Below are 57671 nucleotides of genomic sequence, written 5' to 3'. Positions count from 1 at the left end.
TGACCATTTCCATCGATAAAATGGTTATTACCATTAATGATTAGATCTTTCTTGTTAATTGGAATTCCATTAATGAAATTACCATCAGTGAGATTATTGAAGATATAATCGTCAGTCAAATCAAGAACATCTGTTACAGAATTGATCTTAGCACTTAAATCCTTGAAGGATGTTCCATCACCATCTGATAAGACATCTTCATAAACTGAGGATATCCCCTCCCCATCATTAGCATCCCCTAGAAATGGAGATTCCTCTTGTACTACAGTATCCTCATCAACAACTGATGATTCATCCAAATGATTTAAAACATCCCCATCGTCAATTGAATTTAAAATCTCTGTGGAATCATCCATTGAAGATGCAGTATTCATTTCCATATTTGCATCATCAGCGAAAACGGCACCTAAAGATAAGCATAGCGTAAAAATCAGCAAAAATGTAAAAATAATTTTCTTATTCATAGTTTCCCCAAAAAATAATATTACAATAACTTTAAATCACCGGTTATCTCATCCAGCACATCATCTTCATCAGGACCTAATCCTAAAACAGTTACTGTGGATTTTGGCAATTGGGTTCTTCCTGCATCAGTGACCAAATAGTATGCAACTCCTTTTGCTCTTGCAAGCTCCCTTAGATTATAAAGATCTTGCAATGTAGGTGCTTTCAAGACTACTTTTGCATAGGCTTCATTTTCCCATTTTCTGATTTTTTCCTTGTCAGCCTGTTTATATGCACCTATAGCAGCATGACAGCATTGGGCAGCTATTTTCCCTTTTCCCATCTTGATGTCAGTTCTTACAACCATTACCTGTTTCATTTAAATCCCAATAAAATTAATTAAAAATAGAATTATATTAAGAAAATTAAATTTTTTCTATAATTACTCTTATATTAAACTCAAAATTATTTAAATTTAACCAAAGAACAACTAATAAATATTTAACAAATGTGATTTTACAGCATTACACAAAATTATTATAAACTATTAAAAACAAATTATATTTATTATAAATTATTTATAATTAATTCAAAGAATTTAATAAAAAAATTAAAATAAATTAAACTTATTATATTATTATTTTAGAGGAAACGGAGATAAAATGAGTAGAATTTCTATTTTAGACAAGGACAAGTGCCAACCTAAAAAATGTAACTATGTATGTATGCACTATTGTCCTGGTGTACGTATGGAAGAAGATACAATTGTAATTGATGAGAAGAGCAAAAAGCCACTCATTTCAGAGGAATTATGTTCCGGATGCGGTATCTGTACCAACAGATGTCCATTTGGTGCAGTCAGTGTTATCAATTTACCTGAAGCTCTTGATGAGCCTATTCACCGTTACGGCCAAAATGCATTTGAACTCTTTGGTTTACCAACCCTTAAGGATGGAACCGTTCTTGGTTTGCTTGGTCAAAACGGTATTGGTAAGTCAACAATCATGAGAATATTATCTGGAGAGCTTATTCCTAACCTTGGAAACTATGAAGAGGAAGCAAGTTGGGATAAAGTTATTGAATACTACAAGGGATCAGCATTGCAAAACTACTTCAAATTGCTTCAAGCTGGTGAAATCAAGACCATTCACAAGCCACAAATGGTGGACCAACTTTCCAAGGTTGTCAAGGGAAATGTAAAGACATTGCTTACCAATGTGGATGAAAGAAACAAGCTTGACGAGATTATTGATGATTTAGACCTTAAGAATGTTCTTGAAAGAGATATGCAAAACTTAAGTGGTGGGGAACTTCAAAGAGTGGCAATAGCTGCTACAGTTCTTCGTGAAGGTGATTTCTACTACTTCGACGAACCGACCTCCTGGTTGGATGTACGTCAAAGATTGAATGCCGTTAAGGTAATCCGTTCCCTTGCTGAAGCAGGAAAATCAGTTCTTGTAATTGAGCACGACTTAGCTACATTGGATGCTATGAGTGACAATGTGCATCTTCTTTACGGTGAACCTGGAGGATATGGGGTAGTAAGTGGAAATAAAGGTGTGAGAGTAGGAATCAACGCATACATCAATGGGTTCTTGCAAGAGGAAAATGTAAGGATAAGAAAACAGCCAATTGAATTCAGCATCCGCCCGCCAACACCAGAGGATGATGGTGAAGTCTTAAGTGAATACAGCGACCTTAAAAAGGAATATGATGGATTCACACTTGAGGCGGAAGCAGGTAAGATCTACCATGACGAGATTGTCACTGCATTCGGTTCAAACGGTATTGGTAAGACCACCTTCGCTAAGATATTGGCAGGTGTTGAAAAGCCAAGCGAAGGAGAAATATTGGAAAAAGTGGATATTGCATACAAACCACAATACATTGAATCTGACTTCGATGGAACCGCTCAGGAATTCCTTTATGCAAATGCTCCAACATACGGATCAAACATCTTCAATAGTGAAATCGGAAGACCTCTTGCTCTCGATAACTTGCTTGATAAAAAGGTAAAGAAACTAAGTGGTGGGGAACTTCAAAGACTTGCACTTGCTGTAACATTATCACAAGATGCAGATATTTATCTTTTCGATGAACCTACTGCATTCCTGGATGTGGAGCAAAGGTTGATAGCAGCTAGAGTAATCAGAAAGATCATTGAAAGCAGAAATGCAGCATCATTGATTGTAGACCACGATATCGTATTTATTGACTACATTTCCGATAGGGCTATGGTATTCAGTGGAGAACCTGGACTCAATGGTATCGCTTCCAAGCCAGCAGACCTTAGAACAAGCATGAATCAGTTCTTAGGAGACTTGGACATTACCTTTAGAAGAGATAAGGAAACCAAACGTCCTAGAGTGAATAAATATGACTCTTACCTTGACAGAGAACAGAAAGAGCAAGGGGAGTATTACTACTTGAAAGACTAGTTAAATTTAACTAGTGAAATAAAAATATATTAAAGTTTTTAGATTTTTCTAAAAACTATTTTACTTTTTTTTAAAAATTTATTCAAAAACTATTCTTAAACTATGACTATTTTTATCAATTTTAAAGTTTCATAACATACGAATTATATTACATGAAATTACATGAAAAAATATAAAAAATAGTTTAAAATTGATTAAATTAAAAAATAAGCGAAAATGAACAATTAAAAATATTATAAAAAATTAATAAAAAAAGAAAAAATAAACTAAATAATAAAATTATTTAGTTCTTAAGGCTTCAACAGCAAGTACAAATTCACGAGCAAATACCTTGACTTTTTCTGGGTCGATTGAATAGCTTACTCTCAAGTAATTATGACCAAAGGTATTACTGGTATATGAACCTTGCCTGGTGAACACTTTTTTCTCAATCAAATAGGAAGACATGTCTTCAGGATCGATTCCTGCACCGGATAAGTCAATTCCCATCATGTTTGCACTTGATGGATAAACAGGCAAAAAGACTCCTTCACATTGGTCAACAGCTTCCTTGATAATCTTTTGATTTTCAAAAGTGGTATCTCTGACCCTATCAATCCATTCTGGTTTGGATTTCAAGGCAGCTAGTGCACCAGCCTGTGCAATCATATTTGTACCTACATCGTTAATGATAATACTTTTTACGACATCAATAACCTCTTGGGTTGAAATGATAGCCCCTAACCTTAAACCTGCCATACCAAATATCTTGGAGAAACTGTAGCAAGTAATAGTGTTATCTGGAGCATATTTAGCACAGAGAGTGTGATTGTAAGCAAAGTCCCTATAAGTTATATCATGCAATAGGAATATGTCATTTTCAATAGCTATTTCTGCAAATTCCTTGATTTCCTCTTCAGTGTAAGAGCTTCCAAGTGGATTTAACGGATCGATTAAGAGAATGACTCTGGTGTTCTCATCCATATTTTCCCTTACTAATTTTGGAGTTAACTTATAGTTGTTTTCTTCACTGTAAATCTTGACTTGTCTTACTTCATTTGCAAATCTGCTTGCAAAGTTATCAATAATGAGATATCCTGGATCTGGTGTGATAACATTGTCCTCAGGAGATAAAACCGCATTCATGGCTAAGTATAATGATTCGGTTGCACCGGCGTTAACATATATACTTAAGTCTTCCAAGTCCAAATCTTTTAAAATCAAAGATTGCAGTTCTGTAAAACCTTCTGGAGGTGGGTACTTGCAGTATTCGTCACTTCCAATGCAGTCAATCATTGCCTTGTGTACATCATCGTTGTGACCAATATGCAATTCATTTGTATTCTGACCCATCCAAATCATTTCTTTATCCTTAAAAACAGCTTCAAAAAAGTGGTTTGCAGATTCATAACCATCTGGAATAATCTTAGCTGCTTTTGCATATTTCTTCTTTTGGATCATCTTATCACAAATCCTATATCTTAATTAAAAATTTAAAAATAATTTTATAAATAATAATTTTATCAGTATCAGTTTTTAAAAAAATTAAACTGATTATGTTTTCAAATAAACATACAACATTATATTATCTATTAAAAGTAACATATAAAATTATTTATAAAAACAAGAAAAAATAGTTTAGTTTTTAAAAAAATGATTAATAATTAATAAATAAAATAAAAAAAGTAATAAAGAAAGACTAGTGGAAGGATGAAAAAATCAAAATAGTAAAAAAATAAAAAAAATAAAAAAAGGAACTGAATTATTCAATTCCATTATTAGTGATCAAGAAGTGAACAGCCAATCCTTCTCTTTTTGATTTATGCCTTTTTAAAAGAGCTATTCTTTGATTGGTTCCTTCTTCACGTTTGAGTTCAATGATGATTTTGCTTCTGTATTGGATAATTGTTCCACCAACAGGAGAGAAATCCTCTTCGCTTTCCTCATCAAATGAAGCATAGATTTGGTTTGTAACAAGAACAGCGAGATCATGATTGATTGCAAGTGCAGAAAGCATTTGCATCTGTTTTCCTAAAAGATGTGATTTTGTACTATCATCTTCCACTCTGAATAGCGCTACAGCTGAATCCAATATTATGAGTTCAACATCTGCACTGTTGGAAGATATCCATGATTCAATAAGCCCAAGATCCTCTTCCTGTTCCTTGAATGAAGTAGGTTCAAATACAATGATATTCTTTGCAACAGTATCAAAATCCTCTCTTGAGATTTGTCTAATCCTATCAACGGATATCCCACCTTCAGTATCAATGTAAACTACTTTTTTTCCTCTTTTAGCTACACCAATAGCTATATTTAGACAAATATTGGTTTTACCTACACCTGGAGGACCATATATCTGTGTAATTGTCCTTTTTTCAATTCCTCCATCCAATAATTCATCTAAAGGAGAGTTAGTGGAAATCTTTTCCTGATTGCTCATATTTGATAATATTTTCATGTCTTTCCCTTCATAATAATAAAATAATTTTATAATTAAATTTAATAATTTTATTAACTAATAATTTTTAATAATAACTGATAATTAATTTCATTCAGTAAACATAATATTTAATTAGATATATTTAAAGTTAATTTTTTTAGCGATTTCATTTTACAAGTTAATTCAAATTGCATAATCCAATTGTAAAAATGACATTTATCTAAATCAGTTTCTCCAAATCATCTTTTATTGAATCCATATCATTGGAATCAAATCCGTTTCTAAGCAAAGTTGGTTTGGATGAGCTTAAGTCAATTACAGTAGATGGCTTTGCCTTTCCCAAATCACCAACATCAATAACCAAATCAATATCATTTCCAATCTGCTTTAGAATATCCTGAGGATTGGATAATGTGCATTCATTTGTAATGTTTGCACTTGTGGTTGTTATTGGAAAGAGACTTGCAAGCAATCTGGCAATCTTATAATCCGGAATTCTTACTCCAACTTTAGAACTTGCACTGACATATGGAGACACAATCTTTTTCTTGTTTAGAATAAAGGTAAATGGTCCTGGGAGCCACTTATCGACAATAGCTCTTGAATCTTTATTTAAGTCTGCAATCAATTCCAAGCTATTTGTATCTTGAACCAATACAGACAATGGCTTTGATTGTTCTCTTTTTTTAATTTCATAGATTTTCTTAACTGCATCATTATTGAAAATATTTGCTCCCAATCCATAAACGGTATCTGTAGGATAGAGAATGATTCCCCCATCCGCCATAATGTCAATGGCTTCACCGATTAGATCCATATCTGGATTTTCGCTACTCATTTTAAATATTTTCATAATAATACACCACAATCAATACACAAAATAGATTTATACAATTTTAAAACTATTATTTTTTAACTTCAATTTTAAACTTTACTGAGATAATCTAATTAAATATATATTAGTTAATCAATATAATAAAATTATGCTTAATAGTTTACGACCATATCTTACAAAATTTTTAGAACCCTTAGCTAGTCGATTGAATATTAATCCAAATATTGTAACTGTGATTTCTCCATTTTTGGCAATCATCTCAGCTATTTTCTTTGCTAGTGGAAATCTGATAGGAGGAGCAATATTTATCCTTCTCAGTGGATTTTTAGATGTTGTTGATGGAGCAGTTGCAAGATATCATGACAGGGCAAGCCCATTTGGAGCATTCCTGGATTCAACAATGGATCGTTTTGCAGATGCAATAATATTCATTGGAATAATATTTGGAGGATATTGTCACTGGTTTGTAGGTGTTTTAGCTATTCATTCAGCAATTACAGTCAGTTATGTAAGAGCAAGAGCGGAATCCCAAGGGGTTGAGTGCAATATAGGAATAGCTGAACGTGCAGTCAGAATGATAATCTTAATGTTAGGTGCAGTGATTGCAGCAATATTCCATTCAAACGTAATATTTACATATTTCATTTACATACTTGTAATCCTTTCATACTTCACAGTTGGCCAAAGAATATTCCATGTATGGAAAGAATTGAATGGACCTAAAAAATATAGGCAAAAAAGATTAAGATAAAATTTTTCTATATTAATATTTTAAAAAATAAATTTAAAAATAAATTTTAAAAAAATAAAAATTAGAATTGTTCGGAGCATATGAAATGAAAGATCTTGAAAGTGAAGAGAAAATTGCAATTGATATTGCAAAACTTGAGAGAAACTTGAAACAAGTTGAAGACATCAAGTTCAAAGGAAAAGAGAAAGAAGTTTTTGATAGGGCCATCGATTATTGGAATGACTCAAAATATTACCTTGAGAAAAAAGACACAAGAACTGCTTTTGGTTGTATTGAATATAGCCACGGTTTACTCGATGCACTAAGAATGATTCATGGATTAATTTAATTAAATATTCGATTGATTAAATGATAAGTTTATATCGTAAACTATAAAATAATTAAAGTTTGTATCTAAAATATTTATCAAATTGAAATTTCAAAAATTTGAATGATTTTTTGATTGAAATTTTAGAAAATTTACAAGAAAATGAAAAAAATTATTCATAAATATACAAACTATTTGATATAATAAAAACTAAAAATTTAAATACTTTCAACAATAAATATTTATTCAACATAATAAGAACAATTTTTAATTTTAAAAATTGTAAATGAGGATAAAAATTTTAAAAATTAAATTTAAAAAATATTTGGATTAAAAATGGGAGATGTCTATTATGACAGATATTGATGTTACTGAAATTAGAATTATCTTAGAGGATCTCACTGAAGAACAATTAATTAATATCTTGGAAAAAAACGGTTACACTAATAAAGGTAAAAAAAATGTATTGATTAGAGAAATCATGACTAAAATTTCTCATGATATTGTTATCCAAGAATTAGATGAACTTGGTGCAATATAATCAAAACTTTTTTTATTTTTTTACTTCTTTCTTTTACAAATTCACTACTTTTTTATATTTTATTACTTACAATTATCTAATCACTTTTTTACTGATTTTTAGCATAAAAATAAATAATTTATTGAATAAAATTTTTAATATGATTCTAAAAACAGAACGGCTTATCCTAAGACCATGGAAGGAAAGTGATGCAGAATGCCTATACCATTTTGCAAAGAATCCTAAAATTGGACCTATTGCAGGTTGGCCCACACATAAAAGCGTTGATGAAAGCTTGGAAATTATAAAAACTGTTTTTTCTAAAAGGGAAACTTATGCAATAACAATTGATGACAATGCAATAGGATGTGTAGGACTTCTATTCTATCCAAACACCAATCACTACTGGGGAGATGAAGGAGTTGAATTGGGCTATTGGATTGGAGAGGAATATTGGGGCCAAGGATTAGTGGCTGAAGCATGTAAAGAACTTATCAGACATGCTTTTGAAGATTTGAAGATTAGTAAAATCCATGCAAGCTGCAGATATGAAAACCACCAATCAAAAAGAGTCTTGGAAAAATTGGGATTCAAGTATTATTGTGATATGAAAAACACAGATCTTTTAGGAAATGAAACACGAGAAATGGCTATGTTTTTAGAAAAACAAGAAAAATAATTTAAAAGATACTAAAAATAGTGAAAAATTAAAAAAGAAAAATGTTAAATAAAGAGTTTACATGCCCATAGCAATAAAAGAAAGGAACCATATTACTATAGAAAGCCCAATAATTAACTTTCCATGTTTTTTAGCATCCTCTTCATCACGAGTAATTAAGTAGATACCAAAAATAACTCCGAATAAGGGTATTAAGATTGCACATATATAACCTAAAATCTTAGAAATAGTATGAGAGTTCTCAGATTGAACATTAGGAATGGGATTTTGAGTTGCTTGTGTGTTGGAATTGGAATTTGAATTCAGTTCAGCACTTACATTTCCAAAATCATATCCGCAGTTATGACAGTATTTACTTCCTTCTTTTCTTTCTGCTCCACAACTTGGACAAAAAGTCATAATTTTCCCCCTACATTAAATTGTTTTAATATAATAAAACTAATAAAAATTAAATAAAAAAAGAAAAAGAGATAGATGATTTAGTCATCATCCATGTCTTCGAATCTAGGTTCTAATTTTTCCATTACGCCAGGTAAAGAAGTGTATTCCATTTCTTCAGCTGGTAATCGGTGTGGTTCGAATGGACCATGTCTTCTGATGTAAGAAGCAATGTTTGCGGATTGTCTTCTGGTTTCATCAAATGCAGGGTCATCGAATAAGTCTACAGGTCCGATTAATTTAGCATCAGTTACTTGGAAACCTAAACCTACAACTCTAGGAGGTCCGTCGAATCTGATTGGGTTAGCTTCTTCTTGGCTGGTAGGCATCATAGGACCATTGTGGGATCCTCTCATCCATCCACTTACCATGTGTGGGAATGCAAATGGTTCTACACATTCACCGTTTGCAGGGAATCCTGATTGAGCCCTTACAATAGCTACAGGGTCATCTTTACCTACATATTCACCAGCTAACATGTTCAATTTGTCAGTACTTACTGCAGCTGCGATTTCACCGTTTTTCTTGAATACTCTTTTAATTACGTATCTGCCGGTAGAACCGATTAAAGCAAGTAAGTCGTACATTTCTTCAGGACAGTCTAAAATTACTTTTTTGTGTTCCATTACATCGAACACTTCAAAACTGAATCCATCGTGTAAGCTTGGGTCAATTACAAGACCAGCAGTGTTGAATGGATCTGCAAAGATTCTAAAGATAGGTAAGTTGAAAGCACCTGGTTCGGTTTTGTCCATACAGTAAACAATTACAGGGTCACTTCCTCTTTCTTTGAATTCCATTTCTGCACAACCTGGACCCATACCTTTTACGTTTCCAGAGAAAGTGTCAGTTAATAAGTCTTGACCTGCACCATATAATTTTAAGTCTCTTGCGATTTCAGTTGCTTGAAGGAAAGCATCATATGCAGTTTTGTGAACTTCTTCGTTTAATTCACCGTTTCTGTGAGTCATGATTAAATCAATGTCGTCACCACAACGGGTTATATAATAATCTTCAAGAATACCAGTTTCTAAAGCACCAGATAATACTTCATCACATTTTTCCATTAATGCAGGATGTGATACACAGTGTCCAGAAACACTTCCAATATCCGCTTTGATTACACTAACAGTAGTTTTCATCTTAAAACACCTCAGTAATAAAAATTTACTATTTTTAACCATTTTAGTTAAATAGCAGTACATATTTAGCTTTAATTCATAATATAAGAACAATAATTAACTATTATAGCAATTAACTATTAAAAAATAATTATTCATTAATAACTAATCGTTATAATAATTAATTACTTGAATTAATAGCTAATATAAAATAATTAAATTATTAATCAAACTAAATACTTTCAAATAACTGGAAATTAAAAATAATTTCTTAAGTTATTTAATATACATTATTATTTTTGATTTATATTATATATAATAATTATGATTTAAAAAAAAGAGTTTTATAAATAAATTTAAAAAATTAATAAAAAAATAAAAAATTATTTTGGAATCAAAAATTGTTTCTATAATATGATATTATCCATATTGCAATTATTGAAACCAAACAGGCAATTACTATAGCCAATGGATAAACAAAATAACCGATTACCATACCCATAATAACAAGAACAATTGTTGTTATGAATGGCTTATTGTCTGCCAATGCCAATTGCAATGCAATGTTTGCCTTATCTGAATTTTTCAAAGCATTTGCTGTGATGATTGATGAAAAAGCAACTAGAATGAAATCCAAACCATATAAAAAGCAAGGCACAAATGAATTAGGATTCAATGCAACGAATGTAGTCAAATATGGAATTAGTGACAAGAAGAATAATGCTAGCCCAATTGACCAAATTACCTTCGGATTAATCTTATTGACAATATTGAATAGGTTATTGTTATAATTCCAGAAATTAAAACAGACAATGAAACTTACTGCATAGACTATAAACTCAAATTTAATGTCAAAAAATGCATCCCAAGACCCATTTGCCACCATAGGGATCTCAAGCACAATAATTGTAATTATAATGGCAATGATTGCATCAATAAACGCTTCAAATCTATCAGTGCTACCATCATCTGGCCTTCTAAGCCTTGAAAATATTAACCAGCAGATAAGAGAAATCAAAACGCAAATATAGATTCCAGGAGTGTAGATTGTATAAGTGAGAATAAAACCCAAAACCATAATCGCTATTGGAATGTAACTGTAAACGCTTCTAAAATTATTTTGGCATAAGCCACAGCTATAAGGATTAGCTCTATATATTGCATAAATAGATAGGATATACAACAGATCTATTGCAAGAAAATCAATTCCAAACATTGTTTCTGCAGCAACTGAATTAACGTTAAATGCCATCCATGATGCAAAATAAGGGAGAAGAGAAATTGCAAATATCTGAAGCGCATATATAATTACAACTTTGTTGTCAATCTCTTCAACGACCTGAAACAGATTATGGTTATCATACCAAATGATAAATATTACTAAAAAACAGATTGCATAAGTGATAAATCTAGCATTCAATGCTAAAACAGCACCAAATGTAGGAGATACAGGTTGTGTTAATTTCAACACTAAAACTGTTATGATAATCGCTAGAATCGCATCAAAAAATGTTTCAAATCTGTTTGTATTCATGATTATACCTTTGTATTTTTTAATAAATAAATTCCACTAATAAAGCTCCAAATAATTAGGGTATAAACAGATAATCTTTCAAATACTGGCATGTAAATGCTTTGCATATTAAAGAACATTATCCAAAATGCAATTAATCCAATGACCCCTAAGACTAAAGTTATCTTTTGATAGGTTTCAAACTTATCCATAGATCTTGATATGCTGATGAGTAATATGTTACCTCCAAGAATAGCCATTATGGCACCTAAGCTATGATAACCATCAGTTACAGGGTTTCCTGCATGAATAAATGCTACAATTATTACTCCAATAGCTGCAATTAGTGTTAAAATATAAAAAACAGCCTTGTTTTTTATTATAAAATCTTTGAATTTATAGAAATTGCCAAATATGAAAGTCAAACCAATTATAACAAATGCAGAATTCATTAAAAAGGATAATGGAGAATTAGCATTAGGAATCCCTAACTCTGAAATTGTATAGAACAGATAAGTGTTTATCAAAGTGTCATTAAAAGAAAATGCACTGATTGCCTCAGCTATCAAGTAGTATAAACTGCCTAAAATAAAAACTATTCCTGCAATTTTAGATTTCATTTTTTTATCTCCAAACATAACATAAAATAAAACATTGAATAATTAATTAATGTTCAATAGTTTCAAAAGCCTTTTTAAGTTCCTCTTCTTGATTTATGGCTTCTTTAATTTCTTTCACCAATTCCAAATCCGCCTTAGTTTCAGGATATTTCGGAACTGCCTTACAGCCCCCATCATCTCTTTTAGAGATTTCAAAGGTTCCAATCTTTTCAGCAATTCTTGTAATCTCCACCTTATCAAGACCAATAAGTGGACTTAAAACAGGAACATCAAGATCCTCTCTTGTAGCAAGGATGTTTGGGAGGGTTTGAGAAGCCACTTGACCTAAACTGCTTCCATCAATTACCGCTTCAGCATGCATTTTCTTGGCAAGTTTTCCTGCAAGCTTATACATTCCTGATTTGCATAATACACAAGTCATCTTATCTGGGGCATCTGATTTGCAGGTAGAGAGATAATCTCCATATTTGACTACCCTTCTCTTAATAGGTGCACCACTTGCATAAAGATTTAACTGATCTATCAAATCATTGAAGTTCTTAAGTGCCTCCGGGGTTGTATAAGGGTCATTATCACAGAATAATGCAATTACTTGACAGCCTCTTTTCATCATTAAATAGGTAGCTACAGGAGAATCTATACCGCTTGAAACAAGTGCAACAACCTTTCCTTGAGTTCCAAGAGGCAATCCTCCAGGACCTGGAATTTTCTCATGAAAAATATAAGTGTCATTATCCCTTACTTCAAGATAGATAGTTAGTTCAGGATTTGTCAAATCAACAGGAGATGAATATTTTTTCACTACTACTGCACCTGCAAATGCTGCCATTTCCTGTGATGAGAATTCATGATTTCCCACTCTTCTGCAACTGATTGCAAATTTAGTATTTTCATCTAAAAGCCCTTCATCATGGAGCTTTTCTGCATATGAAGAAACGGATTCTTCTATATCCTCAAAAGTGGATTTTGTTGTAACAACTGGAGAGTAAGATACAATACCAAATATTCTCTCAAGCTTTTCAATTGCATCATTAAAATCCTTTGGAGAAATATATATTCTTGCTTGTCTTACTTTAACTTCTGCATCAATTGATGCTCTTATATTATTTGCTAAACGATTTTCAAATCTTTTTCTAACCCCGTCACTTTTTAAAGCCAATTCACCATAACGGGCAATGATTAAATCATGTTTCATAAAATACCTCAATAATTAAAAATTTCATAAAATACACTGAAATAAAGAATAATTCGTAAAATATGATAGGTTAGTCAATAAAATATTTTCTCTTATTATATCTTTATCTTTCTATATATTTAATTTATAGTTTATAAATATAACGATTGTTATAAAAATAATCAAAAAAATAAAATAAAAAATAATTAAAGAATTAATTAATTTTTATTTAAAAGTTCAATTGCCAAATCTAAAGCTTCTGGCATTTTATCTGCATTTGGACCAGCCCCTTGAGCTAAGTTAGGACGGCCACCACCGCCACCTCCAAGCAAGGAAGCTGCTTCCTTAATGATAGCATTAACTTGAATTCCACAGTCCTTAGTAGCTGCTCCAACAATCTTACCTTCATTATTACCGATGAAGACAACATCTGCCTTATCATTGTCAGTGAAATCAGTAGCGATCTTTTGAAGCTCTTTGATATCCCCATCAATGATTTCCTTTAGAACTTTCAATCCATTGATTTCAATTGCATTATCCGCTAAGGTGCTGACTTTCAAGTTAGCAATTTCCTTTTGCAATTTAGCGATTTCATTCTTTTGAGCTTTCCATTCGCTAAAGAACCTATCACAGGTTTTAGGCAATTGCTCATTGGTTACACTAAATATGCCTGCACTTTCCCTTAGGATTTCCTTATCCTCTTGGATTGAATCAATAGCTGCAAGCCCTGCTGAGAAATCAATTCTTTCCACACCATCTTGAACCCTTTCAGTCTTATTGATCTTAATTGGACCGACTTCACCGGTTCTGTCAAGGTGAGTACCTGCACAAGCCTGTACATCAATTCCAGGAATCTTTACAACTCTAATTTGAGATCCTGGAACCACACCACCTTGGTATAAGGTGAATCCATATTCCTTCTCTGCATCATCACGGCTTAACCAATTGATATCCAAATCAATATTCATCATCACATATTCATTTGCCAATTTTTCAATTTCATTAAGCTCTTCCTGTGTGATACGTTTGTAATGGGATAAGTCTATACGTGAACGTGCAAGACCTTTTTGTGCACCTGCTTGCCAAATGTGTTGGCCTAAAACTTTTCTTGCAGCTGCAATTACCAAGTGAGTACCTGTGTGATGTCTTGCTAAAGTTATTCTTCTGTTCCAGTTGATAGCCATATGGACCTCGGTTCCAATATATCCTTTAAGATCAGCAAGTAGGCTTTCCTTATCACCATCTTTAGGAACAGCAATGTGATGCAAGACTATGTTATTCAATTTTTCAGCATAAGTGACTTCATAGATTTTACCATCAATGGACATTATACCAATATCTGATGGTTGACCTCCTCCTTCAGGGTAGAAGATTGTCCTATCAAGGATAACATTAACTGTATCTCCTTTTTCAATGACTTCAATGATCTTGCCGTCAGATTCCTTTTGATAAATGTCCTTGTAGAAGTCAAGTTCAGTTTCAGGAACATCAATATCCAAAGTCTCTTTTTTAGCAACCTTATCCTCTTCATGCATATCTGCAACAATTGTGAAGAAGTTATCTGGTACAAAGACTTCAAAGTCCTTATCTCCGCTTGCCATTTCTTCAACGGTTTCAGGAGGCATACCTTGAGCATCGTATAAGTCTATTAATGTTTCTAAAGGCATGGAAGTTTTTCCTTCTTTCTTAAGACGTTTGATTGTTCTTTTAACAGTCTTCTTACCTTTTTCAATGGTTTTAGCATATCTTTCCTCTTCAAGATTGATAATATTCATGATGTGCTCTTGAGATTCATCGATTTCAGGATAGAATTTTCTTAAGAAATCCAATTGAATTTCCATTATATCAGATAATGATTCCTCCATCTTCAACTCTTTCATGAAACGGATGGTTCTTCTTAAGACAAGCCTTGCAAGATAACCTTCCTTTACATTTGATGGAATGATTCCATCAGCTAACATGAATGCCAAACATCTTGTATGGTCTGCAATGATATAAATAGCTTCCATAGGTTCTGCATTTTTCAAGTATTCCTCAAGAGTAATGTCTAAACTGTCTGCTACTTGTTGACGGAGCTCTCTGATATCACCAATATCCTCAATATCCATCATACCAGCAATTTCTGCATTCCTAGCCAATATATCCTCATTGACTTCAACATTGGTTATTTCCTTAAGCTTGTCCACTACAGGAGCAAAACATGCATCATAAGCAGTAGGAGTCCCTTGTGAAATCCATGCGATTCTTTCCAAACCATAACCTGTATCCACCACTTTAATTGGAATCTCTTCCCTTTCCCCATTTTCAAGGGTTTTGTATTGCATGAAAACGAGTGTAGCAAGCTCTACACCACGACAGCACACTTCATAGCATGGACCTTCGTTACCTCCACCTTTCCACCAGGATTTGATGAAAGTTATCTCTTCGGTATTGATTCCAATTGACTTGAAGAACTCATGACAAAGGCGAATTGTTTCATCTTCCCAGTAGATGAAGTTATCCGGCTTATTTATTACAGTATGTGAACCCATGGTAAAGCAAGTCATGTGCCTTCCGGTTCTTCCTACATTGTCTACATCATTAAGACGGATAGAAGGCTGTTCAACTTCAAGAGGATTGGCTGGAGGTTCAACTAAACCAGAGGTAATCCATGGTTGGAAACAAAATATTGAAGCTCCTACTAAAAATACATCATCTCTCCATCTTTTAGCTAAAGTAGGATAACGAGGTATAGGAGTGTGGCCTTCATCTTTTAAGAAATTTCTAAAAGTTTCCTGAATTTCATATAAATCATATGGCTTGTCAGTTGCAGGATTTCCGATAAATCCATATTCATCACATGGAGCATCCCCACAAGTGTCTCTATCAACTTGAGAGTAAAACTCATTGCCACATGTTTTACAGATTTGTTTTTTATATCCTAAATCTTCAAATATTTTAAGCATAATAATCAGTTTTAATCCTTGTTTTTTAAAAATATTTTTTGTTTTAATAAGTTAATTGCATTATTAATGTATTAGTTTAATAAATAGTTGAATATTTATTTCATAATAAAATTATATATGTTTTTAATCTATTAAATAGTTTGTATAAAAATAGAAATCAATGAAAAAAATTTTAATAAAAATTAAAAAAATAAAAAATATAATAAAAAAATTTAAATAAAAAATAAAAAGAAAAAGAGTTCAAACAAATTAAAAATTAATAAATGAATTCCAAAATCTCCATTTCAGTTTGGATTCTTTGATTTTCTGGAGAGATAGTCGCCACCCCATCACCGGATTGCTTGCCATATGATCCAAATTGGGCATGATTTCCACCATCAATAACATACTCTGTTAAATTATAATCCATCAATTCCTTGGATTTGTCATATGTTTCCTTATTTAATGTCTTATCATTTGAACCGTAAATTGACAGAACAGACATATTTCCCAAATCATCTACTGGATAAGATGCAAGAAGTATCAATCCACTGATCTTATCCTTATGATTAATCGCATAGGAAGAAGCTGCAACCCCTCCTAAGGAATGTCCTGAAATGTACCATTCATCATAAGAATACTTGCCATCACCTATAATAGCATCTGCACTATCAGCACCTAAAAATGCTAAATTACATGGCATTTCAACAATAAAGCAATCAACTCCATCATTGGCCAACTCCATAAACAAAGGAAGATAAGAGACATATTCAATCTTAGCACCTGGATAAAAGATCAATGCACTATCATTTCCCGGACCATCCAAGAATAATCCATTTTCCACTTTTTCAACTGATACATTCTCTGTTCCATTTAAGTAGGCATTCACGCTGGCGTCTGCATGAGAATAATCATTTACATACCATACGCTTAAGCATGCCATGATTATTATCAAAGCCAAAACAATGTATAAAGCCATTTTAATTTTTTTATTCATATCAATCAGTTCTTAAAATAATCTAAATAAAAACATAACAGTGAAAATAATTCCAATCAACATGATTGCCAATTGGATGTATGCATGCTTCCTGATACTCGGATCTTTGCTGTTTAACATGAATCCTGGGAAAAATAATCCTATGAATCCTATAAATCCATATGAGCCCAAGAAGAAGCTAAGGATGAAACTGCCCCAACCGAATAGAATAGCTATAATATAACCTATAATTATTAGTTTTTTGCTATCAAAAGATGGAAAATCATCTAAATTATTCAATTCACTAGTTAAGTCATCAATTGATTCTGTAAAGTTCAAAGGACTTCCACAATCATGACAAAACTTATAGTCATCGGGATTTTCACACCCGCAAATTGGACATTTCATATTTTCCCCTAAATCCTTCAGAATGTTTGCTTTCCACTGCTCTCATATAGGTATACAGTTTTTGTGTCAAGAATGTCTCCATTGCTATCATATAATGAGATGTGTGCTTCATCAGGATAGTAATCAAATGCGCTTGCACTTGCAACCTTGACATAACCGTCACCGCTTACTGTCTTGGTTACAACTTTTCCTTGATTTAGTGCATCTCCATTATTGAGATATAATACACTGATTTTTATTTTCTCACCAGCATGTTCAGAACCTACATAAACAGTACAATGTGTCTTATCTGACGCCGAACTTCCTGTTGAGAAACTACCTCTATAAATTTGTGGAGAGTTCTCTTGAGTAGCTTGAGCGCTTGTTTCAGAACTGGAAACATTTTCAACAGAACCTGAATTTAATGATGCAGAATCTGAAAGAGCATCAGAATCACTATCATTTGCATTGTTATTTGAAAGCATTACCATAGCCCCTGCAATCAGAAGTGCACAAATAACAATGGTTAAACAGATTATAATTAGGTTCTTATTATCTGATTTTGAATTTGAATTAATATTAGAATTACTTGAATTTGAATTATCATTTACTCTAGCAGATGGATCAATCCCAGTATTTACATAATTGTCTTTAATTGGCCTATTTGCATTTAATGAATGACCACAATTCTTGCAGAACTTTGCGGAATCTGCATTTTCCGCTCCACAATCAGGACAAAATACCACAATTACACCTCCCTATTTACTAAGTAATACTTTATTCATATAAGCATATATAGATTTTGAAAAAAAGTTTATAGGGATGTGGCAATTAAAAACAATGAAAAAATGTTTTAAAAAAATGTTTAAAAAAAGTATAGAAAAAAAATAATGGTTAAATGATAAATTGTTTAAAAAAAGTATAGTAAAAAAAATAGTTAAATAATATACGAACATTAAAAATTGTTTAAAAAAAAGAAAAAATAAAGGATAGAAAAGAATCTATCCGAATAAAGCACCTAAACCAGCGGTTGCTGCTGCAGCTGCTTGTTCTTCGTCTTCTTCTTCTTCCTCTTCTTCTTCCTCTTCTTCTGCTGCTGCTTCAGCTGCAGGAGCTGCTGCTGCAGGAGCTGCTGCCATAGCGGTAGTTTCCATAGCTTCTTCAATATCAACATCTTCTAATGCTGCGATTAAAGCTTTTACTCTGGATTCATCTACATCAGCGCCAGCTGCTTCTAAGATTTTAGTTACATTTTCTTCATTAATATCTTGTTCTGTGGTGTGCAAAATCATTGCCGCATAAATATATTCCATGTTATCACCGTTTTTTGTTATAATAATTTATTTTTTAGAAATCCAATACATATTAGTTTTTTATATTGAATCTTGTGTTTTTTTTAAATTAAAAAGTATAAATTTTAAATTTTATCTAACCGAACAAAGCACCTAATCCAAGTGCTGCAGTTTCTTCACTTTTATCTTCTTCTTCCTCTTCTTCAACTTCCTCTTCTTCTGCTGCTTCTTCAACGACAGGAGCTGCTACTGCAACATTTGCTAATTTATTAGCAATTTCGTCATCGATAGCGTCAGAAGATAATTCACCAGCTAATGCTAACATCTTAGCGTTTGCAAGTGCAATTAACATATCAGAAGTTTTGTCTGTAGGAATAGCTGCTTCGATAGCAACATTGTATGCTTTGGTATGAGCAGTACTGATAATAGTTGAAATAGTTTGGCTAGTTGGGAAAGCACTAAATACAGATAAGTTAAATGCTTTGGTAAATGCAGTTTGAATATCTGCAATAGTTTCTTCTTCGTCAATAGCTAATACGTCTGCTTTAAAGATAGAACCGTCTTCATATACAGCTTTAAGATCCATACCTACTTCCATAGGTTTGATATCCATTCTGGTTAAAGCAGCTGCTACTTGTTTAGAAACTTCTTCTCCAGCTTCTACTACAACAGTATCTTTAGAAACTACAATTTTTCCTTTGTCGATTTTAGCAGGTACACCTATTTGTTGTAAGTCCCCAAGGAACGGACCTGGTGGGAATCCAGTGTCTCCAGCAGGTACAACAATATCATCAGGAGCAGTTGCGCCAGCTTTTGCAGGAGCAGATGTTTTACTGTCTTCTAATATTTTGTACAATCTGAAAGGATTCATGTCAGTACATACAAGTGCAGGTTGACCTTCCATAAAATCAGAAAGCCCAGTAATGTTAGCTTTCTCATTATCACAATCTTCTAAAGCTAATTTCATAAGGTTAATTTTAGATAATCTGATAGTTGCTTTTCCTGCGAGAGTTTTTCTCATTTCTTGTAATTGTCTAGCAGGAATGTTTAATAAGTTAACAACACCTACAACTTCTGCAGATTCGATTAAACCTTTAAGTTCATTAACTTCTTCTTTTTTCCATTCAGCAACGTGAGCCATCTTAGATCACCCTCACTACTGAACCCATTGTCGCTTTAATATACATGGATTTTATTTGGTTTCTTCCTTTTTCTAAATTGCGGTCTAATACTGCAAGAACAGCTTCAATATTTTCAGCTAACTTCTCGTCATCCATATCTTGAGTTCCAACTAAGATTTGAATAGAAGGTTGTTGTTTAACACCTACTTTAATGGTAGCTTGAGTTCTTTCAAGCAATGGTTCAATTCTTGCACTAGCTGGTACCGGTTTAGGCATCTTATTACGAGGTCCTAAAATACGACCTAAGAATCTACCTACAAGTGGCATCATATCAGCTTGTGCGATAAATGAATCGACAGAATTAACTACTTTTTTAGCAGCTTTAATGTCTTTACCAAATTCTTGTAAATCTTCTTTGGAAATCACGACATCTACACCAGCGTTTTTAGCAGCAAGAGCTAATTCCCCATCAGCAATGACTCCGATTTTGATCTCTTTGCCACGGCCATTAGGAAGAGCTACTTCTTCGCTAAATCTGTTTTCTGGTTTTCTGACATCTAAATCCTTGAGGTTAATGATAACATCAATGGATTGAGTGAAGTTTCTCGGCTTAGCTTGTTCTTTTGCCTCCTTCACCGCATCAATAATCTCTTGTGTCATATATATCCTCCATGAACTTTGTTCATTTGGAATTTTTACGAGAAATCTTAAAATTAAATAAAATCTTTAAAAAGCATTTATAAAATCTTTAGATTCCTTTTAATATATCAATTAAAACCATATTACCCTAGAACAAGTAGGACAATACAATTTTAATATCATTTACATTTAAGTGAATAAATATTATCTATTTATCATAATTAGCTGTTGATATTAAATTAAGAAGATAGATTAAGAAAGTTATAAACATAAATTTTAATAATCTAATTTATAATTAAATTCAATCATGCAAATTAATCACTTAAATAAATAATATATTAAGTATAATATTTTGAATTAAATTTTAATTGAATTTTAAGCATAAGTAAGTATCTTACTAGAATAGCAAATCTATTCTACTAAAATGTCATCGTACTCTCCAGCATCAACTGCTTTTTGAGCATCTCTAGGATCTTTACCATCAACGGTAATACCCATACTTACACAAGTACCCATAATTTCTTTGGTTGCTGCTTTGTAATCATTTGCGAGTAATGAATCGAATTTCATTCTTGCAATTTTGAATGCTTGCTCTACAGATAAATCTGCTGCAACTTCAGCACCAGGTTCATGAGCACCTTTTTCAATGCTAAGTTCATCCATAATAAGTGCAGTTGTTGGAGGAGTACCAATCTCAATTTCAAATTCTTTAGTGCTGCTGTCAATAGTGATTATTACAGGTACTTTCATACCAGCGAAATCAGCACTTTTTTTATTGATCTCTTCAACTACTTGCATCATATTAACACCGAAAGGTCCAATTGCAGGGCCTAATGGTGGTCCAGGAGTAGCTGTTCCACCTTCGAGAAGAACTTCAACTGTATCTTTAGCCATTAGTCAGCCTCCTTTTTAATAATTCTAATTTGATCAGCTTTAACAGTAACAGGAATAGGAACTGCTGCTTCAATTAACTCGAGAACTACTTCTTCACGAGATTCATCTAAACGAACAACTTTAGATTTTTCGCCTTTGAAAGGACCTGAAACAAGTTCAACAATACTTCCTTTTTGTATTGAAGAAATGATAGGTTGTGGTTTCAAGAATTTTTTAACTTCTTCCAAGGTTATTTGACTGTTTGCATCTATAGTTCCATCTTTTTTGGCACCTACAATACCTCTTAAATGACGAACCTTCATATCTGGGTTCTTCATATCAAGGTTAGTTGCAGATTCGACTATAATATAACCTTTTAATGATTCCGGCACCACGATTGATTTAATATCTACTCCCGGCTTGTCCGCTTTCATCGCTAAAAGTCTTGCAACATTTCTTTCTTGACCTGCTGATGTTTTAAGAGCAAATATGGAATTTTTATTATCTTCCATCTAAATTCACCTATAATTAATATTTATAATTTAATAATTTATAATAAATTTATAGATTAAATTGAGTTATACAAATAAAATTTAATTATTTCCCTTAATTTAAATATCCATATAGAAGCACTTTCTTTCAATTCCAATCTATTTTTGTAAAATTACAAAACAGCAGCAATTATTTGAATTTTGATAAAACTAACAAAATTAAATAATTTATAGATTAAAATCTACAATTTAAATTTAAGAAAATATGAATTTTAAAGTAAAATAAATAAAATTAGATTCATATAATAAAAATATATATATTATTTATAATATATAAATGTTTCAATTTTTGTACTTTCCAAAAGAAAAAAATTACAAAAATAAGAATCTTAATAACTGGAGCCAGTTATTAAAAAAAAATGATTAAAAAATAGCTAATTAATTTTATAAAAAAATTATAAAAATATGGAAATTTTTGAAATTTTAGAAATTATAATAAAATAAAAATCTAAAATTATAATCCTAATAATTGGCCTAATAAAACAATGACAAAACCAATTACTCCAATAATTGCAATGCCTATTGCAGTAACTTTGGAAAAATTAAAGTATTCTTCACGATCTGGTTTTCTAGCTACTTTTAATACTCTTTTACTTTGCTTTATAAAATCACTAGTAGTTTCCTTAATATTCATAGAAAATCCCTACATAAAAGTTAAATTAATCGAAATCTTAATTAAAACTAATTTAACTTTGATTTAATTTAATCTTAATTTATAATAATATTATATGTTTTATTTTATTACATTAATAAAGTTTTGCATGAAAATATTAAAAAATCATGATAAAAATTTAAAAAAAATAGCAAAAATAAAATTGTAAAAAATTAAAAAAATTTAAAATTAATCTAAAAAAAGAAAAAAAGAGTTTCACTCATAAGAGTGAAAAGAATTTTGGTCCAGGTTTTGCGCTCCGTAGGAGCGGAAAAGCTGGGATTTAGAATATGCCATCTAAGAACTCATCTAAAGGGTCTGCAGGAGCATCATCAGTTTGTCCTAAAGCAGTTCCTTCAAACTCATCATCGATGTCTATTTCTTCGAAATCATCGTTTTTAGGTTCGATGGTATATTGGGATTTTACACCAGAAACAACAATGGTAGTTCTTATCATGTTTTGTAAGTCTTCATCGATTTGAGCTCCCCAAATGATGTTAGCTTCTGGATCTAATCTGTCACCGACAATTTGAACGATTTTTTCAGCTTCATTCAAGGTTAAGTCAGAACTACCTGAAATGTTAATTAAAGCGCCTTTAGCATTGGAAATGTCAATGTCTAATAATGGGCTGCTTAATGCTTCATGTACAGATTCAATAGCTCTGTCACCAGATTCAGATTCACCCATACCAATCATAGCCATACCGGAACCTTTCATGATTGAGCTGATATCAGCGAAGTCCAGACTAATGAGTCCAGGTTTGGTAATGAGTTCGGTAATTCCTTTAACAGCTCTTCCTAAAATTTCATCTGAAGCCATGAAAGCTTTGTTTAAAGGAAGGTTAGGAGCAACTTCTAATAATTTATCATTAGGAATTACAATTACAGTATCTGCATTTTCTTGAAGTTTTTCTAAACCGATTTCTGCATTTTCTCTTCTTTTTACACCTTCAGCAGAGAATGGCATAGTTGCTACAGCAACAGTTAAAGCACCAGCTTTTTTAGCTACTTTGGAAATTACAGGTGCAGAACCTGTACCGGTTCCTCCACCAAGACCGCAAGTAACAAATACCATGTCAGCGCCTTCTAATTCTTCTCTAATGTCTTCTTCACTTTCTTCAGCAGATTCTTCACCAACGGTAGGTTCTCCACCAGCACCGAGACCACCACAGGTTTGTCTGCCTAAAAGTAATTTTTTATCTGCAGTACTGTAGAATAAATCTTGAGCATCAGTATTTACAGTAATAGTTTTTGCACCTTCAATACCAATTTCATTTAATCTGGAAATGGTATTGTTTCCTGCACCACCAGTACCAACTACAATAATGTTAGCACGGCTTCCTTCAATGATTTTTAACAATTCTTCATCTAAATCATCGTTTGATTTTTTAGGAGCAGAATTTTCAATGGTTTCTTCTGATCCTTTAATTGCATCATCTATAAATTTCACGAGTAAACCCCACAAATTTTATTAATTTAAAAATTATTTATAATAAGTATAAATTATTTCCTATTATTTATTAAATATGTTTAAAGTAATATTTAAATGTAAATGAAATATTACCAAAAAATCTACAAAATTTCTAATTTGTATTTATTGATTTTTAAATTTAATTTTTAAATTAGTATTTTTAATAGTATTTTTATTATTAATTTTATACTATATAACCATTACCCATCAATCTTATAATAAATAAAGGAAAAAGTAAGAAAAAAAGTTTTAATAAATTAAAACTAAAATCAAGTCTTATCTTGGCATAGCTATGACTTCATGGAATTTCATGTCAAATACATTAGTCATATTAGCTGCAGTCATGACAACAGCAGTGTCAACTCCATGACCTGTTCCACCAATAGCTATTATCTCTTCACCTACTGGAATCAAACCTGCATCTGCAAGCATGATGGAGATTTCTGCACAAACCTTAAACCCTTGACAGATTGTCCTGTAGGTTGCTGCAATGATTTCTACAGGAGTAACCCCTCCAAATTTTTTGGAAATGCTTTTTCCAACACCACTTAATGCATGTGATCCCATAAATGTTACAATTCCTTCAGCTTCAAGCTTTGCTCTGGTTTCATCATCCATTTGCGCCTTGTTTGCTTCCTTAAAACCTACATGATGGGAACAGTTTACAATAGTTACATCCAAGTCTTTCAATGCTTCATTAAGTTTTAATGCACTTGCACCAGTAGATGATGCAATAGCTACATATTTAATATCAGAGCCTTCCAATCTTTCTTTAACAAGTTCAATAAGTGCATCGGTATTTTCAATACCTGGTTTTTCAAAATAGGTAATTGTTTTTTCCATAATAAAATCTCCTAAAGAAAATTGATAATTAAAAATTATATAAGGTTATACAATAATAATTATATATTTACTAATATAAAATTATACTATTAATTGAATTAATTATTGAGATACCATGACAAATAATCCAAACACAACTAATCCAAGTTATAAAGAAGCAGAAACAGAGAAAGGTCAAAAATATAAGTATGTTGAAATCAGGGGATATAAGGTCATCCCTATTGAAACACATTACATCAAACCTAATGAAAGCATAGACTTTATGATAGAGGACATCTCCAAATTGGCAAATGAAGGAGATTACTTAGTCATTGCAGAAACTCCTATCTCTGTATCTCAAGGAAGATTGGTTGATGAAGCGGACTACACACCATCATTAAAGGCCACATTCTTGGCAACATATTGGAGCAAGTACTTCTGGGGATATGTTCTTGGACCTATTCTTGGAATCAAGGAAAGAACAATTAAAAATTTAAGAAAGCTCCCAGAGGAATCCAAAAGACATAAAGAGGTAGTTTTACAGCTATACGGTTGGAAACATGCATTGAAACCAGCTTCAGAAGCGGGAATCGATTTAAGCAATGCTCCTGGAACATGTGTATCACTCCTTCCAGAAAACCCTGAAAAGGTAGCGAAAGAAATTAGCGAAGAGATAAAAAATAAAACAAGCAACACAATTACAACATTGATCATAGACACAGATGCAACTTATAGAAGAGGAAACAAATACTTCACAGGGCTTCCAATAGCTATTCCTGGAATCGAAGCAGATAAAGGAGTTTTCGGATACACCTTAGGACAGCTTTCTGAAAACTTGGGATCAACTCCATTAGGCTGTTCAAGAGAGATAGATGTTGATGAAGCAATTGAAATAGCAAATGTTGCTGAAGATTATCAAAAGTCATTATCCACTGCAATGGAAACCATCTACAGTGTAAAAGACGTGTTGGATTCCGATACTCATGAAGTCACTGTAGAATCCTTGGATTCAATTATTCATACTCCAGCAGTTCTAATTAGAAAAATAGAATAATTGTTAATAAGATAATGAGAAAATGGTTAATAAGATAATGATTAATCTTTTTTTAAAAATAAAATTTAATAAATTCTAAAAATAGGAAAAATAGTTAAAAATAATAAAAAAATAGAAAATAAGTTAAAAAATAGAAAAATAAGATAAAAAAATGAAAAAATGAAAAAATATAATTATCCTGAAATTATATCTTCAAGAACTTTAATTTCCTCTTTTTTCCTATCAATTTTTTCTTGATTGTCTTCATATTCCAAATCAAGATCACATTCCGGACAAAGGAATTCAACAGTTGAAGCATCCTCAAAGTCAAGACGGTAATGTCCGTTTGGACAAACGAAGAACATATTGTTTTCTTCATATTCCAATTCAGAATTTAATCTTTTAAGCTCAGAACTTGCTAAATTAAATTCTAACTTTTTGTACTCATTTTCATTGAATCTCCAATCGTAAGTGTACCATTGGGTTTCCTTATCCTTATCCCTTTTATAGCTTGCTAAACGCATATCATATAACTTGTAAAGGATTTTTCTTACAATGTTTAACTTACAGTTGGTCTTTTCAGAAATCTCCTCATCTGTTGTGTATCCATTCTTAAGGCAATCAATGATTTCATCAAATGTAAGATACCAGAATTTCTGATTAACTGCTCTTTTTTTAGCTTTTTCCTTTTTAGGCTTTTTAGCTTTAGATTTCTTAGCAGCTTTTTCATCATCTTCGGAAGTCTCTTCAACAGCTTCCTTAACGACTACTTCATCAGACTCCTTATCTTCATTCATGACCTTTTTATCATCATCAGAGGATTCATCTTTGACTTCTTCAGCATTAGCTTCTTCTTTCTTATCCTCTGCCTCTTCATCATTTTCTTCCTTTTTCTCTCCCTTAATTATAGCATTTAAATTATCATTTAATGTTTTTAAGGTTTGTTGGGAATATGTTTTTTTAGTTTCCAAAAGAAGAGATTCATTTTCTTCAATGAATTGGTCTACAATTTCCAAATCCAATTTGACTTTTTTAGCTATCTCTTCATGGCTAAGCTTTCCAGATCTAAAGTGTTTAATGATTTTTATACAAACCTCGTTTACTTTTACATTGTATACGAAGTTATTTGTTTCAAGCAATTTAAGAATATCTTTAACTGTTTTAATATCTATTTTAGTTTTTCTAGCAATAGCCTTATCATCACATAATCTGCTCTTAGGCCATTCTTTAAGACATCCGATAACATCTACAGCTTCTTCGAATTCAAAAATTTCCGGATATAAATTTTGAATAATTGGATCTCTTAACATAATAATAGTCTTCCTTATAAATATTTAAATTTTAAATCAAAACTAAATTAAAAAATTACTTAATGGTTAATATTATAGTAAATGATTTAATAAATTACATTATGTTTATATTTATATACACACTATATTATAAATTTAATGTTTTTATATAAAAAATAGCAAAAAATAAATAAAAAATTAAAAAAATAAAAAAAAGTTAGAAGAATTATAACATTGAAACCTTTAAGACACCTTCCACTTTAATGAATTCATTTAAAAGTTCACCAGGAATTGGATCTTCTGTAATGATTGTCAAAACAGGGTTTGTATTCAATTGGGTGTCTCCTGCTTGCTCATGATCCAAGCCACTTCAGCTAAAACACCATCGCTTTTTTCACCAGCTTCTATTTCGATAACCCCTAAATTCAAGCTTTTTGCAATGTTTTTTATCAAGGTTCCTGCTGGAATGATATTTGAAAATATTTCATATAATCCTTCATCAGCAATAATGACATCAACAGTGGATTTAATTACTCTACGATCAACATTTGCAGCAGCAGCCAATGCAGAGTCACTTATCTTTAAATCGCCACAATATATCTTACCATCTTCACTTATTCTTAATCCTAACTCAAACATTTTCTGAGCTACAGCCATTCTTGCAGGATATTTGCTAAATTTTAAGTTTAAACTTTCCCACATGGTATCACCAAGATTTTTCTCTAATAATATATTGTACTTTCAAGTATATAAATGTATAATAATACATAAAAATGTACATTGAAAATAGTTTTGATAAGATTAGCATTATGAAAAATAAAGAATATCTAAAAAAAGAAACTGAAAAAAGAATCGGAAAAAAATTGGAAAAGAATTGAAAAAAGAGCCTTAAAAAAAGACGATAGAATTGACAGTAAGTGTATTGAAAAAATAAGTAAAATTAGAAGTAGGCTAGCTGGGATTCGAACCCAGGACCTCACGGTTATCAGCCGTGCGCGCTGACCAGGCTGTGCCACTAGCCTATTAACAAATACAAGTATTATTAACTATATGTTATCTAATATATAAATCTTTTGTTGAAAAAGATTTTGAATATAACTGAAATCTTTAAAATTCAAAGAAAATTAAGAAAATTTCAATAAAAAAATAGAGTAATTAAGTTTAAAAAACTTAATTATCTTTGTTAAGCATCTCATTAAGAGAGTCAGCCATTACGTGACCTTCAATGATGAGTTTAACTTTATCGATTCCTTCAACTTTTAAAGCTTCAGCTTTAGCTTGAGCAGCAATACGGGTAACACTCATACAACCTGGGTTTGTAGGTTTAATTACGATCTCAGCAGTTGAACCTTCAATTGCAATAGATTGTACAATACCCATTTCTACAATACTTACGCCCATGTGAGGGTCGTTTACTACAGAAACTGCATCTTTTACAGCAAGTGCTAATTCTTCAGACATGTTATCTCCTCAATATTTTTTTAAATAAATGTTTTTTAATAATTTTTTAATTAAATTAGTGATAAGAATAAAATTTAAAATTTTATTTCCTAACAAAAAGTTAATAATATAACTATTGTTTTAATTATATTTAAACTTATCAATAATAATAAAAATATGTATATAAATATTAAATAAATATAACTTAATTTATTTAAATATTTTATTTTATTTTTTATTTTATTATTTTATTTTCATTATTTTATTTTATTATTTTACTTTTTTTCAAGTAAATGAAAGAAAGAATAATTAGTTTTTCTTTCTGTGTCTGATCTTTACTCCAATACCATTTCTTAACTCAGTCATTTCACGACCAGTCAAGACAGCTTTTCCAACACCAACGACTTCATCATTTCTAACGACAACGACTTCGTCCTTTGGAAGAATGCTTGGATCTGCATTAACAATTCCTGGAGCGAACAATGAGTTTGTCTTTAGGTCAAAGTCTATTTCAACCACATGAATGCCAAGTTCAGCAAGTCTTCTTCCACCTTCAAGGTTAAGGGTGTATAAGCCAACATCCCTATTGAGAAGAGCCACTGTCTTTCCATTGGAATAAAGGGTTCTATGATACCTTCCTTTAGCAACAACATCATCAGTGATCATTGCTTCAGCTTCCGCACCAAACTGATATTTAGCAACAGATCTGAGCTCATTCAACACCCTATCCCTATGTTTTGTTTTAGGATATTTCTTAAGCTCTTCCCTTAAGTTGAAAATGGATTGCGGAGAGGTAGGTCTGCCACTGTCACATACATAAGTACAGTTATCCAAATACTCACGACAAACCTCTTCGTAACCTCCTTCAACATTTGCGATTACAGGCTTGTCTCCAACATAATCCCTAAGTAGCTCTCCAGCTAACCTTATCTCATCATCATTCCAATCACCTGAAACAGCCACATCATAGGATTGGATTGGGAAGGTGTTTTCCAATTCCCTTGGACATATTCCAAATGGAGAAGTTACGATTACTTCCTGATAACCTTTGGTAGCCCTTCTGAACTTTTGGTGAGACTGAGAATTTGAGTATGGCTTTTTCATACTGCATGGAAGTGCTACTACAACATCCCCTAAAGGTTCCATCATAGCCATCCTCTCTCTCCATCTGACTACTTCAGGCCTATATAATGACTCATCACTTGAACAAATAACTTTCATTCTTTTCCTCGTGTAAAATTATAAAATTAAAAATAGATAAAAAATCGACATTTTAATATTAATATCAATTTAATATATAAACTTCATTAATAAAATAGTTTTTTTAAGAAATTTATAAATTACTCAAATCTTAAGACAAGCTCTTCATGTATCTTCTTGATTTTTTCTATTGATGGATGATTTTCACCTAATTTCCTTTTCCACTTTTCAATAGTGAACTCAACATCCACCTCATCAGCACCATTGAATAGATTATCTGCATGGGAAACTATCTTTTCCTCCAATATTTGAGGAGTGTAATCCTTTATAGGCAATCCTAACTGCCTTGCATCATCTTCAGTGAGGCCAGTTCCGATATGCCTTTCAACAATATTGATTATCTCTTGAGGATATCCCCTTTCCTTAAGTATCTGAGCGCCAATCACTGCATGTTCAATGGAATTGGTTTTGGATCTGCCAACATCATGCAATAATCCGCCAACCCTTACAAGTTCCATATCCACATCATCAAAATTGGATGCAATTTCACATGCCTTTCTTGAAACTCCCTTGGAATGCTCAATTACCCATTCAGGGCAATTCAATTCCTTCAGTAATCTTATTTCCTCATCCATATAATCACGATTTAAGATAAAAATCCTTTAAAAATCAATTAAAAATAGTAAAGAAATTAGTTTAAAAACTTTATAAACATTAAAATCAATTAAATATCGATTGTCAAATAAAATTAAAAAATAGAAAGAAAATGAAAAAGACTATAACATGTCTTTCATCATTTTTTCACGTTCTTTGTCTTCTTCTTCTAACATTTCCAATAATTCATCCCAGGATTCTAAAGATTCTTTTGCAGCTTCTTCAGATAATTTTTCAATTGCATATCCTGCATGAATCAATACATAATCACCAATTTCCACATCTGGAAGAAGATCCAATTTTGCGTTTTGTCTTACTCCTCCAAAGTCTGCAGCGCAAATGTTAGATTCAGTGTCAATTTCTACAATTTTAGCTGGTGCAGCAATACACATTAGCAACATCTCCTTTTATTTATTTAAATGAATTGATTAATTTAAAATCTTAAATTAAAATCACTTATATTTGATATTTTAATTATTAGTTTTTAGATTATATAAATATTTTTATTTTATCAAACTAATTTCCAAAAAATAAGTGAAAGTATTAAAAAATTCATAAAAATCCAATATAAGACAAATAAAATTCAAACCATGAAAAAAATTGAAACAAAAAACAAAAATCAAGGAACATGAAATTTAAATGCAATCCTTTTATTTTTTAGAAAATAATTAGTTTTTGATAAAATAGTTTGAAGTATTACTAAAAAGTTTATATATAATAAAGAATATAAATTACTTTATCAATATAACTTTAATAAAAGTAAACTTAATTTAACTTTATTAAAATATCAAATTATATTGATATTAATTTGGAGGAAATTATTTATGCATATTATGGAAGGATATTTACCATTAACATGGTGTATTGTATGGTTCGTCATATCATTCATCATCGTTGCATTTGGTATTTATCAAATTAAAAAAATCGTAGATGAAACCCCTGAATCCAAAGCATTACTTGCTGTAAGTGGAGCATTCATGTTCATCTTATCATCTTTAAAATTACCTTCTGTTACTGGAAGTTGTTCTCACCCTTGTGGTAACGGATTAGGTGCAGCATTATTCGGCCCTGCTGTAACTGCTGTACTCGCAACTATCGTACTTATTTTCCAAGCTTTATTACTCGCACACGGTGGATTAACCACTTTAGGTGCAAACATTTTCTCAATGGGTATTGTAGGTCCATTCATCGCTTGGTTAGTATACAAAGGTTTAACTAAAGCTAATATCTCATCAACCATTGCAATCTTCTTTGCAGCATTCTTAGGTGACTTATTAACTTACGTAGCTACTTCATTCCAATTAGCTTTCGCATTCCCTGCACCTACTTTCGGCGCAGCATTAACTGCTTTCTTAACTATCTTTGCAGTAACCCAAGTACCATTAGCTATTGGTGAAGGTATCTTAACCGTAATCATATGGGACAGATTAAAAGCTTACAAACCAAAATTATTAGACAAATTAGGTGCATTAGCTCCTAATGAAGCATAAGGTGATTAACATGAAAACATCAACATTAATTATTTTAGCAGTAATCTGTGCAATTATCTTCATTGCACCATTAGCAATGTACAATGGTCATGGGGAAGATGATGGATACTTTGGTGGTTCTGACGATGCAGCAAGTGAACAAATTGAAGCAACTCACTTTGAACCATGGTTTTCATCAATTTGGGAACCACCTAGTGGTGAAATAGAAAGTTTATTATTCGCTCTTCAAGCAGCTATAGGAGCAATCATTATCGGTTACTTCTTCGGTTACTGGAGAGGACAAGGTAAAGAAGAATAAATCTTCTTTATCCATTTTTTCTTTTTTTAGAGATTTTTTAAAAAACAAAAATCTTAAAAATTTTTTAAATTGACGAATTTTTAGTGATTTTATGAAATTTGATATGGATTATATTGCTCACAATAATGAATTAAGTGAAACAAACCCCTATTTAAAGTTGTTTTTAACAGCAATATTATTGATAGTTACTTTAGCATTGGATAATCTATATTTTGATGTCTTTATTTTCATTTTATTCTCCATCATAATACTTGGAGTAGCAAAAATCAGCATAAGATCCTATTTGAAATTTTTAACAATACCTATGGCATTTCTTGTCATAACATGTCTATTCTTAATATTCTTCTTTGGAAATGGAGAAGTCATCTATGAAACAGGAATATTCGGCATTGTAGTTACTGATGACTCATGGCATTATGGGTTATACACATTCTTTAGAGTATTAGGATGTTTCCCTTTATTAGGTTTTCTTGCATTGACAACACCAATTTCAAAGATTTTCCATTGTTTGGATACCTTGAAAGTACCAAAAATCATTACTGAAATCGGGCTTTTAATGTACAATACAATATTCATATTCCTAAATGAAATCGATACAATGCAAAAAGCACAGAAAACAAGAATGGGATATCATTCTTATATGAATTCAATGAAATGCTTAGCAGATTTAATAAGTAATATCTTTTTAAGATCATTAGATAAAAGTGAAACATTACAACATAGTTTAGATTCAAGAGGTTATTACGGAGAACTTCCGGTTTATGTACCGCCAAAGGAGGAATAAAATGTTAGAAGTGAAAAATATCAAATATTCTTATACTAAGGATTATCAAGCACTTAAAGGAGTTAGCTTAAAAGTTGAGAAAGGAGAAATGGTTGCTCTTTTGGGAAAAAACGGTGCTGGAAAATCTACTTTGTTCCTTCATTTGAATGGTATCTATGAACCTGATGAAGGTCAAGTTTTCATCGATGGCGAAGAATTGAAGTATGATAAAAAATCTTTGCTAAAATTTAGACAGAAAGTTGGAATCGTATTCCAAAACCCTGATGACCACCCTTTAAACTTGAAGTTACCTATGGAAGAGGTTCAAAAAAGGGTTACTGAAAGTTTAGCTCGTGTAGGAATGAGCGGTTTCGAGAAAAAGGCACCTCATCATTTAAGTGGAGGTCAAAAGAAGAGAGTTGCTATTGCAGGAATTCTTGCAATGAAACCGGAAATCATGGTTTTAGACGAACCAACTGCAGGATTAGACCCTCAAGGTGTAAGAGGTTTGAGCAAATTATTGAAGGAACTTAATGAAGAGGGAATCACAATCATCATTTCAACTCACGAAGTTGACTTGGTTCCGAATTATGCAAAAAAAGTGTTCGTTATGGTTGACGGATTATTGGTTGCGGAAGGAACACCTAAAGAGATTTTTGCACAACCTGAAATTCTTGATAAGGCAAACTTGGAAGTGCCTATTGTTACAGAGCTTTTCCAAAATCTTGAAAAAGAAGGATTTGACATGAACAACGATTATCCTTTAACAATTGATGAAGCTAAAGAGAAGTTCTTGGAATTATTAAATAAAAACTAATTCTTAAAACTAATTTTTTTTAAATCATAAAATTATTCATAACTTAATACAATAAAGTATTACTTTCAGAAGAGATTAATAATACTTTTCACTATTTTTACATAAAATTATTTTTATTAGAACAATTATCACTCATTTGAAACAGCTATTTTTAAAAATAATTAATAAATTTTTATAATAAAATAAACATACTAAAATTAATTAATTTATTAATTTATTAATTTTAATAATTAGTACTGACTTAATAAAACCAAATAATTTAAAAAAAATCAAGGGATAGCATGGAAGAAATAAAAAAATTTAAAAACATTGTTATTGGAGCAGGCCCTGCTGGAAGACTTGGATCATTCGAACTTGGCAAATTGGGAGAGGAAACCTTGCTTATTGAAAAGAAATACATTGCAGGAACCTGTCTTAATGAAGGATGCATGGTTGTATGTGCGCTTACTGACATTAGCCGTTTCATAAGAAACTTCAAAAGATTCACTGAAATCGGATTCATCGATGGAAACATAAGCTTGGATTATAAATCTGCATGTGACAACATTAAAAAGACTCAACTCATGCTCCGCAGACTTAACCAGGAAGAAAATGAAAGCGTGAACAATAATGTCATCTATGGTGAAGCGAGTGTGGAAATAAGTGATGATGATAAAATCATAGTTAAGGTGAAATTGGACAATGACAATGAGCTTCAAAGAGAAAATGTGAAAAATGAGGATTGCAAGATATATGAAGCGGAAAATCTTTTGATAGCTACTGGTGCAAGACCATTTATTCCAAATATCGATGGAGTAAAATATGCTTTAACAAGTAGCGATGTGCTTTCCTTAGAGGAAGTTCCAAGCAAATTAAATATAGTTGGTGGAGGGATTATTGCTACAGAATTGTCAAACCTATTCTCAAGCTTTGGAAGTGAAGTGAAAATCATTGCAAGAAGTGAAATCCTAAAGGATTTGGAACCGGAAATCAAATCTTATGTAGTTAACAAACTCATTGATGAAGTGGATATCCATGAAAACACCAATGTTTTGGAAATCACTGAAAACTCCATCATAACAGACAAGGGAGAGTTTGAAGGAAAAACATTGATAGCCACTGGAAGAGTTCCAAATTCAGAAATAGTTGCTGACATAGTGGACTTGAACGAGGATGGGTCAATTAAGGTAAATGAATTCTTCCAAACCTCAAATCCAAACATCTATGCTGCAGGAGACGTTACAGGAGGAATCACCCTCACTCCTTATGCAAGAAAAGAAGGGATTTCAGCAGCAAGAAGCATGGCAGGATACTTGAATAAGTTTGATGATATAAACGTTCCACAGTCATTGACATTGGATTTGGATGTGAGCTTCACTCAAAAAGCATCAAAATCTGATGAGGATAGCGACAATGTTGAAGATGTCATAATTCCTGGTCTTGGAGGCCCACATGCATTCTGGAGAATCTTAAGAGGAGAAACTGGACTTACAAAGATTTCACTCAATACTGAAACAGAAGAGATAGTGAGAGCAAGTCAAATATCTCCATCATCAATTGATGATACGGCATATCTTGCATTCCTAATGAATATGGGAATTACAAAAGAGGATTTCGATGATTTCTTGGAAGTCCATCCATCTACAGATGCTTATTATAAAATCTTAAAAATCATGTGAATAGAAATATAAATAGAAATAGAAATAATAATATAAAAATATAAAATTAGTATAAAAATTAAAGTTGATAAGATAATCTATCTTATCAATGCTTCTTTTTTTAAAAAATAGTTTAAAGAAAATTAATAAAAAATAATAAAAATTTTTAATCTTATTTTACCCAATTGACAAAAATATCCTTACGTGGGTTTGGTTCATTTGGTTCAACTTTATAACCTAAAGCAACACCATACAATGGAGTGTATCCTTCAGGAATGTGAAGCTTTTTCAAGTTTTCTTCAACACTGAAGTAAATAGCTACAAGACCTAACCAACAGGACCCGATATCCAATCCTTCTGCTGCAAGAAGCATGTTTTCAATAGCTGCTGAACAGTCTGCCTGCATATTGGTTGCATCTGATTTAGCGGAAACAAATACAACAGTTGGAGCATTGTGCATAACATTAACACCAGATTCAGCAATTGCTTCAAGGAATTCATCACCGGAATTGGATAATATCTTGAGTACAGAATCATTTATATCTGCAAGGGTTTCCTTGTTTTGAACTACAGTGAAATGCCATGGAGCTTCTCCTCTTGCAGTAGGAGCCATAATAGCTGCTTCTAAAATTTGTTCAATTTGTTCATCTTCAATCTGTTCATCTTTGTAAGCTCTTACGCTTCTACGATTTTTAATGACTTCAAAAATATCACTCATAAAATCACCATAATAAATATAAAAAATTAATTTAAAATTTGATTAAATACTTGATTAAATATTTGATTTTTATAATTTACTAGAACTTTACGATTAACTTAACTTTCTTAAATCAGTCGGTTTTGTCCTAACATCCTTTTCAATTACTCTTTCAAGATTAGGGGAATGTGGATTGTAAAGCAATCTTCTAAATCCGAGGGGAATTAATAAATTATCTGTTACAACTTGCTGACGCTCACCAAGAATGATCTTTCTGAATAAATCACCTAAACCTCCACCAGTTAAGACATCCATAAACAAATCACCGAAAGTTGGATTGTTTATATGCAATTTATTAATAAGGAATCTAGATAACTTTCTTCTTCTAATGTATGCAATCAATGCAGTGGTTACAATGAACAATATTAATGTTCCTACAAATCCTCCAAGAATGTAAAATCCTATTCCCAAAGCTAAAGCGAAGGTATGGTTTCCCACTTCACCTAACATGATTTTTCCGGAATAGTCTAAAGGAGCATAAGCAATACATGTTACTAAAGTCAACAATGGAACATAATATGCAGGAATCTGTGCAACAGGGGCTGCACCTATAATGAGAGTTGCAAGAATTGTAAAGAAGCTCATTATAATAACTACGCTTACTGCGGATCCAGGTTGCATATCTGCAATGTTCATAGGCTGAATCATTAAAGCAACTAAAATAGAAGAAATGCCCATAAGAGGATAACCTAATCCGATAACGCATAACATACCTATTCCTCTGGCAAGCTGACCTATTTCAATAGGCAAGTTAGCGATTCTTCTTCTACCTATCACATCATCAACTAGAGCACATAATCCCATCACTAGAACAAGATTGTTAAATCCTGCAGGCAAGAATAGGCTAATTACAATAAATGGAATTATACCAATCCCACGAGGAGTGCCTCCGCGTACAGGTTCATATAGATTTCCCATATAACCTCTTTTACCTAAGAAACGGAATATTATATTCAATGCCCCAGTTCCTAAAAATGTTGCAATAAATACAAATAATAATTCTAAAAACATGTTTAAAATCCTTTAATTTTTTAATGTAATATTAATATTTTTATAATTTTTATTATATATAATATTAAGTTTTAGAATAATTAATAAATAAGTCTAAAATAGATAAGTCTAAATATAATATTAAGTTTTAAAATAATTAATAATTAAGTCTAAAAATAGTTGTTAAAAATAATAAATTAATTAATGGAATACCTTAAGGTAGCAGCCATTCCACCTAATCCTTCAAGCTGTTTTCCACCTTCGTGCTGGCTACTTATGACTAAGACTTCACCAGACATGTTTTCAACCATATCCATGGATTCCTCAAGGTCTTCACTTCTGATTAGATTATCCAAAACCAATAGCTTTTCAATAGCTCCCAAATTGATAGCCTCTTTCACTTGCTTTTTACCATAAACAACCAAATTAGAAGATTTTGCTATTTCCTGAAGGATTTCATTTATAGCTGAAATTTCAAATGCAACCCTATTCTCTGCAGCCAATTTTTCAACGGTTCCCTTCTTAAGAACCTCGTTGATGCCCACTCTTCCACCTGAACCGGTTGCTTCAACTATGGACTTTTTAGCCAAATCCTTATGCTTCAACTCAAGATACTTTAAGAAATCATTTTTAAAGAATCCGGGACCCGCCAAGACTATGGTTTGGATATTGTCAAACTTGAGGATATAATCCACAATCTTTTGATAGAATTTTTCAATATTCTTAGCCCTGTTCTTATCAACTATCCTTTTTCCGGAAACATTTCCCATAACTGGCCCATAATATTCAATTCCAAATTGTCTCATCAAACCAAAGTCTGCAACATCATCTTCCAATACAACAATGATTGCAGATAATTTCTTGGAAGCTTCAATAGCTTGCTTGATTCTCTTTAATGCATATCCGGACCAATGTTCCTTAAATATTTTGATTGGAGTGTTCAGTTTTGCTTCAATTGTATGGTGAGATCCGAGAGGAATCAGGTCTTCAGGACCTTTAATGATTGAACCGATTATCCTAAGCTTTCCAGTGAATATGTGAAAGCTTACATCCTCCACTGAAACACCTAAAGTAAAGGTCTTCTTAACCCCCCTATCACTTCTTAACTTATCTCCAGTATTGTCCTGAATCCTTCTTGTTGTCTTAGAGTATACAGTATCCCCCTCAGCAATTATGTGAGATAAATGCCATAAGTCATCTAAAGTTTCAGGAAGAAGTTCGATAATTCCTTTCTTTCTATCTTGATAAGTTATTTTCATGAATAAACCTCAATTAAAGCATAAAAAATTTTAAATTTAGTGATAATTCCAAATAGAATTAATCAAAAACATATCAAAAATTATAAAAAACTCAATATTTATATAATTATTATAAAACAATATAAAATATGATTATTGATAATATATAAAATTAAGTAATTTTTAAATAAGGTTTTTTAAATAAGGTTTTCAAAAATAATTTTTAAATAAGATTTTCAAAAATAATAATTATCAAAATCAATTTAAATGATTTTTATCAATTTCTAAAACAAAACTAATAGAGCTAATAAAATGAAAATTGGAATTATTGGAGGAACACGAGGTTTAGGAAGAACCATTGCATGGTATATGAAAGACTTTAACTTCGATGTTACAATTACAGGAAGAGATTCCATTGTCGGTAAGCAAGTCAGCGAAGAACTTGGAATAAAATATAGCGACAATAATAAGAAGATTGTTCAAGATAGCGACATCGTGATTATTTCCGTCCCTATTTCAAGCACTGAATCTGTTATAGAGGAATTGGGACCATTCATGAAAGAAGGTTCCTTAATGCTTGATGTAACTTCAGTGAAAGAAGGACCTAGCCTCAAAATGAAGGAATGCATTGGAGAAGGAGTTGAATTCATCCCTACTCACCCAGTCTTTGGTCCAAGAACCACTGATTTGAAAGGGCAGATTATAGTTCTTACACCAATTGAAAAGGGAGAATGGTATCCTAAAATCTACAAGTTCCTTGAAGACAAGGGAATGAGAATAGTGGAAACAACTCCAGAGCATCATGATGACATGATGGGAATTGTACAGGTCTTAACCCACTTTTCATACATCTCTACAGCTTCAGCTATTGAAAAGCTTCAAGTTGATATAAAGGATACTGAAAACTATGAAAGTCCAATTTACAATCTAATGATTGATACAATAGCCAGGATAGTATCTCAAAATCCTTATCTCACTTACTCTATCCAACATGAGAATAAACGTGGAGAAAAAATCAGACAAGCTCTTTTTGATTCCATAAGCGAATTGAAGGAAGCATTGACAAATGAGGATGAGGAAGAGTTTGTTGAAATCGCTCTTAAAGCAACAAGACATATGGGGGACATTCAAGCGGCTTTAGGTAGAAGTGACAAGGCAATAAATGCCCTTACCCAAGAATATAATATATTAATGCAATCCATTGGGCAGGAAGTGGGACTTAAGCATATTTATTCAGATAAAATCCATGTTGGAAAAATCAAGGAAATTGGTATTGATTTCGTATATTTGGAAGATGAAAACGGCAAGGTCAAAAAGCTAAAGATATCCAATGCTGAAATGCTGGATGAAGAGGAACTCTTCAATTGGAAGGTCAAGAATCAGAAAATACACACAAGAGACCTTAGTGCACTCTTCAGGAGAAAATCAAATCCCCACATCATCAAAGATGCTTTAAAAAGAATTGATGATGTTGTTGATGTGGAAATAATTGACATCTACAAAGGTGAACCTATAAAAGAAGATGAAATCAGTTACACCTTTTCAATTCAATCATTAAGCAAAGAATCCATTGAAGAATGTGAAAAACTTATAAAAGGATTTGGCGGAATCACAAGATAATTATTAATTTTATTTTTCATGACACTGCGAACATTTAACTAAACAGAATAAGCAAAATAATGAAACTGAGGTTAAACCATGAAGATGATTAAGCAAACATTGGGTTTGAATGTAGATGATTCAAAATATTACATCAAACTGATTATAGAAGCTATTTTAATAGGTTTATTCTCAGGATTGGTTGTATCATTATACAGATTCGGATTGGACAATAGCGAAAACATCCTATTTTCCACATTAAAATACATTCAAGGAGACTTCCTATTAACAATTGCATGGTTTGCAATACTTGCACTAATGGGATTCATCACTGCACTTCTAATGAAATGGGATCCAGATAGCTTAGGGAGCGGAATACCTATAGTGATGGGTGAAGTTAAGGGATACTTTGATGTATGCTGGTGGAAAACATTGATTGCAAAGTTTCTTGGAGGAACCCTTACATCCCTTGGAGGTCTTTCCTTGGGAAGAGAAGGGCCATCTGTACAGTTAGGAGCAATGGCTGCAAAAGGTGTTTCAAAATACTTGCCAAACAGCAAGACAGATGAAAAACGTCTTTTGGTATGTGGAAGCGGAGCTGGGCTTGCAGCAACATTCAGTGCCCCACTTGCAGGATTCATTTTCACCTTAGAGGAAATCAATAAGGGATTTGACAGATCCATCGTTATTGTAGGGTTGGTTTCAGCAGTTGTAGCTGACCTGGTATCAAAAATATTCTTTGGACAAAGCCCAATATTCCCATTCACATCATTGAATCTTCCTTTAAAATACTTCTACCTTTTGATTATTTTAGGAATTATCGTTGGAATCTTAGGATACATATATAATGTGGGAATGATTAAGGCTTCTGAAATGTGGGAAAGATTGAGTTTTCTTCCATTGGAAGTTAAATATGTCATTGTATTTCTCATAACAGGAGCGGTTGGTCTAATTTTACCTAATGTGCTTGGTGGAGGATACTCCATGATGCATTTAATAGAATATACCTTGCCTCCATTATCTGTTTTAATCGTCCTTTTAATTGGAAAATACCTGCTTTTAATATTCTGTTTCGGTTCAAGTGCCCCTGGAGGAATATTCTACCCAGTTCTTGTTATTGGAGCATATATCGGTGCAATATTCAGTGCAATTGTCATTCCAATTTTTGGATTGAATCCAATGATTGCATATAAGTTCATCATGATTTCAATGGCTGCAATGTTTGCAAGTTCTGTCAGAACTCCAATAACTGCAGTTGTATTGATTGCTGAGATGACTGGAGTTACAAACTCTCTTGTTGCAATGATTGTTGTGACAATACTTGCATATATAATTCCAACAATCCTTGGAAATGAACCAATCTATGAAACATTGCTTATGAGACTATTGAAGAAGAATAAGGGAATTGACTTCGATAAGACAAAAAGCGTATTGGAAGAGTATGTTGTTCCAATGGACTGCGCTTTGATAGGGACAAAAATCTGGGAGCTTCCTATCCCAAAATCCGCGATGGTTGTATCTGTTGTAAGAAGCGGAAATACATTGATTCCAGATGAGGATTTGAAATTGAAATATGCTGATGAATTGTTCATCATTATGAATCAGAACACATACCCTGAGGATAACCAGAAAATAGAATCCTTGATTTACAACAACTGGAAAGAGGAATAACTCTTATTTTTTATTCAAATTAAAAAAAAAAAAAGTAAAATGGTGACTAATATGAGAATAGCTGTTGCTTCAACTAATGGAGAAAATGTAGATTTGCACTTTGGAAAAGCAAAATCATTATATGTTTATGAATACGATGAGGAAGAGGATAAATTCAACTTTATAGAGCAAAGAAATGTTGAAATTGAAGCAGATATGAAACATCAAAATCCAAAGATCATTGAAGCCATTGGAGATTGTGAAGTGGCAATATGTGAGCAATTCGGCCCTAAAGCAGCAATCTATGCAGAAGATGCTGGATTGAAATTGGTAAAGGATGAAGGAACCGTTGAAGAGGTTTTAAGAAAATACATAGACCATGTGAATTTCATGAAAAACATTAAAATCTAAAACTTTAACTGGTGTAAAAATGTCAAAAAAAGTCTATTTGAAACCAAGGGCAATGATGTATCCCTCTCCTGCAGTAATTGCTTCCGCTTATGATGAAGATGGAAAAGCAGATGCATGTACACTTGCATTTGCTGCAATGTGCAGCCATCAACCTCCGGCAGTGATGATTGCAATCAATTCAACAGCTAAACGAAAAACACTTAAAAGCATATTGGAAAAAGGGGAGTTTGTTTTAGGTTTTCCAACAGTAGATCAAGTTGCAGAGACAGATTACATTGGAATGGCATCAGGATACGATGTGGATAAACTTGAAAAGGTAGGTTTCACCACCACTAAAGCTAAAGAGGTAAACGCACCTATCATAAATGAAATGAAAGTATCTGTTGAATGCAAAGTCATGAACATTGTTGAAGTAGGTAGCCATACTCAGATTACTGGAGAGATTGTAAACATTCAAGCAGATGAAGATGTTTTAGGCAAAAAAGGAAAAGTTGATTTAAAATTGCTTAATCCAATAGTCTACGATGATGTTTTATATGACTACCTTGAAGTTGGAGACAAAATAGCTGATGCATTCAATGTTGGAGTTAAGTTTAGAAAATAAATTAAAAAGAAATTAAGAGGAAAATTAAAAAAATAAAAAATTCAGTTAAAATAAAAATTAAAGGTAAAGATTAAAAATAGAAATTTAAATTCTTATTAAAAAAAATAAAAATTAAAGATGAAAGAACTATTTTTCAGCCCCTTGAAGGGCAATAGGAACATATTCCTTAAATCTTTCATCATCCAACAAGTCTGTATTTTCCAAAAGATACTTGCTTGTTATCTTATTTATTTTAGACAATTTTATTTGACTGTTGATATAACCTTCTTCTTTAATCAATCTAATGAGACCTTTTCCATATGTCAATGATGGATCTGCAATTCTTTGTCTCATTGAATCTATAAGGGATCTGCTGCCAATACCTAAGGTTCTGCACATGTCATCAATTTCATCAAGAATTCTTAATCCCCATTCTTCCAAGCTGATTTCCTCACCATCTTTAAGCAATTTCATATTAAAGTCATATGCTGCCTCAGCAGCCATTTCCTCATTGTAAAGAGCTTCCTCTTGCCAATTTTCATAGTCTGACTCTTCAGCAATCAATGTATAAATGAGGAATAAATGGAGAAAATCCATATCTTTTTTTATTAAACCACATTTATAAAATGGATTTATGTCTAAAGTTCTCACTTCAAGATATTGAATTCCATCATTTCTTAAAGATGAAAGAACATCACTTGGGTCTTTAGGCTTTAATCTGATTTGAGTGTACAATTCCTTAGCTTGTGATAAGTGACCTTCATCAATGAAAGATTGAACATCTCTTGTAAATTCCTCCACTGAATGATAACTAGGATATAAATGCACTAGATTTTTATATCCACAAGATGCATTCCTGAATGAAGGACCTCTTTCACTATAAACCCCTCCACGATTATCGCTATGCTCCATCAATTTGGTACATTCTGGAGTGAATGTATCGTGAGCTGCAACGGAACAGCCTGTAAGATAGATTATAAGCCAAACATATCGAATGTAATTTCTTGATATTTTCAAATAAAGCATATTCTTGAATTCCTTATAGGAAATCCTTGAATCCTCATCACTCTCAATCTCACTGATATCCAAATTCTCATATAATTTTTCTAAGAGTTCCTCCTTGAATGAAAAGTTAAAATGAATGCCTGAAATCAATTGCTTTCTAAGACCATATTTCTTAGCTAATCCTTTTCTATATTCCATTGACTCTTCTGCCAATTCTCTGCCTTTATATTTTGCAATTGGGATTTCGCTTGAATCTGGGAGTATACAGGGCAATGATTGGAACCATAGGAACTCATCATCATCCAAAGAGCTGTTAACTAAATCAGACATGAAAGAGAAAAATGAAAACGCTTCATCAATTGTATCAAATGTTGGGGTGATGATTTCTATCTGGCTTTCTGAGAAATCTGTTGTAATGTAAGGATTTGATAATTTGTTTCCAAATATTTCAGGGTGTGGGCTAAGTGAAAGCTCTCCATTTTCACGAACTCTTAATCCTTCCCATTCTATACCAAAAGAGCCTTGTTTTAAATCCTCTGAACTTGCATTCTTATGCAATTGAGATAAATTGAATAATCTATCCATTTTATCACACCTTAATATCATAAATCACCGTAATCTTTAATGATTTTTTCCAAACTTATTCCTTCTTTCAATGAATCCAACATCCTTTTTCCGGGATTTGTTCTTTCATCCACATTTCTGTATAATGGTTCTAAAAATATTTCCTCACCAAGATTTCTTTCTTTCAAACCCTCTTTTGCCAAATCTAAAACATCCCTTGCAAGATTATACAAGGAATCTTGATCAATTGAACTTGGAATTTCGGTTTTTATTAATAATTTTCTAAGTTCTGTACTGTTATAACAATCGTGAAATATAGGGGCGTAAAAAAATAGCCTTTCAAGTTCCTTTGTTTTATGTTTTAAGCCTACATGAAAAGCTGCAACAGCCATTGAATCCTTGATAGGTTGAGTGCAAACACTTCTATATTCAATAGTTCCTCTGAATGTTAAATTAATAAATTTAAATGCCCTCAAATATTCAATATCATCTAAAGAAGGTTTAAACTCAATGCCCCTATAAGATCCTTTGCAATAGCATTCCCCTACAATGGAATCGCTATTGAAATAGTCCTTTAAAGGCATGGAAGGGAAATTAATGTAAATTCCATCACGCATTACACAGTAAATGTTTAAGGATTCAAGATATGAAACCAATTCTTTAATATTGTTAAATTCAATATCATACATTCCAATATTATGAGGATTGATTCCATGAGTGCTATACTCCCAGAGGTTATCCCTAAAGCAAACGTAATCCTCATTATCCTCCAAAAGGACTGAATTGGAAAAAATCAATGCTTTGATTGGCTCCAATTTAGAAAACACATTTATGTTTTCAATCAAATCATCATATGGAACATCCAATTGGACTTGAGAAGCACTTGAAAACATGCCATATCCAGGGTAATCATGGAAATACATCAAGGAATCGGAATAATTTTCAGTTGACTTCAAATGATTATAAAGCATCAGGTATCTTTCATTTGGAATTGGAATTTCATTATTGTATTTTCTATAAGGATTTATCCCCATACCGCTTAAGGTATGATTATGCCTTTCGAACTCTTCCTTAATGAAACTGTAATACTTCTCAAATCTTTCATTGATAGTGAATAAGTCCTCTTCCTTGCCCATTGCAAATTCAATATTGTTATAGGAGCAGTCATAACATACAATATCATCGTTTTCACGATTTCTTAAAGCATAGACATTGCCATCATAATCTATGCCTTCAACTTCAAATGAATTAAAATGATTCTTAAATGATTCAGTTACAAGATGAACAATGTCAAAATCCACCGCTTCCTTATTAAGGTTGATTATTGGAATCTCAATCTCAATCCCAATATACTCTTTTTTAGATTTTTTAGTAGATTCCAAAAACATTTGACAGATCTTTTCCTTTATCCTCTCATCTGTAATTGTATCATCTGCCATTTAATCAACTCCAATTCCAATTTAAATTATCCTTTAAAAAAGGACTTTATTTCCATATTTCTAAACTTCTAAATTTCTTTTCTAAATTTTCTAATAAATATTTAATAAATTTCTAATGAATTCTAATAAATCTCAAAAATATCTTCTAAAACATACATAACTTTAAAAACCATAAGAGGGATTACCACACATTTTCCTCTTCAACATCACTATTTAAAGTGCTTGCAAATTTTTCAATGAACATAAGCTGCTCTTCAGTTTCAACATATTCAAATGAATGAGGTTTTGCTTCAAATAGCAATTCACCATTTGAAAAGGAGAGCACAGTATTTAACGGCACTTCATTCCACTCATTTGAATCCAAAGCTTGAGTTGAAAAGAAAATGCTATTTTCAGTTTTCAAATAGCATAATGAATTTCTATAATTTGTGTGAACATACATCTGTTCTCCATCATAGATAATCAGATTTAACTTATTTGATAAAGCCATGAAGCTTATTAAGTCAGAAACTACATCAAATCTCTCCTTTAAGCTTAAAGGCTCACCTTTAAAAGCTTCAAATTTGTTTATTAAATCAACAATAGCTAGAAGAATTCTTTCAGAATCTGTTTCCCCCTCTTCCTCAGTGCTGTACTTACATAAATCAGGACAGTCAAAAACAGTGCCATTATGAATAAGAGTCCATCTTCTACCAGCATTATCTTTTTTAACGAAAGGATGGCAATTATAAAAGTCCTTCACACCAATAGTGCCTAAACGAATGTGTGCTAAAGCATTTTTAGAAACGATAGGATTCAATAGGATATTTCCTAGCATTACACTGCTTCGAGCTTTAACAGGCTCTTTGAATACGCTGAATTTATCTGAATCTAAAATAGCTAATCCCCAACCGTGAGGATGCTCTTCACAATGACTATAGAACTCTTTAAGATAATCATTAAGTTCTTCTTCCTTTGATGAACTAAATCCAAAGATCTCACACATTATTTTTACCTCCTTTCATTTTTTTAATAAAACAAATTCCTAAAGCATTAAAAGTTTTATAACAATTGTTATATTTTTTATATTATTTAAATGTTTTAGTAGCAAACCAGAAAAAATAAGAAAATTTTAAACATTTTCTAGAAATATACTGGAAACATATTGGAATATTGAAATATTTTCAAAAATATATAAAGACATTTAAAAATATCTTAAAGATATATCTAAAAATATTTTAGAGTATAATAGAGATATGTTAAATATAGCTTAAAAAATTAACTAAATGTACTGCTAAATATACTAAAATAATTATCAGATAAAAATTATAATATCAAAAATATTTATATACTATAAAAATCATAACTAACAATAACCTTTATGGGCGGGTTTTAAACTTATTTAAAACTTTTATGATATTATTTTAATTTAAATGGATTGATTCCAGAGCAGGTAAATTATAGATTATAAAAATTATTTAGCTTATAATCAAATTTTATAACTATTTTTGTATCTATTTTTGATATAAGGCCACTTCAGATATCTAAAGTGACATTAGCCCATTAACCTGTGATTTTAATATTATATTTTTTATTTCATCTAATGATTATTCATCATAAGATCAATAAGCATTGGATTTAAAAAAACTTATATCATAGCTAGATTTCTATCCTATTTTATATTATATTTAGTTTAGCCATAGCTATGTTTTATCTTAAATAAAAACAAAATACAATTATTCTAAATAATAATTACGTCAAAAATATAGAGAGGAATGATATAAATGGCAAAGAAACAAAGACGTAGAGTACGTGACACTTGGAAAGAAAAATCTTGGTACACCATTAAAACTCCTGTAGCATTCGGAGACAAAGAAATCGGTACCACCCCTGCAAGAGACCCTGAACTTGTATACGGAAGAACTGTAGAAGTAACCATGAGAGAATTAACCGGTGACTTCTCCAAACAATACATCAAATTACAATTTGAAGTAAATGATGTTAACGGAAACATTGCAAACACTAAATTCACTGGACACAAAACCACTACTGATTACGTAAGAAGTATGATCAGAAGAGGAACCAGTAGAATCGATGCTCCTGTTATCGTAACTACCCAAGATGAACGTAAATTAAAACTCCATGTATTAGCTGTAACTACCAGAAGAGCTAAATCTTCCCAACAAAAATACATGAGAGAAACCATTAACGAGTTAGTTACTAAAGTAGCTTCAGAAAAAACCTTTGATGAACTTGTAGAAAACTCTGTAAACGGTAGATTAGCTTCTGAAATTTACCACAAAGCTAAAAAAATCTATCCTCTTAAAAGAGTGGAAATCATCAAAAGTAAAGTATTAGAATAAATTTTCTAATATTTTATTTCTTTTCTTTTTTTACTATTTTTATTCTTTAAATTTTTTATCAAATTTTTTTAATCATATACTATTTTTAATTCTATTAATTTCGACACTATTACTTTTAACTCCATATTTTTATAAAATAAATTTCTTTTTTGTATACAATTAATTAAAACAATTAGTAAACTATTTAAATAAGTTTGTAAAAGTAATAAATAAAAAATAACATTTAATAAGAATTAGAGACTAAATAATAATTAGAGACTAAATAATAATTAGAGAATAATTATTAAGACTAATAATAATTAGGATTAATAATATTGTTAAATACTAATTTAGACAATTAAAAATTTACTAATACTTAATAAAAGTGATTCTATGCATGAAGCTTTTGTAATAAATTGGGGATATGTCATACTTCTGTTTATTTTAGGTGGAATAAGCTATAAACGAAAAAGCTTAGACTTATTAGGTTCCCTTATAATGATTTTTATGGGAATTACAATCATCTTTTCAGCAGGAGTGCGTTGGTTCATTTTAATCGTATTGTTCTTTGGTTTGAGCATATTCGCTACACGCTTTTCAAAACCATACAAAGAGGAAATCGGACAATATGAAAAGACAAGAACTGCAAAAAATGTAATCTCAAATGGATTGGTTGCTTTTTTAATGGCAGCATTTGGAAGCTATTATCTTCCTTTGGCAGGAGGTTTCATTGGGGCAATTGCTACAGCTACAGCAGATACATTGGCTAGTGAAATAGGAGTTCTTCAAGAGCCTCGTTTAATAACCACTTTCAAGAAAGTGCCTGCTGGAACTGATGGTGCAATATCAATTTTAGGAACTTCCGCAGCAATTGTAGGTGCAGGAATAATTGGAATTGCTTCATTCTTATTGGGAATCCTTCCAGATCCTTTAATAGCTATAAAGATTTCAGTAATTTCCGGAACTTTAGGTTGCTTTATTGACAGTATCCTTGGAGCAGTTCTTGAAAGAAGACATTACATAAACAATGAACATGTCAACTTGCTTGCTACCATATGTGGAGCAATAATTGGTATCGTTTCTGTAATGTAAAAACTTTAATTTTTCATTTTTTTAACATTTAACTCTTTTTTTCAAAACTTTTTTTTAATTTTTATTTTAAAAAATATTTTCTAAAGTAATGTTTAATATTTTAAGATTTTTCTCAATTTTACTTAATACAAATAAAATTTCAACTACTTTTTCAAGTTTTTTAAAAAAATATCCACTAAAATAAAAACAAATTTTATAAGCATATAAATTCATATATTTTATTAATAGTAAATATTAATTGAATTAATATTACTTTTTAAATATTCAGATATTTATTCAAATCGAAAATAGAAATTTTAATAAAAATTAGAATTTTAATAAAAAATTAAAAATTAAATAAATAACTTTATTTCTATTTCAATTTATTGTGATGGTGAAAATATGAAAGGATTAATATTGGTTATGGATGGGATGGCAGGCCGTCCTTTAAAAGAGCTTAACAATCAAACTACACTACAAGCAGCTAAAACTCCAAATATGGACAAAATGGCAGAAAGGGGAATAACTGGATTGATGGATTCAATTGCACCTGGAATCATTCCAGGAAGTGATACAGCACACTTATCCATTTTAGGTTACAACCCTTATGAAGTATACACTGGAAGAGGCCCATTTGAAGCAGTTGGAGTTGGTGTAGATGTTATTCCTGGAGACATTGCATTCAGATGCAATTTTTCAACATCCGATGAAGATGGAATCATTACAGATAGACGTGCAGGAAGAATTAGAGATGGAACCGATGAAATCATAGCAACCTTAAACACCATGAAAATTGAAGGATATGAAGACATTGAAATCATCTTTAAGGAATCAACCGGACACAGAGCAGTTTTAGTGCTTAGAGGCGAAGGATTATCTGGCAAAGTAAGCGATGCAGATCCTAAAGTGGAAGGAAACAAACCTAAAGTAGTTAAAGCTCTTGATGGAAGTCCAGAAGCAGAAAGAACTGCAGACATATTAAACAAATTAGTAGTTAAATCTTATGAAATGACTAAAGACCATCCAGTAAATATTAAAAGAATAGAAGAAGGTGAAGCTCCTGCAAACATAATCATTCCTCGTGGTGCTGGTGAAGTGCCTGAAGTGGAATCAATCAATGACAAATATGAAGTAAATTCCGCATGCATTGCAGAAACCGGTTTGATTATGGGTATTGGTCGCTTTGCAGGAATGGATATCATCGAAATGGAAGGCGTTACTGGTGGAACTGATACAAACCTTGAAAACATTAGAGACACAATTATCGACCAAGTAAACAATAGTGAGCATGACTTCTTCCTAATAAATATTGATGGTGCAGATGAAGCAGGCCACGACGGTAATGCAGAGGAAAAATTGAAATTCATTGAAAAAGTTGATGAAGTTGTAATGAGCGAACTCCTTAAATTGGAAGATTGCTATATCTTCTTAACTGCAGACCATTCAACTCCTATTTCAGTTAAAAACCATTCAGGAGATCCAGTTCCTATCTTAATCAATGGTCCTGAAGTAAGAGTGGATGATGTAAAGGAATACAATGAATTTGCAGTGGCTAAAGGTGGAATGTGCAGAATCAGAGGTGCAGATGTAATGAACATCATTACTGACTTAATGGGTTATGCACATAAATTTGGAGCTTAAATTAATAAAAACTAATCAATATTATCTTTCACAATTTTATTCAAAAAAGGAGTTAAATCATGACAAATAAAAAACTATTTGGAACTTCTGGAATCAGAGGAAAAATCGGTTCAGAAATTAACTCAGAATTAGCATTGAAAATAGGTAAATCACTTGCTAAATACTTAAACAATACTGGAAAAGTTGTTATTGGTTACGATACTAGAACCACAAATAGAATGTTGGAACAGGCAATTACTGCTGGACTCATTGAACATGGTGTGGATGTTGTTAAAATAGGTATGGTGCCAACACCTCTTGTAGGATATGCAACTTTAAAACTTGACGGAGATGCAGGAATTATGCTTACTGCTTCTCACAATCCATCACAATACAATGGAATTAAGCTTTGGAATAAAAATGGAATGGCTTACACTCCAGAACAGGAAGAAAAAATCGAAGAGATTTATTATAATGAAGACTTCGGCAAAGTGGAATGGGATAAAATAGGTACCATAAGCCATAACGATGAAATCAAAAAGCAGTACATCGATGACTTGTTGGACATTGTAGACATTAAGCCTGGGCTTAAAGTTGTAATTGACTGTGCATGCGGCGCAGGATCAGAGCTTTCCCCACTTATATTCAGAAAGGCAGGATGTGAAGTCATTACATTAAATTCACAAGTTGATGGATTCTTCCCAGGCAGAAACCCTGAACCAAATGAAGCAAACCTTTCAAGCTTGATGAAAGCTGTTGTTGCAACCGGATCAGACTTGGGAATTGCTCACGATGGTGATGCAGATAGAATGATTACTGTTGATGAAAAAGGAAGAGTTTCTGAGTTCGATAAACTTTTGGCACTTGTTTCAAAGAAATTCGGCGGAACTGTTGTAACCACTGTCGATGCAGGATTATGTATGGATGAAGCAATGGAAGAAGTTGGAGGAAAAGTTCTAAGAACCAAAGTAGGTGACGTAAACGTTGCTGAAGTGATGATTGAAGAAGATGCGAACTTTGGTGGAGAACCATCAGGTACCTGGTTGCATCCAGACTTCTGCATGTGTCCAGATGGAATTTTATCTGGTCTTAGAATGGCTGAAATCGTTTCCAAAGAAGGAAAATTATCTGAACTTCTTGAAAAATTCCATCAATACCCTCATATGAGAGAAAAGGTAATCTGTTCCAAAGAAGAGAAATTCAAAGTCATGGAAAACATGGAAGACCTTTTGAAAGGTGCATTTGATGACATAAAGGACATCAATACAATTGATGGAATCAGATTAAGTTTCAATGATGGAAGTTGGGTTCTAGTTAGACCTTCTGGAACTGAAGATTATGTTAGAATAACTTTAGAGGCAAAAACAGAAGAGAAAGCTGAACAAATCAAAGACACTTGCATTAAGATTATTAAAGAGAATATTTAATTATTCTCTAAATTTTTTTTATGAAAAAATAATTAGTTTTAATGATTACGAATGAGATTATCATAAATTAAATTTTTTAAAAAATAAAATCTTGTAAAAAATAGCTATAATAATGAAATAATATAATAATAAGAAAAAATAGTTAAAAAATAAAAAAGAAAAAGTTTTGATCAAACTTTTAAAAGTTTGTAGAATTATACGAAAATTTATTCATCTTCAGTAATAATTCCTTCAATACCTGCAGCACATTGAGGGCATACCCAGTCATCAGGGAAGTCTTCGATAGGTCCTGCTGGTACTTTGTAAGTTTCATCTCCAGTTTCAGAGTCCCAAGTGTATTCACAATGCATACATACATATTTTACCATATAATCACCTTTTTATAATTTAATTAATCAAATAATTAGTTAATTAACTATAATTTTAATATGTACAAACTTATATAAAAAACTTTTTTAATTAATATGGTTCTGAAGTTAGCGAACATAAATTTTATAAAAACTTATAATAAATTATATAAAAATTAAAAGAATTTAAATAATTATTTAAATGAATAAAAAGTAATATAAAAATAAGGTATCTAATTTTGATTAAAAAATATTAAAAAGGTAAGCAAAAAATATTTTTTAACAAAAATGGAAAATTTTAAACAGAACTATTAAAAATTAAAAAAATAATGAAATAGCAGAATAGGAGGAATTAGGTGAAAGCTATAATTTTAAGTGCAGGCGAAGGAACAAGAATGAGACCTTTGACTCTCACAAAGCCTAAAACAATGTTGCCTGTTGCTGGAAAACCTATTATTCAATATAATATAGAGGCACTGCGAGACTGCGGTGTGAAAGATATTCTCCTTATTGTAGGATATAAAGAGGAGATCGTTAGAAATTACTTTAAGGATGGTTCCCATCTTGGAGTGAATATCAGTTATGCTACACAAAGCAAATTGGAAGGAACTGCAGATGCAATAGGATACGGAAAAGACTTCATTGAAGACAGTTTAATCACTCTTAATGGAGACATCATATTAGATGTGGATATCCTTACTGAAATCATTGAAGATTATGAAAAATCCAAGCCAGACACATTAATGGTACTTACAGAAGTTGAAGATCCAAGCGCATTCGGTGTTGTTGAATTGGATGGGGACAACATCATAAATATTGTTGAAAAGCCTAAAAAAGAGGAAGCTCCAAGTAATTTGATAAACACTGGAATCTATATTTTCAATAAGGACATTTTTGATAAAATTGCTAAAACTGAAGTTTCCCCAAGAGGAGAATATGAAATCACAGATTCATTATCCCTCCAGATAGCTGATGGGAAAGTGGTTAAAGGACATAAAACCACAAAAGAATGGATGGACATTGGAAAACCATGGGAATTGATTGAAATCAACGAAGAATTGCTCAACAATATTGAAGGAGAAATCAAAGGAACTGTTGAAGAAGGAGTAACTATCCATGGGGAAGTATTTTTAGATGAAGGAAGCCTTCTTCGTTCTGGAGTTTACATTAAAGGTCCTGTTTACATTGGTAAAAACTGTGACATTGGACCAAACTCATACATTAGAGGAAATTCATACTTTGGGGATAATGTCCACATAGGTAATGCAGTGGAGATTAAAAACTCTATCATTATGGAAAACACCAATGTAAGCCATTTAAGTTATGTAGGTGACTCCATTTTAGGTTCCAATTGTAATATTGCAGCTGGAACAAACATTGCTAACTTACGTTTTGACAATAAGACTGTGAAAACCACAATTAAAAATAAAAAGACAGACACTGGAAGACGTAAATTAGGTGCAATTGTAGGGGACTCTGTAAAAACAGGTATCAACTCAAGTTTAAGCCCTGGAGTTAAAATAGGAGTCAGAGCTACAATTGGTTCAGGTGTTTTATTATATGAAGACCTAGAGTCTGACATGAGAGTCTTGGTAAAACAAGAACACATTTACCAGAACAAAAAAGAAACTGGGCAAATCTCTCTAGAAGAAGCAGAAGATAATAAAGAAGAATAAAAAATTTAACTAAAATTTATATTAATTAATTAGAAAATAATAACTTAATTAGAATTTATAATTAATTTTTCTAATTATTAAAAATTTAATAAAAAATTAATGCAATTTAAATTTATTAATTTATCTAATTAATAAAAAAACTAAAAGAGGAGTATATTATGAAACTCAATGAACCCGTAAAAATATTCCCTGGTGCACAAGTAATCGGTGATGTTGAAATTGGTGAAAACTGTTCCATTTGGCATGGCGCAGTTATTCGGGGAGATGTAGGACCTATAAGAATTGGTAAAAACTCCAATGTGCAGGACAACTGTGTTCTTCACACTTCAGCAAACTTGACTCTTAGAATTGGAGACAATGTCTCTATCGGACATGGTGCTGTAGTTCATGGATGTGAAATTGATGACAATGTTCTTATAGGAATGAACGCTACTGTTTTAAATGGCGCTAAAATTGGAAAGAACTCAATTGTAGGTGCTGGAGCAGTGGTTAGCGAAAATAAGGTATTTCCGGAAAACAGTTTAATATTAGGTGTTCCTGGAAAGCTTATTAAGGAAACTACACAAGAACAAAGAGACCATATTATTTGGAATGCATCACACTATGTTGAACTTGCAAATGAATACGATGAATAAATTCATCTATTCATAACTTTTTTTATAGATTATTGAAATTCAAAATCATCTTATCATAATGCTAATTAAATACTGGCTATAAAAGATTAAAAATTATATTTAGAAGGTAAAATAATGAAAGTACGTAAAGAAGTAGAGGAATTAGACCCTTATGTTCCTGGAAGATCAAAAGAGGAAATCGCACAGGAATTTGGAGTTAAAAAAGAAGATATCATCAAATTGGGATCTAATGAAAATCCATGGGGACCATCTCCAAAAGTAAAGGAAGCTATTGAAAAAGAACTTACAAACATTAACAGATACCCTGAATCTGATTTGGAAGAACTTAAAAAGGAATTTGCAAGATACTCCAATGTAAAGCCAGAACAGATAATCGTTGGAGGGGATGGTGCAGATGAACTTATTGATACTTTAGCAAAAACCTTCATTGAACCTGGTGACGAATTTATAGTCCCTTTACCTTCTTACATGTATTATGAATTCTTATTCAAGCCATATGGCGCCATTCCAAATTATGCAAAATGGAATTTGGAAACAAATACTCTTGATTTGGATTCTGTACTCAATGCAATAAACGAAAAAACAAAAATGCTATTTTTATGCACACCAAATAACCCAACTGGAGCACTGATTTCACAAGAGGAATTAAGAGCGATTCTAGATAAAACCAATAAATCCAAAGGCGGACTGTGTGATGCAGTGGTTGTAATAGATGAAGCATACTTTGAATACTCAGAAACCACTAATGTAAACCTTTTAGATGAGTATGACAATATTTTCATTCTTAGAACAATGTCTAAGGTAATGGGACTTGCAGGAATGAGAATAGGCTATGGTATTTCAAGCAAGGAGATAATTGAATTCATGCACAGAATCAAACCTGTCTTCTCACTTACAAAACTTTCATACATAGCTGCTCTCACTACAATAAAAGACACTGAATACATTGAAAAATCCATTAAGGATGGAATAGAAAGCAGAGACTTCTTATATGATGAGATATCTAAAATGAAATCAGTTAAAGTCTATAAATCATATTCAAATTTCATGTTAATTGACATTCACAATACAGGTTACACAGCTGCAGAGATTACAAGAGAATTCATGAAAAGAGGAATGATTGTAAGAGACTGCACTTCATTTAAAGGATTGGATGAATATTACTTTAGAATAAGCATTTGTACATTGGAAGAAGATAAAAAATTCTTAAATGTCATGCGAGAAATTTTAAACGAAGATTAAAAAGATAAATGAATAAATAATACTTACTGAAATTAAAAAAACTAAAATAAGATTAAAGGTTTGATAAAATGGAATACAGCGTTACAGTAACATCATCAATTGAATATCCTAAAAATATGTCTTTTGTAATATTTTTAGCAAAATGCCCTCTTAGGTGTCCTTATTGCAGTAATAGTGAAATTTTGGAAGAGGGAACTGAAATCAGCTTGGAAGAGATATATGAAAAAATTGATGATTCTGCAATGTTTATGGATGCTGTTGTTGTCTCAGGTGGAGAACCTTTAGTCCAATATGAAGATGTTATTGAAATCTTCAAATATGTTAGGGAAATCGGCCTTAAAACCAAATTGGATACAAGCGGAGTTTACCCAGATAGACTTCAAAAAATACTTGATTTAGGATTAGTGGATTATGTGGCTATGGATGTTAAGGCACCATTCGATAAATACAATGAAGTCATCAATGCAGATATTGGGCAAAAGGTAAAGGAATCCATGGAAATTGTAAATAGCTATGAGGATATCACTTTAGAATGCAGAACCACTTATTGCCCTAAATTGCTCACAGAAGAAGACCTTTTTACAATAGTGGATGAAGTGGAATGTGATTTATACACCATTCAGCAATTTAGAAACAGATGCGTTTTAGATGAATCATTGGCAGAGGCAGAAGAGCCAAACCCTCATGACATGGAAGATATCGCTAAAAGGATTAAAGAAGCATATCCTAATCAAAAAATAAATGTAAAAACTGCAGAATTTGGTCAAAAAAGCATTTAAATAGTTATTTAATAAACTTGAAATTAAAAAAAATAAATAGATAAGTTTATTAATTTTTCAATAAAGATAATAATATGTATTAAGTTAATTAAATTAAATTTGCTTAATATTCTTAAAGACTATTTTTTATTAAAAGTCTCCAAAAAATGGTGATAAAATGCCAATCATGTCCTTTGGAAGTCAGAACATAAATATAATCACAAATAAAAAAGCTATGACTGTAAGGAAGTTATGGAAAACACCTTTAAAAGTTGGAGATAGGCTTCATTGTTATTGGAATTTAGCTTCTAAAGAAAAAAAGAAAATCTTCGAAGCTCAAGTTACTGATGTTAAAACACTCCCATTTAAAGAAATAAAAAACAATGATAAGCTAGCTCAAGAGGAAGGATACGAAGATTCCAAGGAAATGGTTAGGGAATTTAAAAAAATGTATCCTGACGGAATCTCTGATGATGATTTATTCCAAGTGATCTATTTTGAAAAACTGGACATAAATAAATGGAAAGGGGAAAAAATCGACCAAAAAGAGATGATTACCCAAAGGGCAGACATTTTATTTGATACAGGCAAATATGACAAGTCTGTCTTGTGCTACAATGCCGCTTTAAAGATTGATCCTAATGATGTTTATCTCTTAAACAAAAAAGGAGACAATTTAAGCAGGCTCGACCGTTTTGATGAATCCATTGAATGTTATGACAAGGCTTTGGAAATAGAAGGGGATAA

Annotated in this window: 58 protein-coding genes, 1 tRNA gene and 1 pseudogene (1 of these 60 running past the window's edge); 24 read left to right on the top strand and 36 right to left on the bottom strand. The window is 31.8% G+C overall.

All coding sequences use genetic code 11. The annotated features are described in order from the left end of the window. Together QZU90_RS06775 and pth2 are read right to left on the bottom strand one after the other, a co-directional pair. On the bottom strand, positions 1-464 hold the beginning of the coding sequence (locus QZU90_RS06775) for a C1 family peptidase (RefSeq protein WP_295608172.1). Its footprint begins 3559 nt before the window's first position; only the first 464 of its 4023 coding nucleotides appear in the window; it begins with the start codon at positions 462-464; its stop codon lies beyond the left edge, outside the window. A gap of 20 nt (positions 465-484) precedes the next feature. Then, positions 485-823, bottom strand: a complete 339-nt coding sequence (pth2, locus tag QZU90_RS06770; RefSeq protein WP_295608174.1) for a peptidyl-tRNA hydrolase Pth2 — start codon at positions 821-823, stop codon at positions 485-487. A 283-nt stretch (positions 824-1106) separates the two neighbouring features. Here pth2 and QZU90_RS06765 point away from each other — a divergent pair, with 283 nt between their 5' ends. Further along, positions 1107-2882, top strand: coding sequence for a ribosome biogenesis/translation initiation ATPase RLI (locus tag QZU90_RS06765; protein ID WP_296856312.1), 1776 nt, complete (start codon positions 1107-1109; stop codon positions 2880-2882). 279 nt (positions 2883-3161) lie between these two features. Here QZU90_RS06765 and QZU90_RS06760 read toward each other — a convergent pair whose 3' ends face one another. The 3 genes from QZU90_RS06760 to QZU90_RS06750 form a co-directional block, all read right to left on the bottom strand. Then, positions 3162-4322 (bottom strand): pyridoxal phosphate-dependent aminotransferase, encoded by a 1161-nt coding sequence (locus QZU90_RS06760; protein ID WP_295608178.1) that lies wholly within the window; start codon positions 4320-4322, stop codon positions 3162-3164. Between the two features lie 301 nt (positions 4323-4623). Further along, positions 4624-5322, bottom strand: a complete 699-nt coding sequence (gene radB / locus QZU90_RS06755) for a DNA repair and recombination protein RadB (protein ID WP_296856310.1) — start codon at positions 5320-5322, stop codon at positions 4624-4626. Positions 5323-5524: 202 nt separating this feature from the next. After that, positions 5525-6157 carry an L-threonylcarbamoyladenylate synthase gene (locus QZU90_RS06750; RefSeq protein ID WP_296856308.1) on the bottom strand — a complete coding sequence of 211 codons (633 nt, stop codon included), beginning with the start codon at positions 6155-6157 and terminating at the stop codon, positions 5525-5527. A 130-nt stretch (positions 6158-6287) separates the two neighbouring features. On the opposite strand from QZU90_RS06750, the gene pgsA reads away from it, so the two are divergent. The 4 genes from pgsA to QZU90_RS06730 all read left to right on the top strand — a co-directional run bounded on the left by pgsA (position 6288) and on the right by QZU90_RS06730 (position 8396). Further along, positions 6288-6890, top strand: a complete 603-nt coding sequence (gene pgsA / locus QZU90_RS06745) for an archaetidylinositol phosphate synthase (protein ID WP_296856306.1) — start codon at positions 6288-6290, stop codon at positions 6888-6890. Between the two features lie 85 nt (positions 6891-6975). After that, complete coding sequence (locus tag QZU90_RS06740) at positions 6976-7218, top strand: DUF357 domain-containing protein (protein WP_296856304.1); 243 nt, start codon at positions 6976-6978, stop codon at positions 7216-7218. A gap of 322 nt (positions 7219-7540) precedes the next feature. After that, positions 7541-7738 (top strand): hypothetical protein, encoded by a 198-nt coding sequence (locus QZU90_RS06735; RefSeq protein ID WP_296856302.1) that lies wholly within the window; start codon positions 7541-7543, stop codon positions 7736-7738. A 139-nt stretch (positions 7739-7877) separates the two neighbouring features. Further along, on the top strand, positions 7878-8396 hold the full coding sequence (locus tag QZU90_RS06730) for a GNAT family N-acetyltransferase (RefSeq protein WP_296856300.1): 519 nt from the start codon (positions 7878-7880) through the stop codon (positions 8394-8396). A gap of 57 nt (positions 8397-8453) precedes the next feature. Here the strand turns inward: QZU90_RS06730 and QZU90_RS06725 are convergent, their stop codons facing one another. The 17 genes from QZU90_RS06725 to QZU90_RS06645 form a co-directional block, all read right to left on the bottom strand. Then, complete coding sequence (locus QZU90_RS06725; RefSeq protein ID WP_296856298.1) at positions 8454-8795, bottom strand: zinc-ribbon domain-containing protein; 342 nt, start codon at positions 8793-8795, stop codon at positions 8454-8456. A gap of 80 nt (positions 8796-8875) precedes the next feature. Further along, complete coding sequence (gene fbp / locus QZU90_RS06720) at positions 8876-9976, bottom strand: fructose-1,6-bisphosphate aldolase/phosphatase (RefSeq protein ID WP_295608188.1); 1101 nt, start codon at positions 9974-9976, stop codon at positions 8876-8878. A 373-nt stretch (positions 9977-10349) separates the two neighbouring features. Next, a complete protein-coding gene (locus QZU90_RS06715) occupies positions 10350-11489 on the bottom strand; it encodes a TMEM175 family protein (protein ID WP_295608190.1) in 1140 nt (379 codons plus the stop codon). A 2-nt stretch (positions 11490-11491) separates the two neighbouring features. After that, positions 11492-12088 (bottom strand): DUF998 domain-containing protein, encoded by a 597-nt coding sequence (locus QZU90_RS06710; protein WP_295608192.1) that lies wholly within the window; start codon positions 12086-12088, stop codon positions 11492-11494. Between the two features lie 46 nt (positions 12089-12134). Then, a complete protein-coding gene (thiI, locus tag QZU90_RS06705; protein WP_295608194.1) occupies positions 12135-13283 on the bottom strand; it encodes a tRNA uracil 4-sulfurtransferase ThiI in 1149 nt (382 codons plus the stop codon). Between the two features lie 197 nt (positions 13284-13480). Next, positions 13481-16207: an alanine--tRNA ligase gene (gene alaS, locus QZU90_RS06700; RefSeq protein WP_296856295.1), complete on the bottom strand. Its 2727-nt coding sequence runs from the start codon at positions 16205-16207 to the stop codon at positions 13481-13483. Positions 16208-16463: 256 nt separating this feature from the next. Further along, positions 16464-17183 carry an alpha/beta hydrolase gene (locus QZU90_RS06695; protein ID WP_296856293.1) on the bottom strand — a complete coding sequence of 240 codons (720 nt, stop codon included), beginning with the start codon at positions 17181-17183 and terminating at the stop codon, positions 16464-16466. 12 nt (positions 17184-17195) lie between these two features. Beyond that, a complete protein-coding gene (locus QZU90_RS06690; protein ID WP_296856291.1) occupies positions 17196-17570 on the bottom strand; it encodes a zinc ribbon domain-containing protein in 375 nt (124 codons plus the stop codon). Positions 17571-17587: 17 nt separating this feature from the next. Continuing rightward, a complete protein-coding gene (locus tag QZU90_RS06685) occupies positions 17588-18295 on the bottom strand; it encodes a zinc-ribbon domain-containing protein (protein ID WP_296856289.1) in 708 nt (235 codons plus the stop codon). A gap of 255 nt (positions 18296-18550) precedes the next feature. After that, on the bottom strand, positions 18551-18862 hold the full coding sequence (gene rpl12p / locus QZU90_RS06680) for a 50S ribosomal protein P1 (RefSeq protein WP_295605727.1): 312 nt from the start codon (positions 18860-18862) through the stop codon (positions 18551-18553). 115 nt (positions 18863-18977) lie between these two features. Further along, entirely contained in the window at positions 18978-19982 is a 1005-nt protein-coding gene (locus QZU90_RS06675) for a 50S ribosomal protein L10 (protein ID WP_296856287.1), read from the bottom strand. A gap of 1 nt (position 19983) precedes the next feature. Further along, positions 19984-20622 (bottom strand): 50S ribosomal protein L1, encoded by a 639-nt coding sequence (locus QZU90_RS06670; RefSeq protein WP_292788258.1) that lies wholly within the window; start codon positions 20620-20622, stop codon positions 19984-19986. A 390-nt stretch (positions 20623-21012) separates the two neighbouring features. Further along, positions 21013-21495 (bottom strand): 50S ribosomal protein L11, encoded by a 483-nt coding sequence (locus tag QZU90_RS06665; protein WP_292788259.1) that lies wholly within the window; start codon positions 21493-21495, stop codon positions 21013-21015. After that, positions 21495-21986, bottom strand: coding sequence for a transcription elongation factor Spt5 (locus tag QZU90_RS06660; protein ID WP_295605722.1), 492 nt, complete (start codon positions 21984-21986; stop codon positions 21495-21497). The genes QZU90_RS06665 and QZU90_RS06660 overlap by 1 nt, the downstream gene beginning before the upstream one ends. Before the next feature lie 493 nt (positions 21987-22479). Beyond that, the gene (locus QZU90_RS06655) at positions 22480-22659 is read right to left on the bottom strand and encodes a protein translocase SEC61 complex subunit gamma (protein ID WP_295605720.1); all 180 of its coding nucleotides are present in this window, start codon (positions 22657-22659) and stop codon (positions 22480-22482) included. A 301-nt stretch (positions 22660-22960) separates the two neighbouring features. Beyond that, the gene (gene ftsZ, locus QZU90_RS06650; RefSeq protein ID WP_296856284.1) at positions 22961-24127 is read right to left on the bottom strand and encodes a cell division protein FtsZ; all 1167 of its coding nucleotides are present in this window, start codon (positions 24125-24127) and stop codon (positions 22961-22963) included. Positions 24128-24424: 297 nt separating this feature from the next. Then, positions 24425-24991, bottom strand: coding sequence for a pyruvate kinase alpha/beta domain-containing protein (locus tag QZU90_RS06645; protein ID WP_296856282.1), 567 nt, complete (start codon positions 24989-24991; stop codon positions 24425-24427). Positions 24992-25106: 115 nt separating this feature from the next. On the opposite strand from QZU90_RS06645, the gene QZU90_RS06640 reads away from it, so the two are divergent. Next, positions 25107-26024 (top strand): coenzyme F420-0:L-glutamate ligase, encoded by a 918-nt coding sequence (locus QZU90_RS06640; protein WP_295605714.1) that lies wholly within the window; start codon positions 25107-25109, stop codon positions 26022-26024. A 173-nt stretch (positions 26025-26197) separates the two neighbouring features. Here QZU90_RS06640 and tfe read toward each other — a convergent pair whose 3' ends face one another. The 7 genes and pseudogenes from tfe to QZU90_RS06605 all read right to left on the bottom strand — a co-directional run bounded on the left by tfe (position 26198) and on the right by QZU90_RS06605 (position 30978). Continuing rightward, positions 26198-27313 (bottom strand): transcription factor E, encoded by a 1116-nt coding sequence (gene tfe / locus QZU90_RS06635; protein WP_295605712.1) that lies wholly within the window; start codon positions 27311-27313, stop codon positions 26198-26200. A 205-nt stretch (positions 27314-27518) separates the two neighbouring features. Further along, positions 27519-27994: pseudogene (locus tag QZU90_RS06630) on the bottom strand (amino acid-binding protein). A gap of 245 nt (positions 27995-28239) precedes the next feature. Then, a tRNA-Ile gene (locus tag QZU90_RS06625) sits at positions 28240-28314 on the bottom strand. A 148-nt stretch (positions 28315-28462) separates the two neighbouring features. Then, entirely contained in the window at positions 28463-28753 is a 291-nt protein-coding gene (locus QZU90_RS06620) for an iron-sulfur cluster assembly protein (RefSeq protein ID WP_292788503.1), read from the bottom strand. A 288-nt stretch (positions 28754-29041) separates the two neighbouring features. After that, a complete protein-coding gene (locus tag QZU90_RS06615) occupies positions 29042-29953 on the bottom strand; it encodes a DUF5591 domain-containing protein (protein WP_295605708.1) in 912 nt (303 codons plus the stop codon). Between the two features lie 119 nt (positions 29954-30072). After that, positions 30073-30567, bottom strand: a complete 495-nt coding sequence (locus QZU90_RS06610; RefSeq protein ID WP_295605705.1) for a TIGR00295 family protein — start codon at positions 30565-30567, stop codon at positions 30073-30075. A 141-nt stretch (positions 30568-30708) separates the two neighbouring features. After that, entirely contained in the window at positions 30709-30978 is a 270-nt protein-coding gene (locus QZU90_RS06605) for a HypC/HybG/HupF family hydrogenase formation chaperone (protein ID WP_292788497.1), read from the bottom strand. A gap of 432 nt (positions 30979-31410) precedes the next feature. Between QZU90_RS06605 and cbiM the strand changes: the two genes are divergently transcribed. The 5 genes from cbiM (at position 31411) to QZU90_RS06580 (ending at position 35612) form a co-directional block, all read left to right on the top strand. Further along, positions 31411-32076, top strand: a complete 666-nt coding sequence (gene cbiM, locus QZU90_RS06600) for a cobalt ECF transporter S component CbiM (RefSeq protein ID WP_295605703.1) — start codon at positions 31411-31413, stop codon at positions 32074-32076. 10 nt (positions 32077-32086) lie between these two features. Continuing rightward, a complete protein-coding gene (locus QZU90_RS06595; protein ID WP_295605701.1) occupies positions 32087-32374 on the top strand; it encodes an energy-coupling factor ABC transporter substrate-binding protein in 288 nt (95 codons plus the stop codon). A 91-nt stretch (positions 32375-32465) separates the two neighbouring features. Further along, complete coding sequence (cbiQ, locus tag QZU90_RS06590) at positions 32466-33158, top strand: cobalt ECF transporter T component CbiQ (RefSeq protein WP_295605698.1); 693 nt, start codon at positions 32466-32468, stop codon at positions 33156-33158. Between the two features lies 1 nt (position 33159). Further along, positions 33160-33954 (top strand): ATP-binding cassette domain-containing protein, encoded by a 795-nt coding sequence (locus QZU90_RS06585; protein ID WP_296856277.1) that lies wholly within the window; start codon positions 33160-33162, stop codon positions 33952-33954. 281 nt (positions 33955-34235) lie between these two features. Continuing rightward, complete coding sequence (locus QZU90_RS06580; RefSeq protein WP_295605694.1) at positions 34236-35612, top strand: NAD(P)/FAD-dependent oxidoreductase; 1377 nt, start codon at positions 34236-34238, stop codon at positions 35610-35612. 151 nt (positions 35613-35763) lie between these two features. On the opposite strand, the gene QZU90_RS06575 is transcribed toward QZU90_RS06580, so the two are convergent. The 3 genes from QZU90_RS06575 to QZU90_RS06565 form a co-directional block, all read right to left on the bottom strand. Next, positions 35764-36309, bottom strand: a complete 546-nt coding sequence (locus QZU90_RS06575) for a nitroreductase family protein (RefSeq protein ID WP_295605692.1) — start codon at positions 36307-36309, stop codon at positions 35764-35766. Between the two features lie 93 nt (positions 36310-36402). Then, positions 36403-37359, bottom strand: coding sequence for a cell wall biosynthesis protein (locus tag QZU90_RS06570; protein WP_295605690.1), 957 nt, complete (start codon positions 37357-37359; stop codon positions 36403-36405). A gap of 176 nt (positions 37360-37535) precedes the next feature. Further along, positions 37536-38597, bottom strand: a complete 1062-nt coding sequence (locus QZU90_RS06565; protein ID WP_295605688.1) for an mRNA surveillance protein pelota — start codon at positions 38595-38597, stop codon at positions 37536-37538. A 291-nt stretch (positions 38598-38888) separates the two neighbouring features. On the opposite strand from QZU90_RS06565, the gene QZU90_RS06560 reads away from it, so the two are divergent. The 4 genes from QZU90_RS06560 (at position 38889) to QZU90_RS06545 (ending at position 42840) form a co-directional block, all read left to right on the top strand. Continuing rightward, the gene (locus QZU90_RS06560; protein WP_295605686.1) at positions 38889-40196 is read left to right on the top strand and encodes a prephenate dehydrogenase; all 1308 of its coding nucleotides are present in this window, start codon (positions 38889-38891) and stop codon (positions 40194-40196) included. Positions 40197-40274: 78 nt separating this feature from the next. Then, complete coding sequence (locus QZU90_RS06555; RefSeq protein WP_295605684.1) at positions 40275-41846, top strand: ClC family H(+)/Cl(-) exchange transporter; 1572 nt, start codon at positions 40275-40277, stop codon at positions 41844-41846. Positions 41847-41897: 51 nt separating this feature from the next. After that, positions 41898-42236 carry a NifB/NifX family molybdenum-iron cluster-binding protein gene (locus QZU90_RS06550; RefSeq protein WP_295605682.1) on the top strand — a complete coding sequence of 113 codons (339 nt, stop codon included), beginning with the start codon at positions 41898-41900 and terminating at the stop codon, positions 42234-42236. Positions 42237-42255: 19 nt separating this feature from the next. Beyond that, on the top strand, positions 42256-42840 hold the full coding sequence (locus QZU90_RS06545; RefSeq protein WP_295605680.1) for a flavin reductase family protein: 585 nt from the start codon (positions 42256-42258) through the stop codon (positions 42838-42840). Positions 42841-42966: 126 nt separating this feature from the next. Here QZU90_RS06545 and QZU90_RS06540 read toward each other — a convergent pair whose 3' ends face one another. The 3 genes from QZU90_RS06540 to QZU90_RS06530 all read right to left on the bottom strand — a co-directional run bounded on the left by QZU90_RS06540 (position 42967) and on the right by QZU90_RS06530 (position 46812). Then, positions 42967-44409, bottom strand: coding sequence for a glutamate--cysteine ligase (locus QZU90_RS06540; protein ID WP_295605678.1), 1443 nt, complete (start codon positions 44407-44409; stop codon positions 42967-42969). Between the two features lie 17 nt (positions 44410-44426). Then, on the bottom strand, positions 44427-45827 hold the full coding sequence (locus tag QZU90_RS06535; RefSeq protein ID WP_295605676.1) for a hypothetical protein: 1401 nt from the start codon (positions 45825-45827) through the stop codon (positions 44427-44429). A 181-nt stretch (positions 45828-46008) separates the two neighbouring features. Continuing rightward, a complete protein-coding gene (locus QZU90_RS06530) occupies positions 46009-46812 on the bottom strand; it encodes a class II glutamine amidotransferase (protein WP_295605674.1) in 804 nt (267 codons plus the stop codon). Positions 46813-47590: 778 nt separating this feature from the next. On the opposite strand from QZU90_RS06530, the gene QZU90_RS06525 reads away from it, so the two are divergent. The 4 genes from QZU90_RS06525 (at position 47591) to glmM (ending at position 52266) form a co-directional block, all read left to right on the top strand. After that, a complete protein-coding gene (locus QZU90_RS06525) occupies positions 47591-48169 on the top strand; it encodes a 30S ribosomal protein S3ae (protein ID WP_295605672.1) in 579 nt (192 codons plus the stop codon). A gap of 372 nt (positions 48170-48541) precedes the next feature. Next, complete coding sequence (locus QZU90_RS06520) at positions 48542-49240, top strand: TIGR00297 family protein (RefSeq protein ID WP_295605670.1); 699 nt, start codon at positions 48542-48544, stop codon at positions 49238-49240. Between the two features lie 381 nt (positions 49241-49621). After that, positions 49622-50860: a 2,3-bisphosphoglycerate-independent phosphoglycerate mutase gene (locus QZU90_RS06515; RefSeq protein ID WP_295605668.1), complete on the top strand. Its 1239-nt coding sequence runs from the start codon at positions 49622-49624 to the stop codon at positions 50858-50860. A 59-nt stretch (positions 50861-50919) separates the two neighbouring features. Continuing rightward, a complete protein-coding gene (gene glmM / locus QZU90_RS06510) occupies positions 50920-52266 on the top strand; it encodes a phosphoglucosamine mutase (protein WP_295605666.1) in 1347 nt (448 codons plus the stop codon). 206 nt (positions 52267-52472) lie between these two features. Here the strand turns inward: glmM and QZU90_RS06505 are convergent, their stop codons facing one another. Then, entirely contained in the window at positions 52473-52634 is a 162-nt protein-coding gene (locus QZU90_RS06505; protein ID WP_074798578.1) for a rubredoxin, read from the bottom strand. A 335-nt stretch (positions 52635-52969) separates the two neighbouring features. Between QZU90_RS06505 and glmU the strand changes: the two genes are divergently transcribed. The 5 genes from glmU to QZU90_RS06480 all read left to right on the top strand — a co-directional run. Then, positions 52970-54289, top strand: a complete 1320-nt coding sequence (glmU, locus tag QZU90_RS06500; RefSeq protein WP_296856272.1) for a bifunctional sugar-1-phosphate nucleotidylyltransferase/acetyltransferase — start codon at positions 52970-52972, stop codon at positions 54287-54289. Between the two features lie 158 nt (positions 54290-54447). Then, positions 54448-54924 carry a gamma carbonic anhydrase family protein gene (locus QZU90_RS06495; RefSeq protein WP_296856270.1) on the top strand — a complete coding sequence of 159 codons (477 nt, stop codon included), beginning with the start codon at positions 54448-54450 and terminating at the stop codon, positions 54922-54924. A gap of 114 nt (positions 54925-55038) precedes the next feature. Further along, a complete protein-coding gene (hisC, locus tag QZU90_RS06490; protein WP_296856268.1) occupies positions 55039-56166 on the top strand; it encodes a histidinol-phosphate transaminase in 1128 nt (375 codons plus the stop codon). Positions 56167-56234: 68 nt separating this feature from the next. Continuing rightward, complete coding sequence (locus QZU90_RS06485; protein WP_296856266.1) at positions 56235-56945, top strand: anaerobic ribonucleoside-triphosphate reductase activating protein; 711 nt, start codon at positions 56235-56237, stop codon at positions 56943-56945. Between the two features lie 157 nt (positions 56946-57102). Then, the coding region (locus QZU90_RS06480) for a tetratricopeptide repeat protein (protein WP_296856264.1) at positions 57103-57671 on the top strand (569 nt) is incomplete at its 3' end.

This window comes from uncultured Methanobrevibacter sp. (assembly GCF_902784195.1).
Lineage (GTDB): Archaea > Methanobacteriota > Methanobacteria > Methanobacteriales > Methanobacteriaceae > Methanobrevibacter.
The sequence above is the reverse complement of the archived record's forward strand: the minus strand, read 5'-3'. Positions and strand labels throughout refer to the sequence as shown.

What these genes read in the sequence shown, in the direction of transcription:
- QZU90_RS06570 (WP_295605690.1), bottom strand. Translation starts at nt 37,359, where the DNA reads ATGTTTTTAGAATTATTATTTGTATTTATTGCAACATTTTTAGGAACT.
- thiI (WP_295608194.1), bottom strand. Translation starts at nt 13,283, where the DNA reads ATGAAACATGATTTAATCATTGCCCGTTATGGTGAATTGGCTTTAAAA.
- cbiM (WP_295605703.1), top strand. Translation starts at nt 31,411, where the DNA reads ATGCATATTATGGAAGGATATTTACCATTAACATGGTGTATTGTATGG.
- QZU90_RS06660 (WP_295605722.1), bottom strand. Translation starts at nt 21,986, where the DNA reads ATGGAAGATAATAAAAATTCCATATTTGCTCTTAAAACATCAGCAGGT.
- QZU90_RS06695 (WP_296856293.1), bottom strand. Translation starts at nt 17,183, where the DNA reads ATGAATAAAAAAATTAAAATGGCTTTATACATTGTTTTGGCTTTGATA.
- QZU90_RS06710 (WP_295608192.1), bottom strand. Translation starts at nt 12,088, where the DNA reads ATGAAATCTAAAATTGCAGGAATAGTTTTTATTTTAGGCAGTTTATAC.
- QZU90_RS06675 (WP_296856287.1), bottom strand. Translation starts at nt 19,982, where the DNA reads ATGGCTCACGTTGCTGAATGGAAAAAAGAAGAAGTTAATGAACTTAAA.
- QZU90_RS06730 (WP_296856300.1), top strand. Translation starts at nt 7,878, where the DNA reads ATGATTCTAAAAACAGAACGGCTTATCCTAAGACCATGGAAGGAAAGT.
- pth2 (WP_295608174.1), bottom strand. Translation starts at nt 823, where the DNA reads ATGAAACAGGTAATGGTTGTAAGAACTGACATCAAGATGGGAAAAGGG.
- QZU90_RS06740 (WP_296856304.1), top strand. Translation starts at nt 6,976, where the DNA reads ATGAAAGATCTTGAAAGTGAAGAGAAAATTGCAATTGATATTGCAAAA.
- QZU90_RS06690 (WP_296856291.1), bottom strand. Translation starts at nt 17,570, where the DNA reads ATGAAATGTCCAATTTGCGGGTGTGAAAATCCCGATGACTATAAGTTT.
- QZU90_RS06595 (WP_295605701.1), top strand. Translation starts at nt 32,087, where the DNA reads ATGAAAACATCAACATTAATTATTTTAGCAGTAATCTGTGCAATTATC.
- QZU90_RS06515 (WP_295605668.1), top strand. Translation starts at nt 49,622, where the DNA reads ATGAAAGGATTAATATTGGTTATGGATGGGATGGCAGGCCGTCCTTTA.
- QZU90_RS06485 (WP_296856266.1), top strand. Translation starts at nt 56,235, where the DNA reads ATGGAATACAGCGTTACAGTAACATCATCAATTGAATATCCTAAAAAT.
- cbiQ (WP_295605698.1), top strand. Translation starts at nt 32,466, where the DNA reads ATGAAATTTGATATGGATTATATTGCTCACAATAATGAATTAAGTGAA.
- QZU90_RS06725 (WP_296856298.1), bottom strand. Translation starts at nt 8,795, where the DNA reads ATGACTTTTTGTCCAAGTTGTGGAGCAGAAAGAAAAGAAGGAAGTAAA.
- QZU90_RS06610 (WP_295605705.1), bottom strand. Translation starts at nt 30,567, where the DNA reads ATGGATGAGGAAATAAGATTACTGAAGGAATTGAATTGCCCTGAATGG.
- QZU90_RS06545 (WP_295605680.1), top strand. Translation starts at nt 42,256, where the DNA reads ATGTCAAAAAAAGTCTATTTGAAACCAAGGGCAATGATGTATCCCTCT.
- radB (WP_296856310.1), bottom strand. Translation starts at nt 5,322, where the DNA reads ATGAAAATATTATCAAATATGAGCAATCAGGAAAAGATTTCCACTAAC.
- alaS (WP_296856295.1), bottom strand. Translation starts at nt 16,207, where the DNA reads ATGCTTAAAATATTTGAAGATTTAGGATATAAAAAACAAATCTGTAAA.
- QZU90_RS06575 (WP_295605692.1), bottom strand. Translation starts at nt 36,309, where the DNA reads ATGAGTGATATTTTTGAAGTCATTAAAAATCGTAGAAGCGTAAGAGCT.
- QZU90_RS06760 (WP_295608178.1), bottom strand. Translation starts at nt 4,322, where the DNA reads ATGATCCAAAAGAAGAAATATGCAAAAGCAGCTAAGATTATTCCAGAT.
- QZU90_RS06605 (WP_292788497.1), bottom strand. Translation starts at nt 30,978, where the DNA reads ATGTGTATTGCTGCACCAGCTAAAATTGTAGAAATTGACACTGAATCT.
- QZU90_RS06535 (WP_295605676.1), bottom strand. Translation starts at nt 45,827, where the DNA reads ATGGCAGATGATACAATTACAGATGAGAGGATAAAGGAAAAGATCTGT.
- QZU90_RS06645 (WP_296856282.1), bottom strand. Translation starts at nt 24,991, where the DNA reads ATGGAAAAAACAATTACCTATTTTGAAAAACCAGGTATTGAAAATACC.
- QZU90_RS06525 (WP_295605672.1), top strand. Translation starts at nt 47,591, where the DNA reads ATGGCAAAGAAACAAAGACGTAGAGTACGTGACACTTGGAAAGAAAAA.
- fbp (WP_295608188.1), bottom strand. Translation starts at nt 9,976, where the DNA reads ATGAAAACTACTGTTAGTGTAATCAAAGCGGATATTGGAAGTGTTTCT.
- QZU90_RS06640 (WP_295605714.1), top strand. Translation starts at nt 25,107, where the DNA reads ATGACAAATAATCCAAACACAACTAATCCAAGTTATAAAGAAGCAGAA.
- QZU90_RS06750 (WP_296856308.1), bottom strand. Translation starts at nt 6,157, where the DNA reads ATGAAAATATTTAAAATGAGTAGCGAAAATCCAGATATGGATCTAATC.
- rpl12p (WP_295605727.1), bottom strand. Translation starts at nt 18,862, where the DNA reads ATGGAATATATTTATGCGGCAATGATTTTGCACACCACAGAACAAGAT.
- QZU90_RS06495 (WP_296856270.1), top strand. Translation starts at nt 54,448, where the DNA reads ATGAAACTCAATGAACCCGTAAAAATATTCCCTGGTGCACAAGTAATC.
- QZU90_RS06520 (WP_295605670.1), top strand. Translation starts at nt 48,542, where the DNA reads ATGCATGAAGCTTTTGTAATAAATTGGGGATATGTCATACTTCTGTTT.
- glmM (WP_295605666.1), top strand. Translation starts at nt 50,920, where the DNA reads ATGACAAATAAAAAACTATTTGGAACTTCTGGAATCAGAGGAAAAATC.
- QZU90_RS06540 (WP_295605678.1), bottom strand. Translation starts at nt 44,409, where the DNA reads ATGGATAGATTATTCAATTTATCTCAATTGCATAAGAATGCAAGTTCA.
- hisC (WP_296856268.1), top strand. Translation starts at nt 55,039, where the DNA reads ATGAAAGTACGTAAAGAAGTAGAGGAATTAGACCCTTATGTTCCTGGA.
- QZU90_RS06735 (WP_296856302.1), top strand. Translation starts at nt 7,541, where the DNA reads ATGTCTATTATGACAGATATTGATGTTACTGAAATTAGAATTATCTTA.
- QZU90_RS06505 (WP_074798578.1), bottom strand. Translation starts at nt 52,634, where the DNA reads ATGGTAAAATATGTATGTATGCATTGTGAATACACTTGGGACTCTGAA.
- QZU90_RS06670 (WP_292788258.1), bottom strand. Translation starts at nt 20,622, where the DNA reads ATGACACAAGAGATTATTGATGCGGTGAAGGAGGCAAAAGAACAAGCT.
- tfe (WP_295605712.1), bottom strand. Translation starts at nt 27,313, where the DNA reads ATGTTAAGAGATCCAATTATTCAAAATTTATATCCGGAAATTTTTGAA.
- pgsA (WP_296856306.1), top strand. Translation starts at nt 6,288, where the DNA reads ATGCTTAATAGTTTACGACCATATCTTACAAAATTTTTAGAACCCTTA.
- QZU90_RS06665 (WP_292788259.1), bottom strand. Translation starts at nt 21,495, where the DNA reads ATGGCTAAAGATACAGTTGAAGTTCTTCTCGAAGGTGGAACAGCTACT.
- QZU90_RS06580 (WP_295605694.1), top strand. Translation starts at nt 34,236, where the DNA reads ATGGAAGAAATAAAAAAATTTAAAAACATTGTTATTGGAGCAGGCCCT.
- QZU90_RS06560 (WP_295605686.1), top strand. Translation starts at nt 38,889, where the DNA reads ATGAAAATTGGAATTATTGGAGGAACACGAGGTTTAGGAAGAACCATT.
- QZU90_RS06565 (WP_295605688.1), bottom strand. Translation starts at nt 38,597, where the DNA reads ATGAAAATAACTTATCAAGATAGAAAGAAAGGAATTATCGAACTTCTT.
- QZU90_RS06715 (WP_295608190.1), bottom strand. Translation starts at nt 11,489, where the DNA reads ATGAATACAAACAGATTTGAAACATTTTTTGATGCGATTCTAGCGATT.
- QZU90_RS06615 (WP_295605708.1), bottom strand. Translation starts at nt 29,953, where the DNA reads ATGAAAGTTATTTGTTCAAGTGATGAGTCATTATATAGGCCTGAAGTA.
- QZU90_RS06585 (WP_296856277.1), top strand. Translation starts at nt 33,160, where the DNA reads ATGTTAGAAGTGAAAAATATCAAATATTCTTATACTAAGGATTATCAA.
- QZU90_RS06550 (WP_295605682.1), top strand. Translation starts at nt 41,898, where the DNA reads ATGAGAATAGCTGTTGCTTCAACTAATGGAGAAAATGTAGATTTGCAC.
- QZU90_RS06530 (WP_295605674.1), bottom strand. Translation starts at nt 46,812, where the DNA reads ATGTGTGAGATCTTTGGATTTAGTTCATCAAAGGAAGAAGAACTTAAT.
- QZU90_RS06620 (WP_292788503.1), bottom strand. Translation starts at nt 28,753, where the DNA reads ATGTCTGAAGAATTAGCACTTGCTGTAAAAGATGCAGTTTCTGTAGTA.
- QZU90_RS06655 (WP_295605720.1), bottom strand. Translation starts at nt 22,659, where the DNA reads ATGAATATTAAGGAAACTACTAGTGATTTTATAAAGCAAAGTAAAAGA.
- QZU90_RS06555 (WP_295605684.1), top strand. Translation starts at nt 40,275, where the DNA reads ATGAAGATGATTAAGCAAACATTGGGTTTGAATGTAGATGATTCAAAA.
- QZU90_RS06765 (WP_296856312.1), top strand. Translation starts at nt 1,107, where the DNA reads ATGAGTAGAATTTCTATTTTAGACAAGGACAAGTGCCAACCTAAAAAA.